Annotated in this window: 52 protein-coding genes and 1 other RNA gene (2 of these 53 cut by a window edge); 5 read left to right on the top strand and 48 right to left on the bottom strand. The window is 48.7% G+C overall.

Annotation, left to right across the window (positions count from 1 at the left end; genetic code table 11):
* From ACFORK_RS02250 to ACFORK_RS02095, 32 genes are all read right to left on the bottom strand, one after another.
* Positions 1-187, bottom strand: partial view of a YggT family protein gene (locus ACFORK_RS02250; RefSeq protein ID WP_379195173.1) — the 5' portion only. It extends 83 nt beyond the left edge of the window; 187 of the gene's 270 nt are visible here — the first part of the coding sequence; its start codon is at positions 185-187; its stop codon lies off the left edge, out of view.
* A gap of 7 nt (positions 188-194) precedes the next feature.
* On the bottom strand, positions 195-644 hold the full coding sequence (locus ACFORK_RS02245; RefSeq protein ID WP_066364116.1) for a cell division protein SepF: 450 nt from the start codon (positions 642-644) through the stop codon (positions 195-197).
* 3 nt (positions 645-647) lie between these two features.
* On the bottom strand, positions 648-1,337 hold the full coding sequence (locus ACFORK_RS02240; RefSeq protein WP_379195751.1) for a YggS family pyridoxal phosphate-dependent enzyme: 690 nt from the start codon (positions 1,335-1,337) through the stop codon (positions 648-650).
* Between the two features lie 9 nt (positions 1,338-1,346).
* The gene (gene pgeF, locus ACFORK_RS02235; protein ID WP_379195170.1) at positions 1,347-2,198 is read right to left on the bottom strand and encodes a peptidoglycan editing factor PgeF; all 852 of its coding nucleotides are present in this window, start codon (positions 2,196-2,198) and stop codon (positions 1,347-1,349) included.
* A 138-nt stretch (positions 2,199-2,336) separates the two neighbouring features.
* The gene (locus ACFORK_RS02230; protein ID WP_286154934.1) at positions 2,337-2,648 is read right to left on the bottom strand and encodes a YlmC/YmxH family sporulation protein; all 312 of its coding nucleotides are present in this window, start codon (positions 2,646-2,648) and stop codon (positions 2,337-2,339) included.
* Positions 2,649-2,940: 292 nt separating this feature from the next.
* The gene (gene sigG / locus ACFORK_RS02225; protein ID WP_066364124.1) at positions 2,941-3,723 is read right to left on the bottom strand and encodes an RNA polymerase sporulation sigma factor SigG; all 783 of its coding nucleotides are present in this window, start codon (positions 3,721-3,723) and stop codon (positions 2,941-2,943) included.
* Positions 3,724-3,801: 78 nt separating this feature from the next.
* Entirely contained in the window at positions 3,802-4,521 is a 720-nt protein-coding gene (gene sigE / locus ACFORK_RS02220; RefSeq protein ID WP_066364125.1) for an RNA polymerase sporulation sigma factor SigE, read from the bottom strand.
* Positions 4,522-4,603: 82 nt separating this feature from the next.
* Complete coding sequence (spoIIGA, locus tag ACFORK_RS02215; RefSeq protein ID WP_379195167.1) at positions 4,604-5,554, bottom strand: sigma-E processing peptidase SpoIIGA; 951 nt, start codon at positions 5,552-5,554, stop codon at positions 4,604-4,606.
* Positions 5,555-5,812: 258 nt separating this feature from the next.
* Complete coding sequence (locus tag ACFORK_RS02210) at positions 5,813-6,724, bottom strand: Rpn family recombination-promoting nuclease/putative transposase (protein WP_379195165.1); 912 nt, start codon at positions 6,722-6,724, stop codon at positions 5,813-5,815.
* Between the two features lie 109 nt (positions 6,725-6,833).
* Entirely contained in the window at positions 6,834-7,955 is a 1,122-nt protein-coding gene (gene ftsZ / locus ACFORK_RS02205; RefSeq protein WP_379195163.1) for a cell division protein FtsZ, read from the bottom strand.
* A gap of 63 nt (positions 7,956-8,018) precedes the next feature.
* Positions 8,019-9,281: a cell division protein FtsA gene (ftsA, locus tag ACFORK_RS02200; RefSeq protein ID WP_379195161.1), complete on the bottom strand. Its 1,263-nt coding sequence runs from the start codon at positions 9,279-9,281 to the stop codon at positions 8,019-8,021.
* Between the two features lie 345 nt (positions 9,282-9,626).
* Positions 9,627-10,376: a cell division protein FtsQ/DivIB gene (locus ACFORK_RS02195; RefSeq protein WP_379195159.1), complete on the bottom strand. Its 750-nt coding sequence runs from the start codon at positions 10,374-10,376 to the stop codon at positions 9,627-9,629.
* Positions 10,377-10,442: 66 nt separating this feature from the next.
* The gene (gene murA, locus ACFORK_RS02190; protein ID WP_379195157.1) at positions 10,443-11,726 is read right to left on the bottom strand and encodes a UDP-N-acetylglucosamine 1-carboxyvinyltransferase; all 1,284 of its coding nucleotides are present in this window, start codon (positions 11,724-11,726) and stop codon (positions 10,443-10,445) included.
* 261 nt (positions 11,727-11,987) lie between these two features.
* Positions 11,988-13,100, bottom strand: a complete 1,113-nt coding sequence (gene murG, locus ACFORK_RS02185; RefSeq protein WP_379195155.1) for an undecaprenyldiphospho-muramoylpentapeptide beta-N-acetylglucosaminyltransferase — start codon at positions 13,098-13,100, stop codon at positions 11,988-11,990.
* 5 nt (positions 13,101-13,105) lie between these two features.
* Positions 13,106-14,203 (bottom strand): stage V sporulation protein E, encoded by a 1,098-nt coding sequence (gene spoVE / locus ACFORK_RS02180; protein ID WP_379195153.1) that lies wholly within the window; start codon positions 14,201-14,203, stop codon positions 13,106-13,108.
* A gap of 48 nt (positions 14,204-14,251) precedes the next feature.
* Positions 14,252-15,673 (bottom strand): UDP-N-acetylmuramoyl-L-alanine--D-glutamate ligase, encoded by a 1,422-nt coding sequence (gene murD / locus ACFORK_RS02175; protein ID WP_379195151.1) that lies wholly within the window; start codon positions 15,671-15,673, stop codon positions 14,252-14,254.
* A 3-nt stretch (positions 15,674-15,676) separates the two neighbouring features.
* Positions 15,677-16,642: a phospho-N-acetylmuramoyl-pentapeptide-transferase gene (gene mraY, locus ACFORK_RS02170; protein ID WP_175372879.1), complete on the bottom strand. Its 966-nt coding sequence runs from the start codon at positions 16,640-16,642 to the stop codon at positions 15,677-15,679.
* Positions 16,643-16,664: 22 nt separating this feature from the next.
* A complete protein-coding gene (locus tag ACFORK_RS02165) occupies positions 16,665-18,068 on the bottom strand; it encodes a UDP-N-acetylmuramoyl-tripeptide--D-alanyl-D-alanine ligase (protein WP_379195148.1) in 1,404 nt (467 codons plus the stop codon).
* A complete protein-coding gene (locus tag ACFORK_RS02160) occupies positions 18,065-19,552 on the bottom strand; it encodes a UDP-N-acetylmuramoyl-L-alanyl-D-glutamate--2,6-diaminopimelate ligase (protein WP_379195146.1) in 1,488 nt (495 codons plus the stop codon). Before ACFORK_RS02160 ends, ACFORK_RS02165 begins: the two co-directional genes overlap by 4 nt.
* Before the next feature lie 107 nt (positions 19,553-19,659).
* A complete protein-coding gene (locus ACFORK_RS02155; protein ID WP_379195144.1) occupies positions 19,660-21,585 on the bottom strand; it encodes a stage V sporulation protein D in 1,926 nt (641 codons plus the stop codon).
* An 83-nt stretch (positions 21,586-21,668) separates the two neighbouring features.
* Positions 21,669-23,828: a penicillin-binding transpeptidase domain-containing protein gene (locus ACFORK_RS02150; RefSeq protein WP_379195142.1), complete on the bottom strand. Its 2,160-nt coding sequence runs from the start codon at positions 23,826-23,828 to the stop codon at positions 21,669-21,671.
* Positions 23,829-23,939: 111 nt separating this feature from the next.
* On the bottom strand, positions 23,940-24,335 hold the full coding sequence (locus ACFORK_RS02145) for a septum formation initiator family protein (RefSeq protein WP_379195140.1): 396 nt from the start codon (positions 24,333-24,335) through the stop codon (positions 23,940-23,942).
* 23 nt (positions 24,336-24,358) lie between these two features.
* Positions 24,359-25,312: a 16S rRNA (cytosine(1402)-N(4))-methyltransferase RsmH gene (gene rsmH, locus ACFORK_RS02140; protein ID WP_379195138.1), complete on the bottom strand. Its 954-nt coding sequence runs from the start codon at positions 25,310-25,312 to the stop codon at positions 24,359-24,361.
* A 39-nt stretch (positions 25,313-25,351) separates the two neighbouring features.
* Positions 25,352-25,789: a division/cell wall cluster transcriptional repressor MraZ gene (gene mraZ, locus ACFORK_RS02135; RefSeq protein WP_379195136.1), complete on the bottom strand. Its 438-nt coding sequence runs from the start codon at positions 25,787-25,789 to the stop codon at positions 25,352-25,354.
* 274 nt (positions 25,790-26,063) lie between these two features.
* Entirely contained in the window at positions 26,064-27,695 is a 1,632-nt protein-coding gene (gene bshC, locus ACFORK_RS02130; protein ID WP_379195134.1) for a bacillithiol biosynthesis cysteine-adding enzyme BshC, read from the bottom strand.
* A 270-nt stretch (positions 27,696-27,965) separates the two neighbouring features.
* Positions 27,966-28,883 (bottom strand): ABC transporter ATP-binding protein, encoded by a 918-nt coding sequence (locus ACFORK_RS02125; RefSeq protein ID WP_379195132.1) that lies wholly within the window; start codon positions 28,881-28,883, stop codon positions 27,966-27,968.
* A 564-nt stretch (positions 28,884-29,447) separates the two neighbouring features.
* Entirely contained in the window at positions 29,448-30,395 is a 948-nt protein-coding gene (locus ACFORK_RS02120) for an ABC transporter permease (RefSeq protein ID WP_379195130.1), read from the bottom strand.
* Between the two features lie 2 nt (positions 30,396-30,397).
* Positions 30,398-31,330 (bottom strand): ABC transporter permease, encoded by a 933-nt coding sequence (locus ACFORK_RS02115; protein ID WP_379195128.1) that lies wholly within the window; start codon positions 31,328-31,330, stop codon positions 30,398-30,400.
* 216 nt (positions 31,331-31,546) lie between these two features.
* The gene (locus ACFORK_RS02110) at positions 31,547-33,256 is read right to left on the bottom strand and encodes a peptide ABC transporter substrate-binding protein (RefSeq protein WP_379195126.1); all 1,710 of its coding nucleotides are present in this window, start codon (positions 33,254-33,256) and stop codon (positions 31,547-31,549) included.
* A gap of 150 nt (positions 33,257-33,406) precedes the next feature.
* Positions 33,407-33,793 (bottom strand): DUF3397 domain-containing protein, encoded by a 387-nt coding sequence (locus ACFORK_RS02105; protein ID WP_379195124.1) that lies wholly within the window; start codon positions 33,791-33,793, stop codon positions 33,407-33,409.
* A gap of 7 nt (positions 33,794-33,800) precedes the next feature.
* Positions 33,801-34,781 carry a ketopantoate reductase family protein gene (locus ACFORK_RS02100; RefSeq protein ID WP_379195122.1) on the bottom strand — a complete coding sequence of 327 codons (981 nt, stop codon included), beginning with the start codon at positions 34,779-34,781 and terminating at the stop codon, positions 33,801-33,803.
* A 134-nt stretch (positions 34,782-34,915) separates the two neighbouring features.
* Positions 34,916-35,566, bottom strand: a complete 651-nt coding sequence (locus ACFORK_RS02095; RefSeq protein WP_379195120.1) for an RsfA family transcriptional regulator — start codon at positions 35,564-35,566, stop codon at positions 34,916-34,918.
* A 344-nt stretch (positions 35,567-35,910) separates the two neighbouring features.
* On the opposite strand from ACFORK_RS02095, the gene ACFORK_RS02090 reads away from it, so the two are divergent.
* Both ACFORK_RS02090 and ACFORK_RS02085 read left to right on the top strand, forming a co-directional pair.
* On the top strand, positions 35,911-36,147 hold the full coding sequence (locus tag ACFORK_RS02090; protein WP_379195118.1) for a DUF2626 domain-containing protein: 237 nt from the start codon (positions 35,911-35,913) through the stop codon (positions 36,145-36,147).
* A 215-nt stretch (positions 36,148-36,362) separates the two neighbouring features.
* Positions 36,363-37,469: a coiled-coil domain-containing protein gene (locus ACFORK_RS02085; RefSeq protein ID WP_379195116.1), complete on the top strand. Its 1,107-nt coding sequence runs from the start codon at positions 36,363-36,365 to the stop codon at positions 37,467-37,469.
* Here ACFORK_RS02085 and ACFORK_RS02080 read toward each other — a convergent pair.
* Positions 37,461-38,684: an ABC transporter substrate-binding protein gene (locus tag ACFORK_RS02080; RefSeq protein ID WP_379195114.1), complete on the bottom strand. Its 1,224-nt coding sequence runs from the start codon at positions 38,682-38,684 to the stop codon at positions 37,461-37,463. The two genes, ACFORK_RS02085 and ACFORK_RS02080, sit on opposite strands and share 9 nt — an antisense overlap.
* A 555-nt stretch (positions 38,685-39,239) precedes the next feature.
* Positions 39,240-40,571: a PhoH family protein gene (locus ACFORK_RS02075; protein ID WP_379195112.1), complete on the bottom strand. Its 1,332-nt coding sequence runs from the start codon at positions 40,569-40,571 to the stop codon at positions 39,240-39,242.
* A 105-nt stretch (positions 40,572-40,676) separates the two neighbouring features.
* Here ACFORK_RS02075 and ACFORK_RS02070 point away from each other — a divergent pair, with 105 nt between their 5' ends.
* Positions 40,677-41,249: a YhcN/YlaJ family sporulation lipoprotein gene (locus ACFORK_RS02070; RefSeq protein ID WP_379195110.1), complete on the top strand. Its 573-nt coding sequence runs from the start codon at positions 40,677-40,679 to the stop codon at positions 41,247-41,249.
* A gap of 33 nt (positions 41,250-41,282) precedes the next feature.
* Here the strand turns inward: ACFORK_RS02070 and ACFORK_RS02065 are convergent, their stop codons facing one another.
* From ACFORK_RS02065 to ACFORK_RS02010, 12 genes are all read right to left on the bottom strand, one after another.
* Positions 41,283-41,738: a PNPOx family protein gene (locus ACFORK_RS02065; protein WP_379195108.1), complete on the bottom strand. Its 456-nt coding sequence runs from the start codon at positions 41,736-41,738 to the stop codon at positions 41,283-41,285.
* A 76-nt stretch (positions 41,739-41,814) separates the two neighbouring features.
* Positions 41,815-42,912 (bottom strand): LCP family protein, encoded by a 1,098-nt coding sequence (locus ACFORK_RS02060; RefSeq protein ID WP_379195105.1) that lies wholly within the window; start codon positions 42,910-42,912, stop codon positions 41,815-41,817.
* Positions 42,913-42,995: 83 nt separating this feature from the next.
* The gene (locus tag ACFORK_RS02055; protein ID WP_379195103.1) at positions 42,996-43,292 is read right to left on the bottom strand and encodes a YlaH-like family protein; all 297 of its coding nucleotides are present in this window, start codon (positions 43,290-43,292) and stop codon (positions 42,996-42,998) included.
* A 145-nt stretch (positions 43,293-43,437) separates the two neighbouring features.
* The gene (gene typA, locus ACFORK_RS02050) at positions 43,438-45,279 is read right to left on the bottom strand and encodes a translational GTPase TypA (RefSeq protein ID WP_379195101.1); all 1,842 of its coding nucleotides are present in this window, start codon (positions 45,277-45,279) and stop codon (positions 43,438-43,440) included.
* Positions 45,280-45,500: 221 nt separating this feature from the next.
* Positions 45,501-46,013: a hypothetical protein gene (locus ACFORK_RS02045; RefSeq protein WP_379195099.1), complete on the bottom strand. Its 513-nt coding sequence runs from the start codon at positions 46,011-46,013 to the stop codon at positions 45,501-45,503.
* 305 nt (positions 46,014-46,318) lie between these two features.
* The gene (locus tag ACFORK_RS02040) at positions 46,319-46,978 is read right to left on the bottom strand and encodes a TerC family protein (RefSeq protein WP_379195097.1); all 660 of its coding nucleotides are present in this window, start codon (positions 46,976-46,978) and stop codon (positions 46,319-46,321) included.
* A gap of 98 nt (positions 46,979-47,076) precedes the next feature.
* Positions 47,077-48,360 carry a tRNA uracil 4-sulfurtransferase ThiI gene (thiI, locus tag ACFORK_RS02035; protein WP_379195095.1) on the bottom strand — a complete coding sequence of 428 codons (1,284 nt, stop codon included), beginning with the start codon at positions 48,358-48,360 and terminating at the stop codon, positions 47,077-47,079.
* A 3-nt stretch (positions 48,361-48,363) separates the two neighbouring features.
* On the bottom strand, positions 48,364-49,515 hold the full coding sequence (locus ACFORK_RS02030) for a cysteine desulfurase family protein (RefSeq protein WP_379195093.1): 1,152 nt from the start codon (positions 49,513-49,515) through the stop codon (positions 48,364-48,366).
* Between the two features lie 178 nt (positions 49,516-49,693).
* Positions 49,694-50,422 (bottom strand): transglycosylase SLT domain-containing protein, encoded by a 729-nt coding sequence (locus ACFORK_RS02025; protein WP_379195091.1) that lies wholly within the window; start codon positions 50,420-50,422, stop codon positions 49,694-49,696.
* Positions 50,423-50,862: 440 nt separating this feature from the next.
* Positions 50,863-51,273 carry a hypothetical protein gene (locus ACFORK_RS02020; RefSeq protein ID WP_379195089.1) on the bottom strand — a complete coding sequence of 137 codons (411 nt, stop codon included), beginning with the start codon at positions 51,271-51,273 and terminating at the stop codon, positions 50,863-50,865.
* 11 nt (positions 51,274-51,284) lie between these two features.
* Entirely contained in the window at positions 51,285-51,563 is a 279-nt protein-coding gene (locus ACFORK_RS02015) for a DUF1540 domain-containing protein (RefSeq protein ID WP_379195087.1), read from the bottom strand.
* 116 nt (positions 51,564-51,679) lie between these two features.
* A complete protein-coding gene (locus tag ACFORK_RS02010) occupies positions 51,680-52,177 on the bottom strand; it encodes a YpuI family protein (protein ID WP_379195085.1) in 498 nt (165 codons plus the stop codon).
* Positions 52,178-52,431: 254 nt separating this feature from the next.
* On the opposite strand from ACFORK_RS02010, the gene ACFORK_RS02005 reads away from it, so the two are divergent.
* Positions 52,432-54,324, top strand: coding sequence for a S8 family peptidase (locus ACFORK_RS02005; protein WP_379195083.1), 1,893 nt, complete (start codon positions 52,432-52,434; stop codon positions 54,322-54,324).
* A 79-nt stretch (positions 54,325-54,403) separates the two neighbouring features.
* On the opposite strand, the gene pdxR is transcribed toward ACFORK_RS02005, so the two are convergent.
* Positions 54,404-55,864 (bottom strand): MocR-like pyridoxine biosynthesis transcription factor PdxR, encoded by a 1,461-nt coding sequence (pdxR, locus tag ACFORK_RS02000; protein WP_379195081.1) that lies wholly within the window; start codon positions 55,862-55,864, stop codon positions 54,404-54,406.
* 94 nt (positions 55,865-55,958) lie between these two features.
* Between pdxR and ACFORK_RS01995 the strand changes: the two genes are divergently transcribed.
* Complete coding sequence (locus tag ACFORK_RS01995; RefSeq protein WP_379195079.1) at positions 55,959-57,176, top strand: aminotransferase-like domain-containing protein; 1,218 nt, start codon at positions 55,959-55,961, stop codon at positions 57,174-57,176.
* Positions 57,177-57,309: 133 nt separating this feature from the next.
* Here the strand turns inward: ACFORK_RS01995 and rnpB are convergent.
* Positions 57,310-57,671, bottom strand: an RNA gene (gene rnpB, locus ACFORK_RS01990) — RNase P RNA component class A (it continues 50 nt past the right edge of the window).

Here is a 57,671-nt window from a genome sequence, read left to right as displayed (position 1 = left end):
GCATTCCGAAGAGCGGTGGAATAAACCGGCGGAACGGTGATAAAAACGGTTCGACCAGCTTCGCCAATAGTTCCCCAATAAAGTTCTCACGGACACCAGGAACCCAGGACATCAGGATATAGATAAAAATCATGTAGAAGTAGATATTAAACAGGATATCAATAATGGAGCTCACTTCATAATACAAAGCCCGTTCACCTCATTCTGTTATAGTCTTGTTCGTCGCCAAGGATCTCGGTGATGGAGCCTTGAATTTCAACCGTATCCGGAGTGCACATAAATATATTGCCCCCAATTTTGGATATTCCTCCACCCAGGGCATAAACAGTTCCGCTTAGAAAATCAATAATTCGCATAGCCTGGTCATTGCGCACTCGCTGTAAGTTAATTACAACGGTCCGGTGTGCCCGGAGATGATCAGCAATTTCCTGCGCCTCCTCATAGGAACGCGGCTCATACAGCACAACCTTAACATTTTTCTGTGAATGGATGCTGACGACGTTGTTGGTCCGCTGATTCTTGCGGGTTTCTACAGGGGTTGGCTCGTACTCATCTTCCTCACGTGAAGAAATCTGCTCCCGTTCCACAATCTCCTCTTCCTCCTGCAAGCCAAAAAAACTCATAAAACGGTTCATAACACCCATCACCTATCCCTCCTTGTGACCTACCAACACCGTACCCAAGCGAACCCAGGTAGCTCCTTCCTCTATCGCCACTTCAAAATCATTCGACATTCCCATCGACAGCTCCCTGATCGGCTCCGGAGTCAGTTCCTGCCGATTCAGCTCATCACGCAATTCTCGAAGTCCGCGGAAGACAGGGCGAGTCAGCTCCGGCTCCATCTCATAGGGCGCCATGGTCATCAGACCGATCACATTAACGCGATCAAGGCCAGCGATTTCCTGCAAAAATCCCGGTACATCAGCAGGCGGCAAACCAAATTTCGTATCCTCACCCGAGATGTTCACCTGCAGAAAAACATTGACCTTCTGTCCGGTGCTCTCGGCCTTTCGCTGCAACTCCCGGGCCAGCGAGATGCGGTCCAGGGAGTGAATATATTGAAATTTGCCGATAACATCCTTCACCTTATTCGTTTGCAAGTGACCGATGAAATGCCAGGTCCCCTTCTCTCCCAAGGCCAACCACTTATGCTCGGCATCCTGCCAGCGGCTCTCGGCGACATGCTCCAGCCCTGCTTCCAGCACAGCGGATACCGTTTCCAGAGAAACGTATTTCGTAACCGCAATTACATTGACGTCCTTACGATCTCGTCCGCTCGCTGCACAGGCACGTGCTATGCGCTCTTCTACCTCGGCTATTCTCTCCTGTAATGTCAAGCCCAACATTCAACTCTCCTTTATTCCGATCCAGCTCGTCATTCTGCCTGTAATCCCATTTTCCGCACGGTATGAAAAGAAAATATCTGTATTACAGCTTGTACACCATGATGTACATTCGATATGTGTCGGCAATATTCCTGCTTTTATCATAATGCGTCGATTCATTTCTTTCAAGTTCAGCATACATTTACTGCTATCCGTAGCAGAAGGGCTGTACAGCGCTTCATCCTGCCCCATCGATTCCCCACTCTCTGCTTCCAGACGCCGGATATGATTCATCACATAATCGTCCACTTCATAACAGCAATCACCAATCGAGGGGCCGATGGCAGCCCGAATATCCTCCGGACGGCTCCCGTATGCTTGCCCCATGGCATGAACAGCCGCAGCAGCAATTTCCGCCACGGTCCCTTTCCAGCCTGCATGCGCAAGACCTACGGCACACTTGATGGGATCATAAAAATACAGCGGCACACAATCCGCATAGAATGAAGTCAGCAGTACACCCGGAACATTGGTGACCATAGCATCTGTAGCCTGAAAAGCAGAAGCCCGGTCCAGGCGTCCCCGTCCACGGTCATTCTCTGTAACGACAGTGACTGCAGCGCCATGCGTTTGCTCGCCACAGGTCCAGTCCTTCAGGGTAAATCCTAAACTATCAACCAGCGTGGTCCGGTTATTCATTACATCGGCAGGATCATCCCCGACATGGAATGCACAGTTAAAACTATCATAGGGTGCCGTGCCGGCCCCACCCTCTCTACCAGTAAATCCTGCGGTTATTTCCGGATGCTCCACTGCCCACGGTTCCAGCCGCAGCAGCATGGGAGCTTCTCCGCTCCGTACAAACGGTTCCATTTCCTCACCTCCGTCTTAGTGTACCACAGGGCAAAACTCCCAACAAAGAAATGCCTTTGATTCTGAGGCAGAACGCTGAAAAATCAGGCATTTTGACCTATCCTGCACAAAGAAATAGCCAAAGAAAAAGACGCATCATTAATACATGCGCCGTTCACTGCGGTCTCCCCGCTCCAAGTACATCGTTTGCCGCTCTTCCTCAGCCTGGGGCATCCGGTTCTCTTCAATTTTCACCAGAACCACATCCGAGCCAATCTTCACAATGTTCCTCCAAGGTATGATCAGATCTGCACCACCGCCGAACAACCCCATAAATCGGGTATAACCGGGAACTACAATAGCATCAATAACCCCCCGCCGGAGATCCAGCTCCAGATCACTGATCTGCCCCAGCCGCTTGCCGTCCACGATATTAATGACATCCTTAGTCTGAAAATCAGAGATCTTCATTTTTTTGCTCGCTCCTATAGTTTCCTGATTCATTTCATCTCACCCCTGTACCATCAGACCTATAGTCCAATATATGATCCCTAAGCTTGGCAACATGTCAATTGCAGTCCCATTCTTCTCTCTGGGGACAAAATATAATTTGGAGCGCTGAACCGATGTTCCTTTGTGATGAAATGCTGATGGCTGTGCGTTCATAGGATAATCTTAGAACAGAAGTGTACATAGAAAATGGGATGTCCTCAGGCCCTGATTGCGGCTGGAGGAACATCCCATTTTTTAGTGGAGCCAATAATTACGATTTGACATGCTTCTGCATTTGCTGAATTGCGGATTTCTCCAGCCGTGAGACTTGAGCTTGTGAAATACCGATTTCATCCGCGACTTCCATCTGGGTTTTCCCTTCAAAAAAGCGCATGGACAGAATCCGCTTCTCCCGGCCACCAAGCTTCCGCATAGCTTCCCGCAGGGCAATTTCCTCGATCCATGAGACATCCTTGTTTTTATCATCGCTGATCTGGTCCATGACATAAATCGGATCCCCGCCATCATGATAGATCGGCTCGAACAGGGAAACCGGGTCCTGAATGGCATCAAGGGCAAAGACAACATCTTCTTTAGGTACACCAAGGGCTTGCGAAATTTCGAAAATCGTCGGTTCCCGCGAGTTTTGATTAGTCAGACTGTCACGCACCTGCAGCGCCTTGTAAGCAATATCCCGCAGCGACCTGGAGACACGAATCGGATTGTTATCACGCAGGTATCTGCGAATCTCGCCGATGATCATGGGAACCGCATATGTGGAGAACTTAACATTTTGCGATAAGTCAAAATTGTCGATGGCTTTCATAAGCCCGATGCACCCCACCTGGAACAGGTCGTCCACGAATTCCCCCCGGTTGTTGAACCGCTGAATTACACTCAGGACCAATCTCAGGTTGCCGTTAACCAATTTCTCTCTGGCGGATCGCTCCCCCTGTTGCTGCAGCGAAGTGAACAATTCACGCATTTCAACGTTCGTTAGAACGGGCAGCTTGGATGTGTCCACACCGCAAATCTCGACTTTATTACGGGTCATGATGATTAACCTCCCAAGGAGAAACATTACTGTACATTATCTCCCCGGCCCGGCATTTTATTCCTTGATTATCTCACCTTAGACCATCTTGTTGAACTCCTTGCGCAGCCGCTTGATAATTCTTTTTTCCAGGCGCGAGATGTAGGATTGGGAGATACCAAGCAGATCAGCCACATCTTTTTGTGTCTTCTCCTCCCCGCCGCGCAGCCCAAATCTCAGCTCCATAATCAATCTTTCCCGCTCGCTCAGCTTCTCGAGTGCCTTCTGCAGCAGCTTGCGATCCACCTGTTCTTCAATGTTCCGATAAATCGTATCGTTCTCAGTCCCCAGCACATCAGACAGCAGTAGTTCATTACCGTCCCAGTCAATATTCAGCGGCTCATCAAAGGATACCTCGCTCCGTGTTTTGCTGTTGCGTCGCAGATACATCAGAATCTCGTTCTCGATACAACGCGAGGCGTAGGTTGCTAGTTTGATTTTTTTCTCAGGGTCAAACGTATTGACCGCCTTAATCAGCCCGATCGCCCCAATGGAGACGAGATCCTCGATGTTAATGCCAGTGTTCTCGAATTTGCGGGCAATGTAGACCACAAGCCGCAGGTTACGCTCAATCAGCATGGCCCGTACTGCCGCATCACCGCTGGATAGCCGTTGCAGCAAAAACTCCTCCTCCTCACGTGTTAACGGGGGTGGCAGAGCCTCGCTCCCGCCGATATAATAAATTTCCTGGCTCTTTAGCCCCAGCAGAAACAGCATGCGGTAATATTGTAGCTGCAGCGAAATTTTCCATTTGATCATTCTTGTTCCTCCTTCAAGATGTGCCTGGTTCGTGAAAGAATGGCCTGGGGAAACGTACCTGTTTGTCAGTCGTATGCCCATATTAGGAAGGCACCGCCTCAGCACTTTCCCGCACAGCCAGATCAGGATGTATCACAGCTCGGTACGCTCCGTCTCCTGAAAGCGTCCCGCCATCCAGCCCGATCAGCACACGCTTACTACAAAAAGTGTCCCCATCCAGCTTTATGGTCACACGGTCAGGCTTCAGGGCGAGCATAAACGATGCACTTCGGTTCACTCCCCGGTAAGGGACCAGCCGAATTCTGTCTTGCCAGGCAAAGGACTGCCCGTCCGTCTCCAGCAAAAGTTGGTCCGCACTACTCTGGGTCAGCCTTCCCTTCCAAGATGCTGGAAGCTGTGTCTCCCAGAGCGACGATTCCATGACCATGACGGGAATCTTGGTCAGCGGATCACTTAACCGGTTGCCTGTATCCAGCAAGCCAAGGCAGGAAACGATAACGCCATCAATCTCGACGATCACTTCCCCGATATAAGACTCCAGTTGTTCACGTTTCATCCGGGAAGTGTGCACCACCTTGAAGCAGAGCAGCACCAGCGGCAGAAGCGCAATAACGAACCACATTCCGATCTTCAGCCTATAGGCGTGCCCGCCTGCCGCCGTGAACATGATGCCATTCCAGATATCACCTGAGCTTTGCAATAGATAGTGAATGCCAACAATTCCGCCTGCTGCCGCAAAATTGATGATATAAAAAGCGCCCATCGTCCGCAGATAGCGCTGAAGGCTCCCGAACCCAAAGGCAATCCACAGCATAATCACCGACAGTCCGAACTTGATAAGGAAGGTATACAGGAAGGTTAGCTCTGGTACAAACATCATGACCACATACAATGCTCCAACCACAGCTGAGAGTACAAGCCTCCACCAAGATACCTTGAGCTTGACCAGCCAGCCAGTCAGCCAGAGCAGCACTCCGTCAATCAGCAGATTGGTGGCGAATATCAAGTCAATATAAACTACCAGGACATTCACCTGCCTACAGACTGCAATCTATTCCCGAAGCGGACAATAGAGCAGGCTCTCTTTTTTGGACGATATGATTAGTATAGAAAGTCTCTTATTCAAAGTCTGTCTAAACTTGGGGGGCATTCTTGCGGTTTTTTTGTCGAGTTATAGAACAGCAACCGCCATTGCAGCATAAAAAGACCAGCCGTTTCCGGCTGGCCCTAAGCTAATTGTTATATTGATTCATAGGCGTCTGCTTACGCAGCATTTGTATTACTTTAAATATTAAGGGTTAATAGATTCAATTTCCTCTTTACTCAGTCCTGTAGCTTCCTTAATGTCTTCATGGCCTAGTCCCATCGCTAATAGTTTCTTGGCCACTTCAAGTTTAGCTTTCCACTGTCCTTCATGTAAACCCTCTTTCAGGCCCTCTTTTAAACCTTCTTTCAGACCTTCTTCCATACCCTTTTTCAATCCTCTTTCCCAGCCATTCTCTGCCGCATCACGAAGAGAAGCTTCATCATGCAAATATTTTTGTCGGGCTTCATATATCCGGCGAGCTTCCGAATCCTGACTTAAAAATTGCAGAGTGTCCATGGCCTTCTTCATAACCGGTTCGTTCATCCTCAGCACCTCCCAGTGAGATTGATCTACACCCTTGAGAAACAACAACCAATTCACTAAACCTCCTTGCTCGGGAGGTGAGGATAAATGCAGCTTCGGCAGCTCCAGAAAGTGAATCTCTATATCCTGGGTGAGCTCTACACCGCTATTATCCTCACGCAAATGAAAAACACTATGATACTGCTCGCCAAGCAACAGACTATAATTCAAAATGTTGATCGTCACACACTTTTTAAGATCTCTATATTTGCCGCTTTCTTGAAGCTGTCCGGAATAGCGTTTGCTCCAGTAGTAAAGCGTTCGTTTTTCAATATCATACTTGTTAAACAGTTGCATCTCAATATCAATCATTTTACCATCTACCGTCTTGGCCCATATATCGAAGATAGATTGCTTGTCCAGCGGATCATCTTTATCCGTATATGGATTCAGCAATACTACTTCATTCAGGGCAGGTTCTCCTGCCTCGGCGAATATCCTGTTAAGAAAGGCCAGCAATACGTCTTTATTGTTCTCAGTGGCAAAAATCCGTTTGAATACAAAATCCACCCGGGGATCAAGTAGTTCCATCATGTCATCTCCCGTTATTTTATTATAACCGCAGGTACAACAAAAAACACCGCATTGCCATAGCTATCAGCTAAAGCAATACGGTGCTTCCGTATATCTATTAAAGATTCAATTAGTCATTATTGCCGCGTGTACGGTTCCGGAGGAACGTTGGAATATCGAGCTGATCAGAAGTATTCTGATTGCCGAACGGACGTAAATTAGCATTCTTATCCGCAGCAGCAGGCTCGGTATTCGTACTCGGGGCTACCGGACGACGACCAGGAGCTATAGAAGAAGGCTTATGTTCAAAGCCAGTTGCGATAACCGTAACTTTGATCTCATCCTTCATACTCTCTTCGATAATCGCACCAAAAATCATATTTACTTCCGGATCCGATGCTGAAGTGACGATTTCCGCCGCTTCATTAACCTCATAGAGTGAGAGGTTAGATCCCCCGGTAATATTCATGATGACTCCGCGCGCGCCTTCAATAGAAGTCTCAAGAAGCGGGCTCATAATCGCTTTGCGTGCAGCTTCCGAAGCACGGTTCTCACCGTTGGCAATACCGATGCCCATCAGTGCTGAACCACGTTCAGTCATGATCGTCTTCACGTCTGCAAAGTCAAGGTTGATTAAGCCGGGAACCTTAATCAAATCCGAGATACCTTGCACCGCCTGACGAAGCACGTTGTCCGCCTCACGGAAAGCTTCAAGCATCGGGGTCTTCTTGTCCACAATTTCGAGAAGTCGGTCATTCGGGATAACGATTAACGTATCGACCTTTTCTTTCAAAGCTTCAATGCCAAGCTCAGCATGATTGGAACGCTTTTTGCCCTCAAAAGTAAACGGACGAGTCACTACACCAACGGTCAGTGCTCCGCACTCTCTCGCGATTTCAGCAATTACCGGTGCCGCCCCTGTTCCTGTACCGCCGCCCATCCCTGCGGTAACAAACACCATGTCAGCACCTTTAAGTGTATTCGAGATCAAATCACGGGATTCCTCAGCTGCCTTCTTACCAACCTCAGGATTGGCTCCGGCACCAAGGCCACGCGTCAATTTGTCCCCAATTTGCAGCTTATGCTCCGATTTGGCCATATGCAGCGCTTGGGCATCCGTGTTAACGGTAATGAACTCGACGCCCTGAACGCCATTTTCAATCATCCGGTTGACCGCATTGCTTCCGCCGCCACCCACGCCAATGACTTTTATTTGCGCCAAGCTCTCCATTTCAAAATCAAATTCCAACATATTGTTCCATCTCCCCCTAGAAAAGTGCTTGGATGCCCGGTCCAAGTATATCTGGTCTTACAGTTATATAAACTCGCTGAACATATTCTTCAGACGTTCTACCAATCCGGGCTTCCGAGCGGTATCCTGGTTTGGTGCCGCACTCTGCTTGGTGCGAGCCGTCGTCTTCTTGTTGCCGCTTCCGCCGGTACTGCGTCCGCGGAATCTGCGGACCACATTATGCAGAATGCCGACACCACCGATAAATCCGGGGTCGCGCACACCGATATAATCGGGTACAGCAATACGTACAGATGCCGCCAGCTCTGCTTGAGCAACCTTTAATACACCTGGCATAGAAACAGTGCCGCCCGACAGGATGTAACCTCCCGGAAGCTCACTGTAACCCAGGCGCTTCACTTCCTTGCGGATTAGATGGAAAATTTCCTGGACTCGCGGTTCAATAATCGCCGCCAAATCCTCCTGGTTGAACTCCTTCTCCACGTTGCTGCCAATTCGCAGCACCTTAAAGACCACGTCCGAAGCCGCATCGTCGATCCAGGCGCAGCCGTATTTCAGCTTCACCTTTTCTGCTTGATCGGTCAATGTCCGAAGTCCGTAGGCAATATCATTGGTTACAAACTCCCCTCCGATCGGAATCGTGGAGGTTGCAGTGAGGGAACCCTCTTCATATACGGCTATTGTAGTTGATCCTGCTCCGATATCGACCAAGACCGCTCCCATCGACTTCTCGTCTTTAGAGAGCGCCAATCCGCCGGCGCCAAGAGACATCAGCACAAGATCTTTAACCTTCAGTCCTGATTTCTCCACGCAACGCAGCAGATTATGTATCGGCGTCTTCGCACCGGTGATGATAGTCGCGTCAACTTCCAGACGGACGCCGATCATCCCGCGCGGGTCCTGAATGCCCTCGAGACCATCGACGATATATTGCTTAGCGACAACATCGATCACTTCGCGTTCTGGAGGCAATGCGAGCACCTCCGCCGCCTTAATTACGCGATCAATATCATCTTCACCGATCTCACGGTCTTCATTCTGAACGGCCACGACACCGTGGCTGGATTGCAGGCCGATATGGTTGCCGGTAATCCCGACATAGACCTCGGATATTTGAATACCAACCATCTGCTCTGCATGTTCTATAGCGCTTCTGATTGATTGCACAGTCTGATCGATATCTACAATCGCACCTTTGCGTATTCCTTCCGAATCAGCAGATCCAACGCCAATAATATTAAAGGTTCCATTGGTAACTTCACCAATGATCGCCCGAACTTTGGATGTACCGATGTCCAAACTAACAATGATGTCATTGTTGCTCAAGCCCTATGGCACCTCCTGTTATAATCAAAGTAAATTGCAAAGCCTTTCCCAGTCCCGGGAAACATCTTCTGTACATATTCAACATACCTAATCCTTTCCCTCTTTTTTCTACAAATTTTTTGAGTGGAATAATAATACAACTACCCCAAAAGCAAATGACTCTGCATGAAAATTAAATAGCAGACCATTTTACACAAGAAATATAAGCAAAAGAGTGAAAATATATCTATAAATATGCTCAGATTCCAAAAAATCCGGAGAAAAAAGAGGGATGGAGCTTAACCCATAAAATCTATTTTAGCATTTTTTTATATCTATTAGTAGGGACTATTTACTCTTGTGTCCCTATTTCCCCTCTGTTTCTGCCTCTTCCGGTTGGAAAGGAACGTAGGAATCCGCCTCCAGCATCGTGATCAATCCGGGTTGCTCCGTTTCTATGACCTGATTCAGATAACCCACCTTGTTCTTCAGCAGCGAAATCGCCGTAATCACCTCAAATTTGGAGCGAGTATACAGCTTGATTCTGTCCGGAAAAGACAGGGTCGGCGAAGGTACAATTTCGGAGATATCGCTTGTAAGATCATTAGGAATTCCAGCCAGCACCTCAGAGAGCTTTGCCTTAAAAGGATCGGATGGCTTCCAATTGGTCAGTATAGGCTTCTCAACGGCAATCCCGGTCTCATTCACTTTGACAGCTGCGCCGCTGGAGAGAATGGCCTTGATGCTGCCTTCCTGATCCAGTTCATAGGCCACCGCCGGATACTCCTCTATATGAATAGAGATTAGACCAGGGAACTTCTTGTCCACCGTTGCTTTTTGCACTGTATCCAGCTTCATCAGGGATTCCTCCACAGTGCTCTTGGAGACAGCAAAGAACTGTCCTCCGTTCTGCAGACCGCTTTGGGCCAGCAATTCTTCTCGGGTAGAATACTTACTCCCCTCAAAATCTATCTCTGTAATCCGGCTAGCAGACGAACGGAAAAAAATCACAGCTAATAGCGCGGTGAACAGCAGGATCAGAATAAAGGTAACCTTCCGGCTCATTTTCTTTTTGGGCTTGTCCTCTTTCAAGAGAGGCACAGTGGTTTTAGACATTCTCATTTCTCCGTAGTAAGGCCCTGTCTCCTTCCCAGGCGATTCATCCGAAGGAGACAGGGAGCTTTAATTGGCCAAATCAATCGGTCCCGGAACAGGCACCTTGCGGCTAATACGGGCGCCCAATTTTTGAAACAACTTTTCAATACCGTCGTAACCCCGGTCAATGTGATGCGCCTGCTCAACAATGGTCGTCCCGTTGGCGGCAAGGCCGGCAATCACAAGCGCTGCCCCCGCCCGCAGGTCGGTCGCCTCAACAGTAGCTCCGTATAGTCTCTGCACACCACGAATAAACGCCCGGTTCAGGTCAATCGAAATATCCGCACCCATACGGGCCATTTCCTCTACATGCTTAAATCGACCTTCAAAAACGGTTTCCTTGATCACACTAAAACCGTCGGCGAGTGACAGCAGCACCATCACCTGAGACTGGAGGTCTGTCGGGAACGAAGGATAAGGAGAGGTCACTATCCTCTCTACCCCCCGAGGACGCCCCATACAACTGACATTAATTATATCATTGCAGACTGTAATTTGAACACCGGCGCGCTTGAGCACATGAATGAGCGAGGTTAAATGCCCTGCATTGGTATGCGTCAACGTAACGTTACCCCGTGTTGCCGCTGCCGCAATCATTACGGTTCCAGCCACAATCCGGTCCGGAATTACCTCATACGTACAGGGATTGAGCTTCTTCACCCCTTGAATCGTAATGGTATCAGTTCCTGCGCCCATGATCTGGGCACCCATCTTGTTCAAAAAATTCTGAAGATCCTGTATTTCCGGTTCCCTGGCCGCACCGGTTATCGTTGTGGTACCTTCTGCCATGGCCGCAGCCATCATAATATTCTCTGTCGCCCCTACGCTTGGGTAGTCGAGATGAATATCACTTCCCGTAAGCTTCTCCGCCCTGCAGGAGATTTGACCACTACTTTCCTCGATCACCGCACCGAGCGCCTTCAGACCCTGCAAATGAAGATCGATCTTGCGTTCACCGATGGCACAGCCCCCAGGCTGATAGATCGTCACCTCGCCAAATCTGGACAGTAGCGGACCCATTAGAAAGATCGAGGACCTCATCTGCCGCATTAAATCCTCTGGAACATGAGAAGTAGCTACGGAGGACGTATCAATCGTCACTCTCTCCTCTTCATGAACGCTTTTGCAGCCCAGCCGGTCCAAAATATCCAGCATGGTCACGGTGTCCAGCAGCTTCGGCACATTATGCAGTGAGTGAACTCCTTCGGCCAGCAGGCTTGCCGCCAGAATCGGCAGCGCCGCATTTTTTGCTCCATGGATCCGAATGGTGCCGGACAGGGGACTCCCACCCTCAATCACCAATTTGTCCAATGTATCACCTCCGAGATTACCGCTCACCCACCACAAACACTTCCGGTACCAGGGCCCTCATGAAACGAACAGGAACGCCCGCCTGATCTCATCTCAATGCCGGAAGTGTCTGGGTGATTGTCACGATTATAGGAATATCCTATGTTCAATCCCTCGGGTGTGTGACAGTGGCTGCCAATAAGGCATTTTCCGCCGTCTTTGCCCTAAAACTCAGGCTTGTTTCTCCAATCTCGAACGGCTTGTTCCATAACCGTCAAGGAACTACTTTTGCTTGCCGACGAGTTTGTACAGCTCACTCACGACCAGCGCGGCGGAATCCCTTTTGCCCAAACGCAGCGAGGACTCAGACATTTTACGGCGCACAGACTCATCTCCAATAATCTTGGCAATGGCACCGTGCAGCGCCTGTCCGTTCAGTTCTTTCTCTAACACTACCACAGCGGCACCTTCACGTTCCAACTGTCTGGCATTGGCTTCCTGGTGATTGTTCGTTACGTTAGGAGAAGGTATTAGTACAGAAGGAATACCCAGGGCCGTAATTTCCGAAAGAAATGAAGCGCCAGCACGGTTAACAATCAGGGATGTACATGCCAGCACTTCTGGCATATTGTGAATATAAGGAAGCACATGCAGCCAGTTGGGGATCCCCCCCAATTTTTGCCGCAGGGCTTTGCGAGTCTCTTCAAAATAAGGTTCGCCAGTTACATAAACATAATGAACTCCATTACCCTTACCCACAAAAGGGGCCATGTCAATCATTGCATCATTAATCGCCTTCGCTCCCCGGCTACCGCCGACCACCAGCACAACCGTGCTGTCTTCAGGAATGCCCAGTGATGCATACCCACGCTGTGCACTTGCCGTGGTCACTGTAGTCGCTCGCGGATTGCCGGTATAAATGACCCGTTTACCACCAGGAAACGCAGACTCTGTGCCTTCAAAGCTGACAGCCACCGTATCTGCATAACGACTCAGGAAACGGTTAGTCAAGCCTGGGATGGCGTTTTGTTCATGAATCAAGGTTGGAATGCCGAGCCTTGACGCAGCATACACAACAGGACCACAGACATAACCTCCCGTCCCGATCACTACATCCGGCTTGAACTCTTTGAGCATCTCTTTAGAAGCCCTGACTCCCTTCAGAAAACGCATAACCGTCTTAACGTTATCGAGAGATAACTTGCGGCGGAAGCCAGTAATATCAATAGATTTGAACGGAATATTCTCCTGGGGAACCAGTTTACTCTCCAAACCACGCGTGCCGCCAATGTACAGAAAAGCAGCTTGGTCGTCCTCTGTCTCCAGTTGCCTTGCGACAGCGACGGCCGGATAGATATGTCCACCCGTGCCACCGCCACTTAATACGATGCGCATGCCTTTCACCTCGCATAACGGGATAAATTCAATAGAATGCCGAGTGCCGTGAGCATAAGGGTTAATGAGGACCCGCCATAGCTGATCAGTGGAAGCGTAATGCCTGTTACCGGCATAAGGCCGATAACTACACCGATGTTAATGACGACTTGCACAGCCACCATACAAACGATGCCTACGGCTAGATAGCTCCCAAAGCGGTCAGGCAGGCTCATTGCCACCCTCATCCCGCGCCAGATCAGAATCAGGAACAGGGTCAGTACCGCCAAGCCCCCGATAAATCCCAGTTCCTCGGCCAATATAGAAAAAATAAAATCAGTCTGTGGTTCCGGCACATAGCTGTACTTCTGACGGCTCATTCCAAGCCCCATACCACCAAGCCCGCCAGGGCCGATGGCGTACAGCGATTGGATAATCTGATAGCCTGCGCCAAGCGGATCGGACCAGGGATCCAGGAACGCTGTGATCCGTTGCAGACGGTACGGTGCCGTGGCGATCAGGCCGGCAAACCCGGCCAGACCTGCAATACCCAGCGACACCAGATGTTTCATTCGGGCACCAGCAGTGAAGACCATCATCAATGCGGCCCCGAACATGACGGTGCCCGTCCCAAGGTCGGGCTGGAGCATAATCAGACCAAAAGCCGTACCAATCAGCGCCAGCGGGGGCAGCAGCCCTCGGGTGAAGGTGGAGATGTCATAATCATCACGCCCTAGCCAATTGGCCAGGAACAGAATCATGCCCATCTTCATGAACTCCGAGGGCTGAATGCCGAAGGAGCTAATCCCCAGCCAACTGCGCGCCCCGCCGCGCACAACCCCGATTCCAGGGATCAACACAATCACCAGTAATACAAAACAAACGATCAGGAGCGGTTTGGCAAACTTCTTCAGAACGCGATAATCCGTATTGGCGGTAAAGAACATGACCACCAGGCCCAGACCCGCGAACAGCAGCTGCCTTTTGACAAAATAAAACGAGTCTCCATAATTGCGAAAGCCCAAGACGGATCCGGCGCTGTATACCATCACCATGCCGATAGCCAGCAGGGCAAGAATAGGGATCAGCAGCCAAATATCCGGCGCATGACGGGATTTGTTCATGAGGAGCACACCTCTGCTTCCGTAGTAGGGGCTTATCCGCCCCCCTACTTAAAGGTTATGCACCGCCTCTTTAAAAATACGCCCGCGCTCTTCATAGGATGTGAACATGTCCCAGCTTGCACAGGCAGGAGACAGGAGAACGATGTCTCCTTCTTCCGCCAAAGCGGATGCCTCCCGCACAGCCTGCTCCAGCACGGCGGCGGCGCTCTCCCCATTATCGACGGAGACCACGTCGTTTAGTCCTGCCAGCTTCGCCACGTTCACCAGCTTGTCCTTCGTCTCTCCCAGCGCCACCAGGGCCTTAACACGACTGCTCAGGACAGGCAGCAGTTCAAGATAATCAGACCCGCGGTCCAGCCCGCCAGCAATCAACACTACCGGTCTACGGAGAGAGGTCAGCGCCATCGTAGTCGCTTGGGAATTCGTCGCCTTAGAATTGTTATAATAAGCAGCTCCGTTTTTATCTGCAACGTACTCCAGACGGTGCTCTACACCACGGAAAGACTTCAGTACCGCTGACAGTCCAGCTGGATCAGCCCCCGCCGCTATGGCAATAGCGCTGGCAGCCAGCGCATTCCCCACATTGAAGCGTCCTAGAAGACTGATAGACTCTACCGGGGCAATCTCTATCTCCTGACCCGCCGAATTCCGGTAGAGAATGACGCGCTCCAGATCGTCTTCAACATCAGGGACATAGGATGGGCTAACAAAGACGCCCTGCACCAGCTCCTCTGTCATAGAGAAAGGCAGCAGTTCTGCTTTTACATAAGGCACCAGTTCGCGACAAACGGGGTCATCCCAGTTCAGCACTGCTGTGTCGCTATCCAGTTGATTGGCGAAAATTTTCGCTTTGGAGTCCACATAATCCTTCATATCTCCGTGATAATCCAGATGCGTCTCGGCTACGTTCAGCAGACAGCCTATCTTCGGGCGGAAAGTCTCCGTTCCTTTGAGCTGGAAGCTGCTAAGTTCAACCACCATCCAGTTCTCTTCTGAGGCTTCCTGTGCGGCCTGACAGAGTGGTGTGCCGATGTTGCCGGCCACGATCGGCTTCATACCCGCTGCATCCAGCATCTGGCCTACCCAGGTCGTTGTCGTCGTCTTGCCGTTGGAACCGGTGATACCGATCATCGGTGCGGCACAGAGACGGTAAGCCACTTCGACCTCAGTGACCACTTCTATGCCCAGCTCCAATGCTTTTTGAACAGGAGGCACAGAATACGGTATGCCCGGATTCTTAACCACCAGCTTGATGCCCGGATGAATCAACCCTTCCGGATGCCCACCGCATATAACAGAAATTCCCAAAGATTCCAATTCGGAAGCTTCGGGACTTTGTTCTCTTTCCTTTTTATCATTGACCGTAACTACGGCGCCACGTTCATGCAGCACTTTGGCCACCTGGACGCCGCTCTTGGCAAGCCCTAGAACGACGACCTCTTCTCCACGATACATATCTGGATGTTTCATAGTCTACAACCCCTTGCTGATATAAAGTCCTACGGCCGCCAGCACCAGACTTACTGCCCAGAACGAGATGACGACCCGCCATTCCGACCAGCCACTGAGTTCAAAGTGGTGGTGGATCGGGCTCATTTTGAAAATGCGCTTGCCACGAGTTTTGAATGAGGCTACCTGCAGTACGACGGATAGCATCTCCACTACAAATACACCGCCGATAATCAGGAACAACAACTCGCTCTTCGTTACGATCGCTATGGCGCCAATGGCTCCGCCAATCCCGAACGACCCCGTGTCTCCCATGAACACCTTGGCCGGATGGGCGTTAAAGACCAGAAAGCCCAGTACAGCACCGATCATCGCCGCAGCACATACGCCTGCCGCAATGGAAGTCGTCTGCATGGCAATAACGGCGTAAGCCGCAAGAGCAATCGCACTAACCCCAGACAGCAAACCATCTACGCCATCAGTAAAATTCACAGCATTGGTGACAGCCATCATCATAACGATGACGAACGGATAGTAGAACCAGCCACCCCAATCAAAGCTCCAGGATGTTCCTGGTACACTAATGCTAGTGCTATGTCCCGCGGAAATTAGCAGGTAGCACATTACTGCTCCCACGAGGAGCTGTCCGATCAGCTTCTGGCGCGCCGTTAGTCCAAGGGAGCGTTTGAAGACGATTTTGATATAGTCATCCAGGAAGCCGATCAGGCCAAAGCCGAGCGCAGCTACAAGAAGGACATAAAAATCTGAGTTTACTACGGAAAACTTAAGAAAAGACAAAGTGAAGGCCACGATGATCACGATTCCGCCCATTGTAGGCGTTCCCGCTTTTTTAAGATGGCTCTGCGGCCCGTCGTCACGAACCTGCTGTCCGAATTTCATCCTGCGCAGCAGCGGAATGAATAGCGGAGCGGCAATGACCGCAAGGATAAAGGAAACAGCAATAGTAAGCAGCAATAATTGATAATCCATGGGTACACCCCCTCCTAGTGTTCTATGTCTGTTGATAATGTGCATTCAGTGACCCCAGCACTTCTTCCAGCCGCATGCCACGTGAGCCCTTGAAGAGCACAATGTCCTTTGGCGTGCTTTTGGCGATCAGAAGTTCAGTCAGAGACGCTTTATCGGTAAAAGCGAATACTCTGTCCGGACCGAATGTCTTGGTGGCAGCATCTGCGATATGTGTAGACAGAGGGCCAAAAGTAAATACATAATCAAGCTCTTCGGCATTCAGGTAGCTGCCGATTTCACGGTGAAACCGTTCTTCCTCCGGCCCAAGTTCCAGCATGTCCCCGAGCACGGCGATTTTGCTGCCGCTGGCTTTCATGGCCTGGATGACATCAATCGCTGCCCGCATGGATGTCGGACTAGCGTTGTAGGCATCGTTCAGCAGGGTCAGTCCACTAGGCGTAGAGATCACTTCGATTCTCATGCCTGTCAGCCGGAGTTCGCCGAGGCCCTGCTCGATGTGCTCTTCCGTAATGCCGTAGTGACGCGCAACTGCCAGCGCAGCCAAAGCATTCACCACATTATGGCGGCCCGGCAGTGACAGAGTAAACGCTCGCTCGGCATGAAGATGGGAGGTGAAGCTCATTCCCGCACTGTGAGCCATCATGCCTGTCGGATAATCATCATTGTCCGCATTCAGGCCGAAACGGAAGGTTCTCATATCCTGTGGAGCCTGGAACCCCGGTTCCTGCATCACTTCCGCAAGCAGTGGCTCATCCCCGTTATAGACGAGCAGACCGCCGTGCTTCAGACCTTCGGCAATTTCCAGCTTCGCTCGGGCGATCTCCTTGCGGGAGCCAAGCTGCAGCAGATGCGACTCACCAATGTTCGTAATGATGGCGATATCCGGCGGGGCCAGCGAAGCCAGAAGGGCAATTTCGCCCCGACCGCTCATACCCATCTCCAGAACGGCAATCTCGGTATCGGAGGCCATCGATAGAATCGTTAGCGGTAAGCCGATGTGATTATTGAAATTACCTTGAGTCTTGTGAACCTTATATTGACTCTCTAGCAAGGCAGTGACAATGTCTTTGGTCGTTGTTTTACCATTACTACCCGTAATGGCTACGACCTGAGGCTTCACAATATTCAGATAAGAAGCGGACAGCTTTTGAAGAGCTACCAGCGTATCTTCAACGAGAATGACTCCACCCTCAGGGGCAGGTCCCCTGTCACGCTGCCAGAGTGTACCTGCAGCCCCTGCTGCAAGCGATGCAGCACCATAATCATGTCCATCGAATTTCTCGCCTACCAGTGGAACAAATAGGCAGGCAGGTGCAATTTTGCGAGAATCCGTAACCACTCCCGCAACTTCTATATCGGCAGCTGCGGGAGCCAGAAGCTGCCCCCCGCACATGGCAGCGATATTTCCAAGTGTACTAGTAATCAATAGCTTCGGCCCCTTATCACTTCTTTGGCAACGACGCGGTCATCGAAATCATGAACCACTCCGCCGATCAGTTGGTAGGTCTCATGACCCTTCCCCGCAATCAATACTACATCGCCGGGGCTTGCCATTTCAATAGCTTTCCTAATAGCTTCCCTTCTGTCAGCGATCAGTTCGTAGCGTTCCCGTGCAACCCCGTCCTCCACCAATCCGGCCTCAATATCCTCCAAAATCAGCAGTGGATCTTCAGTTCGTGGATTGTCAGAGGTCACAAGGATGGTATCACTGTACTTAGCGGCGATTTTACCCATCAAAGGGCGTTTGGTGCGGTCTCTGTCTCCGCCACAGCCGAAGACGGTCAATACCTTGCCAGTCGCAAACTCCCGCACTGCGCGCAATACATTCTCCAGACCATCCGGAGTATGGGCGTAATCCACGATCACCGCAAACTCCTGGCCTTCATCCACGGATTCTACTCGCCCGGCCACGCCGGGAACAGCTTCCAAACTTGCCTTGATCTCTTCTAGCGGCACACCCTCCAATAGGGCGGCCGTAAGGGCAGCCAACGCGTTATACACATTGAACTTGCCAACCATACGCAGCGAAATGTCCGTCTCCCCTTTAAACGTCTCCACATGGAAAAATGTTCCTTTTGCCGTAATGGAGATTTGGGAAGCACGAACATTGGCCTCATTATCAATGCCGTATGTAATGACTTCCGCCGCTGTCTGGGCTGCAAAATAGGCGCTGGCCCCATCATCTGCATTCAGCACCGCGTATTTGCGCTCTTCCTTCCAGGGGGAGATGACATTGCCTAAGCGGGAGAAGAATAACCCCTTAGCTGCCCGGTACTCCTCCATTGTATGATGATAATCCAAATGGTCCTGGGTTAAATTCGTAAATATTGCTGTGCGGAAATCCGTTCCTTTCACTCGCCCTTGTTCTAACGCATGCGAGGACACTTCCATGACACACAATTGCACGCCTTTGCCCGCCATATCACTCAGTGAGCGCTGAAGCTCCAGAGATTCCGGCGTGGTGCCAGACATTGGATAGCTTTGTCCATCATAACGCATTTGAATAGTTCCGATGAGCCCTGTCTTCACCTGAAAATCTTCCATGATTCGTTCAATAAGATAGGTTGTCGTAGTTTTGCCGTTAGTACCTGTGATACCGATCATCCGCATGCGGCTGCTCGGGGAACCGAAAAAAGCATTAGACAGCACAGACATCGCAAAACGGCTATCGTTTACCACGATTTGCGGGACATCAAGGTCAAGTTTGCGTTCTGCCACAATCGCAGCAGCCCCGTTCGCCACAGCTTGCGGGGCATACTCATGCCCGTCTACGGTGTGGCCGGGCAGACAAATGAATAAGTCGCCTGGCTGAACCCGGCGGGAATCTGTCTGTAGATTCTTGATCTCAATATCTCCTGCCCCGTATAGCCGTGATACGGCCAGACAGGAAGCCAATTCGTTAACTTTCATAGTAATCCCTCACTCTACATTTTCGGATAAGAGGTATAGCTGTATACCTCTTGGGATGCATATTTGATACTGACGCCCTATCGGTCTTTTCGTTCATCCACTAGCGATTACTCGGGTGATGCACCCATGTAAATACGGATGGTGGATCCCCGTTCCACTCTTGCTCCTGGCTTAGGGGCTTGATTAATTACGGTATTACCCGTTCCGGAGCGAGCCAGTGAAAAGTTCATATTCAGATCTTCATAAATATCCTGTACGGTGGCGCCAGTTAAGTCAGGTACAGTCACAATCGGCGTTTCCCCGTATTTATAGTTTTTAGGAAGCTGGTCAGCCCGTTCCGGTACCTTCATGTAATGCAAGGAATCTTCCAAAATATTCTGTACAATTGGTGCGGCGACAACACCCCCGAACTGAATGCCTTTCGGATTATCCACCGCTGTGTATACCACGATTTGCGGGTCATCCGCTGGCGCAAAACCGACAAAAGAAACGATGTGCTCTGTCGGAGAATAGCGGCCATTAATGACCTTCTGCGCGGTCCCCGTCTTGCCGCCTACCCGGTATCCATCAATAAAAGCCGGGCGGCCAGTGCCCTTGGCAACCACACTCTCCAGCGCAGCCCGAACCTTCTTCGATGTCTCTTCCGAAATAACCTCCCGCACCAGTTCAGGCTCCACCTCTGAGACCGTTTCCCCTGTATCCGGGTTAATCCAGGCTTTGGCTACATGCGGTTTATACAACTTGCCGCCGTTAATAGCTGCCGATACTGCGGCGATCTGCTGAATGGGCGTAACCGAGACCCCTTGGCCAAACGCCGTTGTCGCAAGCTCAACAGGTCCCACCTGCGACGGCTTGAACAGGATACCATTCGATTCCCCGTTCAAATCAATTCCTGTCTTGCTTCCAAAGCCGAAATCCCGGATGTATTTGAACAACGAGTCCTTACCTAGACGCTGACCGAGAGCAACAAAGCCCGGGTTGCAAGAGTTCTCGACCACCTGCAGGAAGGTCTGGCTGCCATGGCCGCCTTTCTTCCAGCAGCGAAGTCTCGCCCCGCCGACCTCGATAAAACCAGGATCAAAGAAATGATCATTATACAGATCAACCTTCCCCTCCTGCAGCGCAGCCGCGAGGGTAATAATCTTGAAGGTAGACCCGGGTTCGTAGGTCATCCAGATCGGCAAGTTCCGGTTATAGGTCTGGGCATCATATTCCTTATACTTCCCTGGCTCATACCCGGGCCTACTGGCCATGGCCAGAATCTCGCCATTCTTAGGATTCATGGCAATAGCCCAGCTGCCCTGGGCCTGGTACTTCACCATCGCTTGATCCAGCTCACGTTCCATAATCGACTGGATCTGCTTGTCAATCGTCAGTTCCAGATTAAGACCATCCTGCGGCTTAGAATACTTCTCTGAAGAACCTGGCATCAATCGACCACCGGCATCGGAAAGATAAGATATGTTACCGACGATGCCCTGCAGCAGCTTGTCATAGATACTTTCTACACCAGTGATACCCTGGTTATCTATCCCCGTAAAGCCTAGGATATGCGCGGCAAGATCACCATAGGGGTAATAGCGCTTGCTATCCTCAGCCACAACGATGCCCGGCAGCTTCAAATCACGAATTTCGGCGGCAAGCTCCATCGTAATTTTACGGCCGCCGGGCTGCAGTCTCACCGAGGCTTTCTTTTGGGACAGCATAGGCACAAGCTTCTCCTTGGTCATGCCAAGCAAGGGCGCCAACTGCTGTGCTGTCATCTCTTTATCTTTTACTTGCACAGGAATGGCATAAATCGTAGGTGAACTGACGTTATAGGCCAGCGGAACGCCTGCGCGGTCCAATATTTCACCGCGCTTAGCGGTAAAGGGAATATTACGACGCCAAGAATCCTCCGCCTTAGCAGTCAATTCCTGTCCTTTGGACAATTGCACATAAGCAAGCCGGACCGCCAGTGAACCAAACAACAATGCCAGTCCCAGTAGCGTCCACAACATTCTTCGGCGGCTTGTAACCTTCGATACCTTCATTCCCGTTCTCCCCCGTTTCCCAAGTAATAGACATGAGCTCTTACCTTCATGACTATTCGGGACAAACAGGGGTTAGAACAAGCCTATGGATTGCTTGGGCCCTCACTCTCCCCATCCGGGGGGTGATCGGCGGCTGCCTGATCTCCCTCCGGCTCGTTGAGCGGGGTTAATTTGAGGGTGATGAACTTCTTGCCATTCTTCGTACTCTCTACTTGTTCTGTTACATAACCTTCACCCTGTACAGCGATTCCTACCTTCAGCAGGCTAAGCACTTCCAGCGCATCACGCAAGGATTGTCCCTTCAAATCCGGAATGACCGATGAATTACCCTCCTGGCTCAGCAGATAAATCCGCTGACCTGAAGCAAGCTTCGTTCCACCAGGAGGATACTGACTGACCACAGTAGCTCCTTGACCGACAGTCTCGAAGTCGTATCCGCCGTCGAGCAGAAGTTCACGGGCCTCCTTCATCGTTTTCCCTTGAAGATCTGGAGCCGTGCGCAGAACCGGAGCCGTTGCCTTGACCGGTTCTTTACTGTTTTCATCATCCTTGGTGACGTTCTTCGGTACACCCATGTATTGCAATGACTGGGACACAATCTCCTTGAATACCGGTCCTGCCGCCGTACCGCCGCCTACCTCGACATTCGGCTCGTCAATGATGACGATGACGGCAATTTTCGGATCATTCACGGGCGCATAGCCAATAAAGGACACCAGAACTTTGGATTTCACATAATCCTGGCCCTCAACCTTAATTGCCGTACCCGTCTTCCCCGCTACACGGTACCCTTCAATATAGGCATGACGTCCGGTTCCTATCTTCTGGTCGGCAACTACCTGTTCCAGATAGCCCCCGGTCTCCCTGGCGCTTTCCTCCGAAATCACCTGTCGTACAACCTCGGGTTGAGTAACAGCCGTCTGACCTGTATTCGGGTTGGTCACTTCCTTGACCACATGCGGAACCATCAGCTTGCCGCCGTTGGCAATGGCAGCAACCGCCGTTAACTGTTCGATCGGGGTTACCTGCACCTTACCATGACCATAAGACAGTGTGGCAAATTCAACGGGGTATTGGGGCGATACTCTACCCGTAACTTCCCCCGGCAAATCGATACCTGTTTTCTCTTTAAAACCAAAATCTTCAATATACTTCAAGAGTCTATCCTGTCCAAGCATTTCATAACCCAGTTTGACGAAAGCTACGTTACTGGAACGTTTTACACCCTCAAGAAACGAGATTTGGCCCCAGCCGACTTTTTTGATATCATGCAGCGGCTTGCTGTAGCCCTTGATCCGGATCGATCCAGACATGAATGTATCATCGGGTTTGAACAGCTTCTCTTCCACTGCCCCGGCCAGCGTAGCAATCTTGAAAGTAGAGCCAGGCTCATAAATGGACTTGATGGCATGATTCAAAAAAGCACCTTGATTTTTAGTTTCCCAAAAAGCATTAGGGTTGAAGGTAGGCATATTCGCCATCCCCAGAATCTCCATAGTGTTGGGATCTGCTGCGATGACAGTCATACTTTTTGGCTTATACTGGTTATAGGCCTTCTTCATCGCCTCTTCGATATAATACTGAATGGTACTATCAATCGTCAGCTTGAAATTGTTTCCATTGACAACTGGTTGATAGGATTCTTCTGCATTGGGCAGCTTGACACCCTTACCATCACTCTTATAGAGTAACTGGCCATCCTTGCCTTTCAACTGATCGTCAAAATACTTCTCGAAGCCCATAACGGCATTGCCGTCACGGTCTGTATACCCGAGAACATGGGCAGCCAGAGTATTCTTGGGATAATATCGTTTCTGTTCCCGTACAAATCCGATTCCCGTCTCCTGAATCTTATGCTCTTCTTTCAGCTTGTCGCGGAAAGCCAGTACCTTCTCATAGAGATCCTGATCGATTTTCCAGCCTTCGTTACGGATTTCACGGTTTTTCAGAAAATTACCCTTCTCATCCTTGGCTTCCACCAGTTTCCGCAGCTCATTCTCCGGCTTCTTCAGCAGATCCTTGAGCCCGGCGATCACCTCATCGCCAATGCCTCTCTCGTTAATCACCTCAGGGTTCACAACAACAGTGTAAGCAGGGACGTCGCTGGCCAGTATACTTCCATTACGGTCAGTGATCTCCCCACGTTCCGCCTTGATGGTGGAAGTATGCGCCCACTGCTTTTGTGCCCGCTCTTGCCAGAATTCCCCGTTCAGCACCTGGATATAGAACACCCTTCCGACCAAAACAAGAAAAAAGAGGGTAATACACCCTCCTATAAACAGCGTGCGAAGTTTTATTCTTTTAATCATACCTAACCTCACATACTCTATTATTGCGATCCTGCCAATCGCTTCCTAGTTATCTCCGTCAGTAGATGTTCCTGATTTCGGAACAAATATCGTAGTATCTTCATTAGGTGCGACAAATCCCAGTTTTTCCTTGGCCTTTTGCGGAATCGACTGCTCCAGCGTCTGCTTCTCCATCTGGTATGTAGCGATCTGCTTCTTATCTCTGGAAATTTCAGCATCCAGCTTCTGCGCCTGCTTGTTCAAATCGTAAATATGAACGTAACGCCAAATCAGGGTGACGGCTACCAGGACAAATACACTTAGAGTCAGCATGTACAACAGCTTCTCTTGCATGGGGAGTACTTTTCGCCTGGTGACAACTTTTGTCTTCTCGCGGTAGAGTGGGTTTTTTTCTTCTTTTCTTTTGGGCTGGACTGCCAAGTTGCCGCGGGTATAGGCCATCTCTGACTCTCCTTTATCGTAATTTACAATTTCTCTGCAATACGCAGCTTCGCTGAACGGGCACGAGGATTAAGCTCAAGCTCTTCTTCAGAAGGCAGTCGGGGCTTGCGATTGATCAGCTTGAGCGAGCCTTCAGCACCGCATACACATAACGGAAAATCAGGTGGGCATGTGCATTTGCTGACATAACTACTCAGAATCTGTTTGCAAATCCGATCTTCCAACGAGTGGAACGTGATGACGGATACTCTTCCTCCAGGCGCCAGGCAGCGAACCGCCCCCTGCAGCCCTTCTTCAAAGGCACCCAATTCATCATTTACAGCAATACGCAAAGCCTGGAAGCTTCGTTTGGCAGGATGCCCACCAGTTCTGCGCGCAGCCGCAGGGATACCTTCCTTAATCAACTCTACTAATTCGCCAGTGTTCTCTATAGGCTTCTCGGCTCTCCGTGCTACAATGCGTCCGGCAATCCGTCGCGAGAATTTCTCTTCTCCATACTGGAAAAGAATACGGGCAATCTCCTGCTCGGACCATGTGTTGACAATGTCCGCTGCAGTCAACATTCCCGACTGGTCCATCCGCATATCCAGCGGCGCGTCGTGATTGTAGCTAAAGCCGCGTTCCCCTTCGTCGAACTGGGGCGATGAGACGCCAAGATCAAAGAGAATCCCATCAACTTGGGGAACTCCGTCTTTTTTCGGGACAAAAGGCACATCTCTAAGCACATATTCCAAATCACGGAAGTTCGTCTTCACAAGAACAACCTTGTCTCCGTATTCAGCCAGCTTTTCTTTGGCATTGTTCAGAGCCCAGTCATCTTGATCCAGGCAGATTAAACGTCCTTCTCCGCTGAGTTTGGAAGCGATCAATGAGCTGTGACCTGCCCCGCCGAGCGTGCAATCTACATAGATTCCGTCTTTTTTGATGTGCAGCCCTTCTGTCGCTTCTTCTTTAAGCACCGTGATGTGATGAAACAAGCTGCATCCCTCCAGGACAGTATTCGATAATTGTGTGGTTTATAGATCAAAGTTGAAATCGACCAATTTCTCGGCAATCTCGTTGAATGATTCTTCTGACTGTTCGAAGTACTGTTCCCAAAGCTCCTTGTTCCAGATTTCCACCCGGTTAGAAACGCCTAGAATAACACAGTCCTTGTCCAGCTTGGCATACTGCCGCAAATTGCCCGGCAAGTTTACCCTGCCCTGCTTGTCCCAAACACATTCTGTCGCTCCCGAGAAAAAAAAGCGGCTGAATGCGCGGGCATCCGATTTCATCAACGATAGGGTTTTGAGCTTTTGCTCCATGATGCCCCATTCTTCCATGGGATAAACAAAAAGGCAGGAGTCAAGTCCGCGGGTCGCCACGAAGGAAGTTCCGAGCATTTCACGGAACTTGGCCGGAATAATAATTCGGCCTTTGTCGTCGATACTATGCTGGTATTCACCCATGAACATAGTTTTCCCACTCCCGCTCCCCAAGTCCCCACTTTACCCCACTTTTCACCACTTAAGCATAATAGATTCGCCGTTAAAAATCAAAAACCTTTTTCCAGCCCAAGGTAATTGTTTCCTAAATGTAAAATTGCCTCTAAGTCCCTATATATATGGTTCCAAGGTCCTGTACAATGCTGATTCACCCTGTATAAATTACCAAAAAACGCGCAAGAAACCGCCCGGCCGGAATACACTTCCGACAGAACGGCTTCTGCATCGTGTCAACTATGCAATGTTACATATATAACATGCGGTGAGCACCGCTGTAATCAGCAGGAACAGCCATTAGTTCGTCAAGCCAATTAGGACCATAGCGATTCAAGTAATACATGATGTTGTAGACTCTCTCCTGCAGTTTTCCTTGCGGCATTAGAGACAGTTCAATCCGTTCCCACTGGCGCAGCGCTGCTTCGTTCTGCTTCTCGACAGCATCCTGTGCCTTGGCTTGCAGGAACGAGATTTGATCCAGGATCTTATCCTTATTATTACTTCCCAGCTTCAACAATCCGGCTTGTATGGTGCCGAGCTGTTCAATCAAAGGCTCGTAAAGCGCATTGAATGCTGCTTTCGTTTCTTCAAAACGGGCTCCCAAACGAAGCTCGTCCTGCGCAGTTAGCCATTCCTGTCTCTTACTATCCAGTCCCTGATGCACATCGGCAAACCCGATTCCATACTTGTCCATATGCTTTTGAAGCGTGCCCTCCACAAAGGTGAATGACATCCGCGGGATAATTAGTGGCATGGCGCCGCCAACTGTTCGGAAGGCTTGATGCGGGATCGCCCAATAAGCGATCTCTCCCTGTCCAAGCACAGTAGCTAATGTAGGCAAGAGATAGTCTTGCATGAGCGGCCGGGTCAGTACATTATTGCTGAAGCGCTCTGGATGGGTATACAGTGTATCTAGAAGTGCCTCGCTGGAGAAGGATACCGTTCCTTTACGATCCGTATAAAAGCCATCCTTCTTCTGTAGCAGCAAACGTGTGCCTTCATGAATATAGAACAGATTGGCGCTTCCTTCTGTAACATCAGCCTGAAGCTCGTACCCGCTCTCGCGAATAGTCTTAGCCGCATTCAGATAGGCTGTCTCCAGCTCTCCATTCTCCCGAATCAGCGTTTCAAAAAATGGTTGCTCAAGCTTACGTAGACACGGATCCGCAGAATCAAGCAAAATCAGACCATATTTACCAAACAGATTCCCCATCAGCTTAGCGAAAAGCTCTGTCATGTTATTGGAAGCAGAAGAGGCTTCACGAATGAATTCCATAATCCCTGGTTTGAATTCGCTGTCCTGCAGCAGTTCATCCAGTTGAGCTACAGCTTGCTGCCAGCTCTCGTCTTCTACCTTGATATCGCTGACTGATGAACGGAGATCTCCAGATTTCTCAATCTTGATTTTGCTGATTTCCCCACTTCGGCTCAGCACATAGGTATGATTGACCTCATCCCAGTCATGATCTTCCCCGGCGATCCAAAATAACGGAACCACAGGCCGGCCTAATTGCTCACCGGCCTCCTTTGCTGCCAATATGGTTGTCATTGCCTTATATATCACAAGCAGTGGTCCCGTGAACAGCCCGCTTTGCTGGCCACCGGAAATCACCAGCGTTCCCGGCTGTTCTAGTAGTGCAAGCGAAGACATTACCGCCTCATGTGGATTGTTCGCTTCATTATAACTCCGTAAGCAGGCTGCCACTTTCGCCCGATCAGCACGCATGCCCTCGCGGCTGTCCAGCCATTCTGCCCGCAACACTCTGCTTTCTTCGTTACGGAAGTCACCACCGTATAAATGTTCTACCGTCTCATAACGGTTCATATAGTCCCTGGCAAGCGCAGATCCGCCCGCAAGCGGCTCCGTTACAATCTTCATTGCTGTAGCCTCCTGTCTGCTATCTCTGCTATATATAAATTACAGAGTGATAAACCCTATCTGATTGTATCCAAAGCAGGTGGCTTCGTCAAAGCATCACTTATCTTAAAACATAAATTAAGGTAAGTTGTAGACAAATTGACCCTTAAATCACCATAAAAATGCACCCCTTAGAATTTCATTGGATGGGGTCTAATCCAATGTTTATTCTAAGGGGTGCACTTCAAAATCCACATTATATTATCAAGTGGATTTTGAAATTATTTTATATTAAGCATACGCTTTGGATACGAAATGTCCTTTGGATACCTCAACCAATTGCGTGTCTTCCTCGCTCTTCTGGCCTTGCGTATAAATCGGCGATTTCAACTCATCGTGGAAATGAATCCGCTTCTTGTTCGCCTCAGCCTCTGGATCCGGCTCTGGGATTGCAGACAGCAATGATTTGGTATACGGGTGGATCGGGTTAGAATAAAGCTCTTCACTTTCTGCAAGCTCTACCATTTTACCTAGATACATTACGGCTACTCTATCACTGATGTGCTTGACCATAGACAAATCATGGGCAATAAAGAGGTAGGTAAGGCCAATACGATCCTGAAGCTCTTTAAGAAGATTGACAACCTGCGCCTGAATGGACACGTCCAAGGCAGAAATAGGCTCGTCACAAACAATAAATTTAGGATTAACGGCAAGTGCACGAGCAATACCAATCCGTTGCCGCTGTCCGCCGGAAAATTCATGAGCATAACGCGTTGCGTGATCATGATTCAGACCAACCATATCCAGCAATTCTTCGATACGTTTTTTGCGCTCAGAACTACTTCCAGCCATTCCATGGATATCCAACGCCTCACCAATAATATCAGAAACGGTAAAACGTGGATTCAGTGATGCGTATGGATCCTGAAAAATCATTTGCATATCCCGGCGGAAAGCCTTCATTTTTCTTGGGGATAATTTATAGATGTCAGTTCCGTTATATTTCACGCTTCCGGCAGTAGGCTCATACAAACGAAGCACCGTACGTCCTGCTGTGGTTTTACCACAACCAGACTCACCTACCATCCCTAGCGTTTCTCCCTCACGGATATTAAAGCTGACGTTATCAACTGCCTTAAGTACCTTGCCTTTACCTACATTAAAATATTTTTTAAGACCTTCTACTTCAATCAAGTTCTTACTCATAAGAACCGCACCTCCTTGGCCATCAAATGCAGATTCCAGCCATGCACCAAATGCAAATACTGAATTCTGTGACACCGGGATCGAACCATTCACATGTATGCACCTTACCGCTGTAACGCACAGTGAACAGATAGCCCATCGGTGATTTATAAGAATACGGCGATGTGTCGCTAATTAAAACAACAACTCTTCCTGTTATGCTACAAGCAACACTACATTTTGAAGAATGGTAACGTAAGCAAAACACTGCTCATCTTTAATCAGCATTCAGGACACAAAATAACGCGATAGTAACCAACAACTATCGCATACCCGGAAGAATTGTAAGAATGTTGATTACAACGGATACCTGTATCATTTATATCAACCAGGTTCAGCACTCCAATACCTTATGAAGGACTCAAATGCTGATCATGCTTGATATTTGGTCAGAACTATGACAATTAGTTTCAATGTCATGACCCTTCTGAATCTTTTTAAATTTACGAGAAGATCAGAGGAAATCAAGAATTAAACAGTTACGCGCAAAACACTAAACTCATAAAATTGATTTCCCCAAAATCTTTATTTTTTCAATTTAGGATCCAATGCATCCCGAAGACCATCGCCTAGAATGTTAAATGCAAGCATAGTCACACTGATTGCAGCGGCAGGGAAAATCATGCGCCAAGGATAAGTCATCCAACCTGTTCTGGCATCGTTAACCATCGAACCGAGTGATGAAACTGGTGCTTGAACACCCAAACCTAGGAAACTTAAGAAAGCTTCTGCAAAAATCGCACTTGGCACTGAAAGCGTAATGGTAACAATAATCGGACCTACTGCATTCGGCAACAAATGACGGAACAATAGACGGCCAGAGCCTGCTCCCATTGAGCGTGACGCAAGAACGAATTCACGATTTTTGAGCTGCATGATCTCGCCACGCACAATCCATGACATATTTATCCACCCTGTGATGGTTAACGCCAAAATAATCGTGCCTAAACTTGGTTCTAAAACAACCAGCAATAGAATCGTAACCAGCAGGTACGGAATAGAATAGAGGATTTCTGAAAACTTATTCATAATCTCATCTACACGCCCGCCAAAATAACCCATGATTCCACCATATATAACACCGATGAACAAGTCAATCATGGCTGCTGCCAAACCAACGATAAGTGAAATACGTGCGCCCATCCAAGTCCGCACCCACATATCCCGTCCTAAATCATCGGTTCCAAACCAATGCTCTGACGAAGGGGGCTGGTTAGTATTCAGCAAATCATTTGAATAGTAATTATATTTCGAAATAAATGGACCAACAATCGCTGCGATTACAATAATGATCATCGCCACTAAAGCTGTCATAGCCATTTTATTTTTACGCAAACGGTACATGGAGTCTTTCCAGGCGGAAATACTCTCACGTTCAATAGTTTCGGCTGCCTTCTTATTTGTACCAACTTGTACAAAATCCTCTGGCTTAAGTTGCGTGCTCTGCGAAGATACGGTTTGATTTACAGACAAAACTAGCCCTCCTTCCTTCCAACAAGTTTAACTCGAGGATCGATAAACACATACAAAATATCTGTTGCAAAACGTGCAAGCATTAGTAATGCTCCGTAAAAAATAGTAATACCCATAATAAGTGTATAATCCCGAACACCGATAGCCTGTACGAACTGCTTACCGATTCCGCCAATACCGAAAATTTGTTCAATAACCACTGAACCAGTAACAATGTTAGCAGTCATCGGTCCTACATAGGTAACCACTGGCATGATTCCGTTACGAATAACATGTCTGAACATGATTTGAGCCCAGCTTAAACCTTTAGCTTTTGCTGTCTTAATATATTCTGCATGCAGAACTTCAAGCATACTCGAACGTGTCAAGCGAGCAATAAACGCAATTGGCTGAAAACTTAGCGCAGCTACAGGCAACACATAATCGAGTGGTCCTGTGAAGCCCATAACTCTGAACATGTGCAATTTATAAGAGAAGACATACTGCAGCAAAGCAGCGACTAAGAAGCCCGGTACAGCAATACCTAAGACCGCTACCACCATTGCTATATTATCAATCAAGCGCCTATGATACAACGCAGCGAGCATCCCCAAAAGTACGCCGATTACAACGGATACTATTATAGCAACTAGGCCAAGCTTTAAAGATGCGGAAAACGTTTTTCCGATCAAGCCGCTGACATCTTGGTTCAACTGCTTCATAGAGATCCCTAGATCACCTTGCGCAATATTCCCCATGTATTTCAGATATTGTTTCCAGACAGGCTGGTCCAGACCATATTGCTGATAAAGTCTGGCTTGTACTTCAGGTGGGACTTTCTTTTCAGACATAAATGGATCGCCAGGTATTGCTTTCATTAGAAAGAATGTAGCAGTAATTAGAATAAAAATAGATACTAGCATGTAGAAAAATTTATTTAAAAAATAACGCACCATATCCTACTGGGCACCTCCTTTTTCGAGTTAAAACAATCCTTATCAATTGTAGAAAAAACGAAGCCTCTTGTCCAATACATTTTTATGGATAAAGAGGAAAAAAAACACACCGTTGCACTAACACAAAAAAACGGGATATATATGATGTGTTACCACATATATCCCTAGAGTTTATATCATGCACTCTTTTTTAATACATAGTGTTTGTGCAAGCTCTTAGTGTTCCAACAAATATGCTTTGGAGTAATCCACAGAGCCGTCATACTGAGAAGTCAGACCTTTAAGGTATGGTTTTTGAAGCGATACTTGAGTGTAGTAGTAAATCGGCATAACGCCCATCTCATCTTTAATCAAGATCTCTTCAGCTTTATGGAAGCTTTCCATACGTTTAGCATTGTCTACTTCTTTATAAGCATCATCAAGCAGCTTGTTGTATTCTGCATTGTCGAACTTAATGTCGTTGTTACCATTTCCAGTCTTCCACATATCCAGGAATGTCATTGGATCGTTGTAGTCTGGGTTCCAACCAGCACGTGCTACTTGGTAGTCGCCATTTTGACGGTTTTTAATGAATACGCCCCACTCTTGGTTTTCTGTTTTCACGTCAACACCAAGGTTCTTTTTCCACATATCAGCGATGGCAAGAGCAATTTTCTTATGACCTTCACTTGTGTTGTAGATCAATGTAACTTGCGGCAATGTAGTGTATCCTTTTTCTTTCATACCTTCTTCAAGCAATTTCTTTGCTTCTGCATAATCCTCAGTGAAATAGTCGTCTTTGTATTCAGAACGATATTCGCTACCTTCGGCTGCACCTTTAATACCTGGTGGGATATAACCGAATGCTGGTACTTGAGAAGCCAATGTTACCTTGTCAACGATATCTTGACGGCTGATTGCCATGGAAAATGCCTTACGGATTTTCGCGTTGTCAAATGGCTCAGCTTTTGTATTGAACTCATAGTAGTAAATGCTTGCAATAGACTTCAGTGTGAAGTCATCTGGCAATTCATTTTTCAGTACAGGAATTTGGTCTGGTGGAATGTCACCGTTTGGTGCGCCTGCACGATCAATTTCGCCGTTTTTGTAACTTAGAACTTCTGTAGAAGCTTCGTTAACAATAGTAGCGGTGATTTTATTCAATTTAATGTCGTCTTTATCCCAATACTTATCGTTCTTGGTATATTCAACGGATTGACCTGTAATCCAGCTAGTAAGGGTGAAAGGTCCGTTTGTAATCATTGTTTTAGGATCAGTTGCCCATTTCTCATTACCCTCTACCGATTTGTGAACCGGGAAATAGGTGTAGAAGGACATCAAGTTCAAGAAGTATGCAGTTGGGTTACTCAAAGTTACTTCAAGAGTGTGATCATCAACTGCTTTAACACCTACTTGAGAGAAATCTTTAATTTCACCTTTGTTGAACTGTTCTGCATTTTTCAAATAGTAAAGTTGTTGTGCATATGGTGGAGCTGGAACAGTTGCTGGGTCAAGAACCCGTTTCCATGCAAACACGAAATCATTTGCAGTTACCGGATCACCATTGCTCCATTGGCTGTCACGCAAGTGGAAGGTATAAACCAATCCGTCTGCGGAAACATCCCATTTTTCAGCAACGCCTGGGCCTTCTTTTCCGTCTTTGTCAATACGCACTAAACCTTCATACATTAACTTAAGAGCCACATTCGATTGGCTGTCCTGAGCTTGACCAGGATCAAATGTCGGTACGTCTGCACTCATATTAAGTCTAAGCGTTTGGTCAGCAGCCAGTTTTTCGTCGCCGCTACCTGTGTTTGTGCTGCCTGCCTCGTTCGTTGGGCTGGCTGTGTTGCCGTTGTTTGCTTTGTTCCCGCCGCAGCCAGCAAGCGCTGTGCCGATTACAAGAACTAGAGCAATCATAAGCAATAGACTTTTACTCTTCTTCATCTAGCAGTTCCCCCTAAATAGAATGTGGTATATGGTTTATGATTATACAACCAGTGGTCAAAAAAATCTAGACTAATGTTTTCTGAAAACACATTTTTTTTAAAACTTTAAAATTTTGTGACGTTGACGCTTCACCGAAGTAGCGGAACGTTACATGGCTTGTGATATGTACTTTATGAGGCCTACGAACATGAACAAAACATAAAAAGTACTCATTACGATAAAACTGAGCCGCCAAACTGCACGTAAAATCCGTTTACCGTCCACTTTTCCTTTCATGCGATTTTGCGCTCCACCAATCAGTCCAGCGGATATTAATACAATAAGTAGTATAAGATAAAAGCCGGATTTGGAATTGAATATGTTATTAAAAAGAGCGGATACCGATAGCAATACAAAAATCGTGCTGACATCCATGGCCAGAAAAAAGGTCTTTCTCCTGTCTTGTTTCATACCTGTTCCGATAAAATAAACAAGCAAAAAGGGGACAACCGGAATAACACTTAGTGTAACAAACGAATTCTGCAAAAATTCCAAGGCAACCTCACCTCTCCTCCGCAATCATACCCTCTACCAGTCGGCACATACAGCGATGCAGCGGAACCGCCAGGCCGGAACGCTCTCCCATTTCTACAAGACTGCCATTAATCCAGCGGATTTCTGTTGCCCTTCCGGCAAGAACATCCGCAAGCATAGATGAGGTATTGGCCGATGTGGATCGGCATACCTGAACAATGATCTCCCATGAATCGGTTTCATAAGGGATGCCGCATGCTTCATATACTGCGATGGCTTCATCATACAGTTCTCTCATGACTTGTATGCGTTCCTCGGTAGCGAGCAGCTCACCGTTCGGAATGCGCCAAAGGGCAGTAAGCGGATTAATAACAGCATTGATCAAGAGCTTTCGGTAAATCATGGTATTCATGTCATTCGACAAAAACGCGGAGAATCCTGCAACTGAAAGTGTTTCAAGTAAATGAATTGCTTCAGAATCATTTTGAAGCTCCGTGCTGGAATCTCCCGCGGAGGCTGTTAGAGGAACCTTCCCTATCCATACTTCCCCTTTTCCGGCGTGAATAACCTCTGTTAATGTTTTCCTCTTGGCACCTTCCGTGGTCACGGCTGTATAGATATTGCTCTCCGGAAGCAGTTCTTGCAGCAGATTTATATGTCCGACACCATTTTGGAAGCATACGATACTAGGACGCTCATTGCGAAGTGGCTCCAATATCCCTGGTAAATCATGATGAAGAACATTTTGTTTAACGGTAATTACAATACAGCCACCAGGCTCTTTTCTATAAGTCTCGGTAAAATCGGTAACCAAACCCGCTTGAAAAAGGTCGCTTGTAATCCTAATTGGCGTCCCTTCATCCTCATAACTAATATTGATCCCACTGCGCAGCAGCTCCTGGACCTGTTGGCTGCCACGACACCACAATCTGACCTCATTCCCAGCTGAAATAAGCCGTCCGGCCAGCAGCAGCCCCAATGAACCCGCACCTATAATATCAATTCTCATACTTGCCCCCTGCCACATTTTCCCTCAGTTTCTCCTTAGTATATCCCGCCCCCTCTGGCAAAAGCAAAAGCAAAAATCCCGCAAGACAGGTATTTACACCTGCACCTTGCGGGATTCGCGGAACTCAAGGAACCCTACTCGATTCGTTCCAGATTACCATTGGCATCCATCTTGAACCGGGTCTTGAGCTCCTCTTCCTCTTCATTCAGAAAGGCCAGCCTTCTGGCGCGGTCCATAATCTGAATCAATGCTTTATAATCGTCATTTACAACCCTGTAATCGGTTTGTGCAAGATTGACTTCCTTGGACAGGCGTTCATTCTCCGTCCGCAGCTCTGTCAATTCCTCTTCCTTCTCTCGCAGGTCTCGCTCGAGCATCTTTAGCTGCCGGCCGGCCTCGTGAAAAGTTCCTTTCCATTGCCTTAAGAAACGAATGACCGCATCAATAGACAATGTGTTCTCGGTTAACCCTTCACTTCTGCTGTAATCCTCTTCTGTTTCTCCCAGAATCAATCCAGCTACCTGTGCGCCCCTTACGGCCGGTTGTTTCTTCAGATAGCTACGCTTCTGGCGCTGTCCCTTAGCAATGCTGATAGCTTCTTCATAACTCTTGCGAACACAGCTGTTCCAGCGGAATCCGCATGCGGCGGAAGTTCTGCCGATTTTTTCACCCACTTCTTCAAAAGCAGCAAGTTGTGTACTGCCCTCCCGAATATGGCGCAAAGTTACTTCTGCCAGGATTAGATCATCCTCTGTACTCCAAGCGTCCTGTCTAACGGCTGTCATAAAAGCCAAACCTCCTAACAACATCTTGAAATAACCATCTTCATAACCGGCAGCTCCGCCGGGTAGTGAATAGGGATAAAAGCTGCTTACTCCATTTCTATGCCTCTTAAAGAGTTCATAGAATCTATTTGATACTAAATTGTATTTCCATTTTACGTACACCTCATACGCATTATGCTTTATTAATTCTCTCAGCCCGTCCTGAAGAAAATATGTCAATCATAAAAATCACATTTTTATACAAATTCGCACTTTTTTTCGATGAATTCGTTTACACTCATTTCAGCAACGGGTATAATTAAAATAAATGGAATGAAGATACATATTGGAAGGGGGACTCGCTCTTGGACCGCATGTTTCGGGTGTTGGGTTTTTTCACGCTGGCGATCGGCCTGATGGCTTTTGCCGGAAATTTGACCGAAATGGCCTTACTCTTCTTTTTGCAAACCGCATTCTTCGTCATCCTGGGGTATCTTAAATTTACCGAGAAGACATATGTTCTACTCTTCTGGGGGTACATGATTGTGACCTTTACCGGCTTTAGCTACTGGACGATATTCCAGATGGGTCTCCCGTTATAAATGTAATTCTCTCATCGAACGGACGATGCCCCCTTACTGCAAGGGGCTCTTCCGTTTTTTTGCATGCTTTTTTTTATAGGCCACGGACTGAAAAACGGAGTATGCTATTTTTACAGGGTGAATCATATCATTATTAATATTGGTATTTCTGCTCCTGAACTATTTATCCAAGCAAAGGTGGTGGTGTGGTGCTCTCCCGTCCTTCTATTCGCCGTATGATTGCAGCCATACTCATATTATTCTGCTGCGCACTCCTGCCACTAGTTCCCTCCGCATATCTGTCTGCCGACCCTGTCGGTACTATCGCTTCTCCGCCCGCTTTCGATACTGATAATGAAGAAACTCGCAAGCTGCTGGAGCAGACCTTGTCCTCTGCCGAGATTGAGAAAGAAATCGACCGGATTAGTGGTGAACAGGCTGTTCTCGAGAAGAAAGTGGCTGAGCTAGAAACCCAGGCGGCCGAACAAAAGTCGGCGATAGCCGATCAGCAGGAACGCGCTGGTGCAATTATTCGTTCTTATTATATGGGAGATCGTGACGGATTATTAGAAGCCTTTCTGTCTGCCAAAAGTATCAGCAGAGTGCTAATGTTGTGGGATTACTATGAAATTATCATCGGGCGGGACCGCGATATATTATCGCAGTATGAGAATCAATATAAGAAGTTAAAAGTGACGCTTCAGGCTGCACAGCGAAATTCACAGGAGCTAGCAACGCTCAAAAGCGCGCTTGAGGAGCAAAAAATCAGGGTAGCGGCTCTTCACAAGGAAATTGAAGGGGGAATTCGAAGCAGCAGTGATCCGGAAAGTATGAATGCACTCCTGAAAGAGTTCTCATTATATTGGGAGAATATCGGGCTACATGAAGTAAAGACCTACTTTAAAGCATTATCATCCGCGATGAACAATCTGCCAGACTTTGTCCAGAACCATAAAGATTTGCTTACCCGGCAGGGGATGACTTATCAACTAAGTCTTAAGGAAGAGGATCTCAATGATTTTCTACAATCGCAGAGTAATCTGTTCAGCGATTTTGCTTTTCACTTCAATGAAAGCTCCGTGACAGCTTCGGGGAAAAGCGGCAAGCTATCGCTGGCTCTGACCGGACACTATACAATCCAGAATGAACCGGTCAATGCGATGTTGTTCCATGTCGACAAAATTATCTTTAACGGACTTGAGCTGCCGGACACTACCAATAAAGCATTGGAAAAAGAATTCGACTTAGGCTTCTATCCGGCCAAAATCGTCTCTTTCCTGCGGGCAACCGAAGTCGAGAGCAAGGACGGGCTGCTTCAGGTCAAGCTTGTCGTCTCATTCTGATGTCTGAAGCTGTTTCTGGAGCTCTGCAGCATTCAGCTTGCCTTTTAAAAATAAGGAAACCGCTTCGGACATCGTCTTCCAGCCGCCTTCCGGTTCATCATCGGGGGCGGCTTCTTCTGCCAACAGCAGCTGCGAATCGAACGGCAGGGTTACACCCGATGGTGACCCGGAACGGTAAATTTCATCTAGCGCAGGTAGCCCCCCTGTTGCATTTAGCCAATCCAACTGCGAAGCCGTTCCAGTGATAAAAGCAAGCCATTTCACCGCTTCTTCGGGGTGTTCTGATTGCGCTGGCAAAGCAAACGAGCGGCTGTAGATGCTCTCAATTCCACCCGTGCTATGCACACCAAGCAGTCCTTCAGCCTTCAAGGAAGCATTCCCATACCTTTGCCATTCCGAGAACGGAACAGCTGCAATGGCAATATTGCCATCCTGAATTCCCCCCCAGATCTTAGGGTCCGGTTCGTTGCTCAAATAAAAATTCCCCAGCGCTTCCTGCATCCAATTCAGCGTCTCCGGTTTAACGGAGATCATGCTGGTTCCCATCGACTCCAGTACAGCTGCAAATCCGTATGGAGTTCGGGTATCCAGCGCGAGCAGATATTTGCCAGGCTCTTTACGGAGATTTTCCAACATGAGGTTCCACTCATTCATATTTCGCGGCAATGAAGGCATTCCAAGTTCAGCCAGCCGCTGCGGGGAATACACCAGTACATAAGGATCAATATCCAGCGGCACTCCCCAGTCATAGCCATTCCACTGCATTTGCGGGATTAGCCGGGTAAGCGGTGCACTGCCCGGAACACTTCTATATATATCAATAGGAAGCAGATAGCCGTGTTTGGCCAGATCGAGAATCTTTCGCCCATCGGTCATGATAATATCGGGACTATCACCGACGGTTAAATCCTTCAGCAGAACTTCCTCTGCATTTGCCGTCTCTATATTCTTCAAGTCTATTTTAACGCCGCTGGACAACGAATAGCTGCTGCTCAGCGCCTTTAGTTCAGTAAATTCCGCAGGGCTGAGAGCTACGGTAATGTGCAGACTATCCACTGTTCCGACCTTGCTCGAATTCGGAAAGGCAGAGGGATTCTGCCGTCTATTGACTTCAAGCGAGCCATTGCCCGTATTAACCTGCATGCTCGGCGACAGACTTGTCAACGAAAGCAGCAGAATGGCAAACAACAGCCAGTAGTTTTTGCGTATCCGCACGATAATTCTCCTCCCGGGGCACTTTCTCCCCCCCTATTCTACCAGACCCTTTCCCCCTTGTCTGCACTATGTGAAAACGTTCTCTTTCTATTATAAGATGAAAGTCGACGGAAATGTGGGGGTGGTGATCCTGTGGGTCGTTGCATGAAAGGTTTGGACTTCCGATCGCTGTTATTCTCGGATTCCTGATGGAATTAACCGCTAAGCGGTTGGAATCCGAGAATAGCCTATGCTTCCGATGCGAGCTTTCCTATGGAAAGCTTTTAGGCGAGCGCTGCGCTTCTCCAGTTCCAAACTTTCATTCCACTTACCCAGATCACCAAAAGGCATATCCCCGCGCCTTTCATGCGGCGGGGCAGCAAAAAGCCGGGAGTGATTTAACTCCCGGCGGTAAAACATAGGTTTCAGAGCGGATTAGAGCGGATTAGAGAGACTTAAAGCAATTAAAGGTAGAATTATGCTGCTAGAGCAGTTGGAGCGCTTAGAACCATTTTTAGGATGAATAGAGCGGTATAGTGACTTAGGACAACAATGATGATTAGGGCAAATGAGCTGTTACAGAAGATCGGCGGCCAGCTGAGCCAGGCGGGAACGCTCGCCTTTTTCCAATGTAATATGGCCGCTAATGCCTTGCTGTTTGAATTTTTCCACAATATAGCTGAGTCCGTTACTCGCTGCATCCAGATACGGGTGATCGATCTGCTCCGGGTCGCCCATAAGAATTACTTTACTTCCCTCCCCGGCCCGGGAGACGATGGTCTTCACCTCATGACGGGAGAGGTTCTGCGCTTCATCGATAATAATGAACTGTGAAGGGATCGAGCGGCCGCGGATATAAGTCAACGCTTCGACCTGGATACTGCCAAGTCCCATCAGAATTTTGTCAATATCCCCAGATTTCTTCGTGTCGAACAGAAACTCGAGATTATCATAAATCGGCTGCATCCACGGCCGGAGCTTCTCCTCCTTCTCACCAGGCAAGTATCCGATGTCTTTGCCCATCGGTACGACCGGGCGGGCGATCAGCAGTTTTTTGTATTTATGCTCATCCTCCACCTTGAACAGTCCGGCGGCAAGTGCAAGTAGTGTTTTGCCTGTTCCCGCCTTACCGGTAATAGTTACCAGCGGAATGTCGTCATTCAACAGCAATTCCAGCGCCATACGCTGCTGGGCATTACGGGCACTGATGCCCCAGACGGCATCGTTCCCAAGATACAGCGGCTCCAGGCGAGAAGCATCACTATTCACTCTGAGCAATGCTGATTTTCCGCTACCAATCTCATCCTTGAGAATCACGAATTCATTAGGATACAGACGGTAGGACAGCCCCAACTGTTTGATGGACAAATATCGATTGCTGTAATATTCATCAATTAATGAAGGATGCACATGCAACGACTGATAGCCGGTATACAGTTCATTTATATCTCCGGTACGGTCTGACAAATAATCCTCAGGCGTTACACCAAGCACATCTGCCTTAATCCGTACCAAAACATCTTTGCTGACCAGCACCACAGGACGCGGATCAGGCTTCTCATTCTCTTCAATTAAATAATTGAGCGCAACCGCCAAAATCCGGTTGTCGTTCGATACCTCACCGAACATCTCCTGAACCTTCACGAAGCTGCGGTGATTCAGTTCTACCTTCAGCATTCCTCCATGTTCCAGTTCCACTCCGCTGTGCAGGTGGCCCAGTTCCCGGAGTCCGTCCAGCAGACGGGACACGGTGCGGGCGTTACGGCCAATTTCATCGGCATTGCGCTTCTTGGAGTCGATTTCTTCCAATACAACTGCAGGAATGATGACTTCATGCTCCTTGAAAGAAAAAATCGAATTGGGGTCGTGCAACAGCACGTTGGTATCCAGTACAAATATTTTTTTCATGTTATCCCCTCCACAGCGCCTGGTTTGATTGGTCATACATAACTCTTTCCGTCACGGGAAAAGATAATCCCAGAACTAATCTTTGACCGAAAGGAGTAAGCACATATGAGAAAATCAATGTGTCTGTTGCTGGTACTGCTGCTGCTGACAAGCTGCGGTATCGCTAATAAGAAGACATCACCCTCTCCTCAGGATAAACAGTCGGCTCAAGCTGTAAGCAACAAAGGGGGCCACGAAGTTCGAAAGCTGGCTAATAACGCCACCGCCGTCCCTCTTCCAACCGCATCATCGGCCGGAGTCACTCATACGACCAGAGCGGGAAACGAGATTGCACTCAAGGATCACTTAGAGCAGTTGGCTAAAAGAGTACCTGGTGTAGATGGCGCACACTGTGTAGTTATGGGTAAGACGGCGATTGTTGGACTTGACGTCAAAGGCTCGCTTAGCAGATCGCGGGTCGGAAGTATCAAGTATTCCGTGGCTGAAGCCATCCGCAAAGATCCGCGAAGCGTTAACGCTCTGGTCACTGCCGATATGGACCTTTCCAGCAGACTTGCCGAACTGAGTCACCATATCTCCAAAGGCCGTCCTGTGTCAGGATTCGCTTCAGAGATGGCAGATATTGTCGGACGGATTATTCCGCAAATCCCGGAAGACACCAAGCCCAGAAAACAATAAACAAAGTTAGACAAAAAAAGCCCAGTGATGACCTCACCGGGCTTTTTGCATAGCAGCAAATACTTGTCCGTCCAACTTCTCCGCTGCACGCTGATCATATACTTTTACATATCGTGGAGCGGAGTCCAGCTTCGCACCATAAAAAAGCGCGTTACGCACCGCTTCAATTTCAACATCAAAACAGCAAATATTAAAAGGCACATCGTCAAGACGATCCTGCCTGACCGCAGCACGTCCGTTGATGGCATAAACCGTGCTCTCACCGAACACAGTAATTGTAACCATAGGGTTAACCTTCATATTGTTCACCAGCCGTGAACGATGATCCACTGCGATCCTTAGCACAGAAGGGCTCACTGCATAAATCCACGAAATGGCCGTGGACGTAGGACCCGATGTTTCAGCATCGACAGTGTTTAGCAGAACAAACGTCTCGGATTGCAGCATCGAAAGTAGGGATTCATTAAGTTGAGCAACGGCTTCGGACATGAGTACAGGCCCCCTATGACGCAAAAGTGCATTCAATTGAGTATATTATAGCATAGTAAGAAACTTGCATTCAATTTTAGTTATTATCGCCTTGGCTAACACCAGCGATCCGGTTATGAAGACTCTGCCTCGCCGTCTCAAGCTCTGTCTCATTAATATATACATATGGACTTTTCCATGTTCCGGTTACAGGCTTGAACTCTACATGCTGCTTGGAAATGTTCCAATAAGTAGCGATCAAATCCTTCAGCTGACTATTTTCAACATCAGTCTTCATGTTGTCATTCACAGCGTCCAGCATGCTGCCAATCTTCATGACACCGCCAAACGACTGAACCTGATCGATCAAGGCGTTTAGCACTTCATTTTGGCGTCTGTTGCGGTCGAAGTCATCCGAGCCCTTAGTTTTGGGCTTGCAATTGGATTTGCGATATCGAACATAATCAAGAGCGTGATCACCGTTCAGCTCAGCCGGACCTTTTTTCAGATTAATATTGGTTCCGTCTGCATTATCCTTATAGCACATATCCGCACTGACATTCACTTTAACGCCGCCAAGTGTGTCGACGATATCACGGAAGCCCTGAAAATCGAGAACCGTCACATAGTCCACCTTCACATTCAGGTACTTACCCATCATGGTCTTCATTTCTTCCTCAGCAGAGACGCCAGAGGTCTTTTCCTTGCTCTTGAAACGTGTATAGAACTCATTGATCTTCGTTTTCTTGTATCCGTCCAGCTCCACATAAGTATCACGCGGGAGCGACACTACCGTGGCTGATTTGGTCTCCGGGTTCAGCGATGCCACCATAATAACATCTGTCAGAAAAGATTCATGCTGCGGTCGACTGTCGGTTCCAAGAAGCAGTATGGTCAACGGCTTGACGGTGGCAGATTGCTCAGGCGGAACTGGCTTGTCTATACCGGTATCCAGAATCCCGTGCTCCAGCTTCCAATAGAGATAGCCTCCATAACCGAGACCACCAACAATGGCTACGATCAGAATAACAAGGAGTACCCTACCCAGTCTGGCCCAAAACCCTCTCTTCTTAGCTTTCTTTTTGCCCCTCTTTCTAGGAGGTGCTGTGGCAGGCTGCGTCCTGCCGTTCTCAGGTCTAGTGCTTGGATTCCCCGCTGATCTTCTCGGGGGTAGTTCATTATTGTTGCGTGTCATAATTGAATAAATTCCTTTTCATTTCATTGTAGTACAGGCTAATAATGTATATATAGACGATTTCAATAGTAAAAAGTTGCGGACTAGGAGCGTTTCACCCCGCCAGCTGCCTTCCTCTTCTGCCTTGCTTCGACAAAATATCGTACCCGGACAAGCAGCATTAAACTGACAGCTACAAGCAGACATTGAATTATTGGGAGCTTGTCGTGTTGAAAAATAAGGAGCATCCCGGAACCCAGCGCCATCATAATGTAGAGAGCAATTTCCTTGCCGATGGAGAGCTTTTGATTCACTCGGAACACCTGATTGTAAACAAAAGTGAGCAAAACAAAAATAACAATATAAGCAATAACAGGATGATCAGCGAACCAGGTTTGCATAGCTTTAGTACACCCCTCCCGAATATAGTTACGCTTACATTATATCATCAGTCCATCATTTTAACCTCATAATTACCTGTATGTATCCCTCTGTGAAAAAAATAAGCCGCCGGAAACTTGTTCCGACGGCTTATTGGTTTATTACTTACACGCTCGCTTGAGCTTGTTTACGTTGTTTTTCTGCGCGCTCGCGCTCGCTCTTGTTAAGAATTTTCTTGCGCAGACGCACCGATTTCGGCGTGATTTCGCAATACTCATCATCATTCAAATATTCAAGCGCCTGTTCAAGTGAGAACATCCGTGGCGTTTTCATTTTTACAGTATCGTCCTTCGTTGCGGAACGAACGTTAGTCAATGCTTTTTCCTTACAAATATTCACGACAATATCATTATCGCGGGTATGCTCGCCAACGATCATACCTTCATAAATGTCGGTTCCTGGCTCCAGGAACAGGATACCACGGTCTTCAACACCCATCATTCCGTAGAACGTGGAAGTTCCGGTCTCAGTGGATACCAGTACGCCTTGGTGACGTCCACCTACTTGACCACCAATCAACGGTGCATAGCTGTCGAATGCATGGTTCATTACACCGTAACCGCGTGTCAATGTAAGGAAGTGTGTGTTGTAACCGATCAGACCACGTGCAGGAATCAAGAATTCCAGACGAACCTGTCCAGTGCCGTTGTTGATCATGTTCACCATCTCAGCTTTACGAGTTCCCAGACTTTCCATAACAGAACCCATGCTGTCTTCCGGTACGTCGATCATCAGGCGCTCAAGCGGCTCCATTTTAACACCATCGACTTCCTTAACAATAACCTCAGGCTTGGATACTTGCAATTCATAACCCTCACGACGCATGTTCTCGATCAGGATACCGAGGTGAAGCTCACCGCGTCCCGATACTACGAACGCATCCGGGCTATCTGTTTCAAGTACGCGCAGACTGACATCTGTCTCCAGTTCTTTCATCAGACGCTCACGCAGTTTGCGGGAAGTTACCCATTTGCCTTCTTTACCAGCAAACGGACTGTTGTTAACGAGGAACGTCATTTGCATGGTCGGCTCGTCAATCTTCAGGACAGGCAATGCCTCTGGATGTGCAGGATCAGCGATCGTCTCACCGATGTTGATATCCTTGATACCAGCAATCGCTACGATATCACCGGCGCCAGCTTCTTCAGTCTCAATCCGCTTCAGACCTTGGAATCCGAACAATTTCTCAACCCGTGCAGACTTGCTCTTACCGTCACGTGTAATGACTGTAATAGGCTGACCTTGTTTAACCACACCACGGTTAACACGGCCAATGGCAATACGACCAAGATATTCGTTGTAGTCCATCAGAGTCACCAAGAATTGCAGCGGCTCTTCAACGCTTTCTGTTGGAGCAGGAATCTTCTCAACGATCGTTTCGTACAGTGCAAGCATGTTATCATCTTGCTTCTCTACGTTAAGGCTTGAAGTACCGTTCAATCCGGAAGCATACACTACAGGGAATTCCAGCTGCTCGTCATTGGCTTCAAGCTCGATGAATAGATCGAGCACTTCGTCAATAACTTCCGCAGGGCGGGCAGCCGGACGGTCGATTTTATTCACAACCACGATTGGTTTCAGATTCTGTTCCAATGCTTTACGCAATACGAACTTCGTTTGTGGCATACAACCTTCATAAGCGTCAACAACGAGCAATACGCCGTCAACCATCTTCATAATCCGTTCAACCTCACCGCCGAAGTCGGCGTGTCCAGGTGTATCTACAATGTTGATCAAGTAATCTTTATAGGTAATTGCAGTATTTTTGGCAAGGATCGTAATTCCGCGTTCACGCTCCAGATCGTTGGAGTCCATAGCGCGTTCTTGAAGGGTCTCGTGGGCACTGAAAATACCAGACTGCTGCAGAAGCTGGTCAACCAATGTTGTTTTACCATGGTCAACGTGGGCAATAATCGCAATGTTGCGAATGTCTTTTCTTGAATGCATGATTTGTATCCAAATCCTCTCATTTATCAAATTAAATCTGTTCAAATTCTGAGCACGTCTCGACAATCTCACAAAAGAAGCGCCTGGCGGAAAGCCGACGCTTTATCATAACATTAATTTTATAGTGAAAGCACCATGAAAAGCAAGTCTTTTTATGAAAAAAACACACTCGTTTTCGCTTAAATTTTTCCTATTTATATGCTTGTTTGTGCAAACGCAGGCTACCAGCCACGATTCCATTTCTTCCCGCCCCGTGATTTGCCGCGCCCGGCAATCAACCAGAGACCCGCCAGGACCAGAACAGCACCAAGTACATAGAGGAATCCTGTTCCAAGTAAGCTGAACACCAACAAGACAAGACTGAGCAAGCCAACTACAGCGGAACCAACTGCAAGCCCCCTGCTCCGGTAAGGAGAATAGAGCGAATATTGATATAGACCTAACGCAATACCAATCAGTAATAGTGGCCACAAATGTCTCATTAGACTCCAGCCCCAGATATTACAAAGTCCGAACAGAATGCCGTACACTGTCAGAACTCCTGCAGGAATCAGCAAGGATGCGGACACCTGGCGGTTAAAGAACAATACATACAGGATAAGGCCCGGAAGCAGAATCACGAGGGGCCAGAGCGCCCGCCCCAAAAATCCGAAGACTCCCAGCTTCCCGAATAAAATCACGATGCCGGCAGCGGCAATGAAAATCCCAAGCTTCATATCATTTTTGGAAGACATCTCTCATCCATCCCTTCATGGTTCAACATCACTTCCTGTTTCTAACGGGCCTATCGGCTCCGAATTACGACAGAATTCACTTTCATTTTAGCTGAAAACGGGTCAAAACACCACATTCTTCTATCTCTTCTCATTATGGACAGGTTACCACATTTTCTAACCCAAGTTGATCGGCTTTGCCATCCTTTAAGGGGCGGTATCTGCTCCAGCGAGAAATATAAGAATGATTTATAGCGTAAAACATATACATTCTTATATTTCAAAAAAAGATGGCCTCTTTCGGAGGCCACCCTTGTGGGCTTGTTTTAAACGATTTTGGCCGTACGCCGTTTGAGCGCTCCCGTTACCACCACTACAATGCCCAGGACAAGTGGAAGCGAGGAATGTAGCGACGGCAGGGCCAAAGAAACCAGCGGGCCTAATTTGCCATCCTGCAGCAGCATATCCCCCGCAGTATAAGCCAAAATATAGGCTCCGATGAAGACCAGCAATGGATAACGGTGCAGCAAATTCACAATAATTCCACTGCCCCAGACAACTATCGGGATGCTAAGCGCAATACCAATCACAATCAGCGACAGATCTCCTTTGGCTAACCCTGCAATGGCTAGTACATTATCAAGGCTCATAATGAAATCGGCCAGAAGAATCGTCCGAATCGATTTCCAAATCGTAGACACTCCGGCTATCCGCAGCGTGTTCTCTTCCTCCACCAGTAGTTTAAAGGAAATCCACAGCAGCAAAAATCCGCCGCCCGCTTGGATAAAAGGAATTTTGAGCAGCAATACTGCGGCAAAGGTCAGAAGACAACGCAGGAGCACTGCCCCGGCCGCTCCCCACCACACCGCCATTTTGCGATGATGCTCTGGAAGGTCCTTGCTAGCCAGTGCAATTACCATCGCGTTATCTCCGCTAAGCACCAGATTGACCATTAATATTTCACCCAGCAGCACTATTGAATCCATACTTTTAGCCCCCTCGAACTACATGTAATTACATGTATGTCCGAAAGTGACAAGCTATGCTTGCTGCCCCGTTTTTCAGAGGAGATATATGAGGGCTGTTAGAACCATTCCTCTTGCAATTCAGCTTCCACACTCACGACCTCTGTCGGCTTCTCGTCCCCGTATGGAGTGATCTCAATGGTCTCGGTAGCAGCCACAGCTTCATCCAGCAGTGCCGTATAACCAGGAAGCGTCGCTTCGATCTTCTCGACAATCCGCAGGTTGGGATTGGTGGTCGGCGATTTCGGAACGAACAAGGTGCAGCAATCTTCGTAAGGAAGAATGGACAAGTCATAGGTCCCGATTTGCTTGGATATCTCCACAATTTCACTCTTGTCCATCATAACAAGTGGGCGAAGCAACGGGAGCTGTGTAGCGCGTCCGATCACGTTCATGCTCGGCAATGTCTGGCTGGCGACCTGTCCGAGGCTATCGCCCGTTACCAGTGCCAGTGCTCCCTCCCGTTCAGCAATACCGGTGGCAATCCTCAGCATGGCCCGGCGCATCAGCGTCACGATCAGATTATCCTGTCCGATTCCAGTGAAAGAGGTCTGGACTGCTGTGAACGGCACCAGATGCAGCTTGATTACCCCTGCATATCTGGAGAGAACGCGCGTTAGGTCAACGACCTTTTGCCGGGCCAGCTCACTGGTATAGGGATAGCTGTAAAAATGAATGCATTCGACCTCCAGCCCTCTGCGCATGGAGGACCACGCGGCTACCGGGCTATCGATGCCACCTGACAGCAATAACAGAGCCTTACCATTGGTACCCAGTGGAAAACCGCCAACTCCCTCAATATTTTCACAGAAAATATACGTATGGTTCTGACGGATCTCTATTCGTATCTCCAGCTGTGGGGATTTGACATCCACTTTCAGGCCGGAATATCCTTGCAACAACGGAGTGGACACCAGTTTGTTCATCTCAATAGAGCCGTACGGGAAGTCTTTCCATACCCGCCGGGCATTGACCTTGAAGGTCGTACCAGGCTCAGGGGCCAGTCTCTCCAGTAATTCGCGGCTTACTGCCACAATCTGTTCCAGCTCCGAAGGAGCACATTTCACCGGACTGACGGAGGCGATCCCGAATACATTTTTCAGGACATTGGCTACTTCGGCAGCAGGCTCTCCATTCAGCTCAGCATAGATACGTCCGAATTCTTTACTGAGTACAATACCGGGATACGGCTTGATGATTTCTTTAACATGGCGCAGTACCGTCCGTTCAAACCGAGCACGGTTTTTGCCCTTTAATGTAAACTCTCCGAAACGTAAAAGCAGCATATCGGCGTAGTCAATGCTGCTGCCTGAATTCGGTTGGACTTCATTGTTGGCACTCATGATTTATTTCACGCCTCCTTCTGCAATCTTCAAATCCTGTACCGCTTTGATTAACGCCTTTTCCAAGGCTGCAACATCCTCAAGCGTATGCCTGTCACCGAAGCTAATCCGAATGCCGCCCAGTGCTTCCTGAGCAGACCGTCCCATCGACAACAGCACACGGCTCGGCTCAGCTAGTCGGGAAGAACAGGCCGAACGGGTGGATACTGCCATGCCCAGCTCTTCCAGCTTGCGAGCCATGACCTCCCCCTTCATGCCAGGGTAGGAAAAATGCACAATATGAGGCGCACCCTCCTCCCCGCTGTTCACGACAAATTCCGGAATCCCGCGCAGAAAATGCAGCAATCTGTCACGCAGCGGCACAAGCTGATCATATAATTGATGTCGCCCTTCCCCACTCATTCGCACAGCTTTGGCGGAAGCCACAATTGCCGGAACATTCTCTGTTCCAGCCCGCAGCCCCTCTTCATGGGAACCACCGGTCAGCAGTGGGGCAAGCGCAACACCTTGCTTAACATAGAGCAGGCCCGCACCGCGCGGACCGCGAATTTTATGAGGGGATAGGCTGTACAGATCTGCCTTCCATGTATCCAGTTCTACCGGAAGCTTCCCGAAGCCCTGTACCCCATCCACATGAAATAGCGTCCGGGGATTAGCCGATTTCACCAGCGCCCCGATCTCCTTCAAGGGCTGAATCGTACCAATCTCATTATTAACATGCATGACGCTGACCAGCACCGTATCCTTGCGCACAGCGGCAGCAACAGCAGCCGGATTCACGACACCGCTGGCATCAGGAGCGATAAAGGTGATCTCCCATCCCCGCTGCTGCAGCTGCAGACAGCTCTCATAGACAGACGGATGCTCCAGCTCTGTAGTCACCAAATGACGGCCTCGACTCTCGTATTGGAGAGCAGCGCCCTTAATAGCAAGGTTATTACTTTCCGTGGCTCCTGATGTGAAGAGGATCTCCTCTGGCTTGACTCCAATGGCCGCAGCACTGACTTCCCGCGCTCGTCTAACCAGTCTCCCCGCCTCCATGCCCGCTTTGTGCAGGGAGGAAGGATTCGCATAGTGGAGCTTCATGATTTGTTCCATCGTCTGGACCACCTCTTCATAAGGCGGGGCAGCGGCGGCATAATCCCAGTAAAGCATATATCGTTAGTCTCCTTTATTTCGTACAGTCTTCTGATTCTACACTATATGAGCTTGTTCAAAAAGTCTTCCTTTCATCAGCAAGCTGCAAGCCTACCCTCCCCTGATACAGAGAAAAGGATCAAGCGGGCTGCCCGGGCATCTAGCCCAGGGAGGAAATCCCGTTTGATCCTTTTTATTATACCGCGTATTGTGCGCGGGCGCGTTCTATTTTGTAGATATAGTCCTGAGTCTCTTTAGGAAGCTGAGAAAGATTGGCCATCAACTCCTGATCATTACTGACACCAAGTTTCGTTACCCGGCCCGGACCGGCATTATAGGCCGCGAGCGCCATTCTTTCTTCCCCGCCGAACCGCTGAAGCTGATACGACAAATACCGTACGCCCCCGTCAATGCTTTGTGCCGGATCAAATGGGTTGGATACCCCAAGCCCACTGGCCGTGCCATCCATCAGCTGCATCAATCCCTTGGCTCCAGCGGAGGATACCACATTGGGATTAAAAGAGGACTCCGTATCAATTACAGCTTTGATCAGATCGACCGGTACACCGTACTTAGCGCTTGCCGTCTGAATAAGCTCTTCGTAATCGGTGGGCTTAGTTCCCGTTATTTCCCCGGAAATGCTTCCCGATGTCTGTGCGCCGAGATTCTGCCAGAGAAGTGGGCTGGCAGCGGCCATATCGGCCAGAGCCGAAGCGGTATCAAGACTCTTCAGCGAATCTCTCTGCGAGGTACCCTCCTGCAGCATCGCCGAGAATACAGCTGATGATTTTCCCTCAACCGGGGTACTCGGGGTATCCTTCACCTTCACCTTCACCTTGTCTGAAGGCCCTGTCACTGCACCTGTCTTCAGATTGACCCATTTCAATTGACCAGCCCCGTTGGCTTGTACCGGATTAATCCCCATGCTGACATTCCTTTCTTTTAGCTATATAAGACGAACTTAAGATCCGAACTTAAGGCTCGATCGTCACTACGGTGGAATGTTTGGACTTCCGGCCGTTGTTGTTCCCAGATTTCTTCTTTATAACCGCTATTAGCGGTTGAAATCTGGGAAGCTTATGCTTCCGACGCGAGCTTTCCTACAGAAAGCTTTCAGACGAACGCTTCGCTCCTACAGTTCCAAACTTCCCCCTTCGTTCCTCTTCTCTCTTCGTTACTTTCTTTTGTTCATCTTATATATTCTCTATGTTGAACTCTTACATTCCACTTTTAAAATACGCCTTAATCTTACATTTTTATTGCAATGTTTGCTATATGGGGCATCGAAAAACAGACTTCAGACCCGGATATTTAGGTCTAGAAGCCTGTTTCGATGTCGATATTTCCGCTTTTCACCAGCACTTGTCAGCGTGCAAATGGGGTCATAACAAAGTAACTCAGCGCAGCAACAATCCCGAGTCCCATAGCCCACGCGCCTGTTGTCTTTTGACCTCTGGCGTAAGCAAAATAACCCAGTACTGCGGCTGCCGGCCCCAACACAATCGACCAGATGAACAAAGACGCGATTCCGAAGGCCAGACCTGTGTAGCCCATCGCACGACTTCCACTGTCTGTTCCGTCCAGTTCATCGTCTGCGATTCTATCCTTGACTGTGGCATTTCGTAGTTGCGTTGGAACAGGGCTTACTTCAGCAGCATACTCTTCACGATGTTCGCGTTCCCGGCGCGGATAATCGACTCTGCGAGGACGCAGAATGACTTTTTTGCGCTCAGAGGTCTCCTCCGACCGTTCGTGTTCGTTATCATAGTTATCCATGAGCGGGCCTCCTAAGAGTTCGGCTTGAAAGTCAGGCAACAGGTTGCAGATGAGGTATTGGCATGATCTTTATGATCACCATGAATCAGTTCTTCAGCGAATTCTTCTTTAAAATGACTTCCTGAGTGCTTGTCAATTTCAATGATGATTTCTTCGGCCCTGCAAATATTGCTTTCTCCCCAATAATGACAATTGCTGACACTGCACTTTACGAACGGCTTTTGATTGCTTGGCATCATCATCACCTCGGCTTCATTATGTCCGAGCGAGCATTCTGCTATCCAATTCACCACTTCCAGTTGATTCCCGAACTACGCTACCCTACCCTTAGCCACCTTTTTATACATAAAAAAGGATCAGCAACCCTGAACTGGGTTACTGATCCTAAGTAACATTGTGGATAAAACTATACCTGGTTTTGCATGCGCTTCTCGGTCAAATAATCATTCTCATAGTAAATCAGATCGTCGCGCAGTTCTTCATACAATTTGGTAATGTCCAGAATGATATCCCGGGCTGGACGTACGGGCTTCTTGCGGAAACGGATAGCATCCTGCCCAGTATAGGCATAACGACCATCTTCGGAGTAGCTTTCATTCTTGGGATAGAAGAAGTTGTTCACGCCATAATGGTAGACATTATAAAGCGCTTTCTGCGCAAATGACTCATCAAATGTGGCACGGCGCAAAGCAACTCCCAGCTTCTCATATGACATCTCGGAGAATACCAGCACATGACGCAGATCGGACAGAAACCCTTCATAGAAATGCACGGTTTCCTCATCCTGCTCGGTAACAAGCTGCGGTAATGCGTGCTGGTTCAGGAACAGCTCCATTTTATCGATTGCGATTTTAAGCTTTTCTCTCGTCGTTTCACATAATTTCTGCACATTAGCTGCTGACATGGCGGTTGCTCCCCCTTATTATTCCTTACTCTTGCCGTCGCTTACGTTCAATTTACGCTGTTCACATTTCAAGTTTCATGAGTTATTATGTTCCGTTGTTTAATCCTACAAGTTCAGGAATTCAATCCTAGGCTTTTCTTGCTTCTGATATTATCATAAAAAACGAGCCTGCGGTATCCCTTTTCTGCAATGCATAAAACAGGCTTCCGTTTCTCAATCTATGGAGACTACAAAGCCATGGAGGAACGGAAAACATGTCACGAAAAAATTTAAAAATCGCCGGTCTGCTGACCGCCATTGTTGCCGTTGTTCTGTTGACCTTCGCCCTACGACCGGCAGAAAAGGGAAGCACACCACTCAGACAAGCCTCAGTTCCTGGGCCCAAACAGGAGAAAGCGCTAAAGAAAACAACCCTTTCGCAAGATGTCACGGCAACAGATCGGTTGAACCGGGTGGATGTCAGCCGGCACCTGACAGTCTTGCTCAACAAGGCACATGGAGCTTCCTTGAAGGATGTTTCAGTGTATGCAGAGCACCTTAAGCAGGAACACGGGCATTTTGCCATGCTGACATGGATAGATTTCCGTACGAACAAGACCACCACCTTCAAATCTTCCCTTCCCCAGGCTAGCGCTCAGGAGAATAAAGTCCTACAGAAGTACCAGAAGCTTGCCAAGTCGGGCTTAAGAAATCACCAGTCCTACGAATCCCCGACTTTTGCAGTTGGCAAGGAAAAATATTATTTTATGGGCCAACGTGACAAGGACGGGAGCATCGGTGTGATTGCGCTAATTAATCAGAAAGTGCTGGGCAAAGTTGCTGATCATCAGATCAAGAATCTTCGCCTCATTCCTTATCCCAAAGAAGGAAAATTCCGTGTGGAATCCGTGCATACCGATACCCTTGGCGAACTGACCGTCAAGACCGGACACGACAATCAGAATGCCAGCCATTTTTATGAGAACGAGATTGTAGTACGCTTCCCGAACGGCCATCCCACTCAAGGACAGCTTCAGACCATTGTCGCTGACATCAACGGCAAAGAACCGCGCAAGTTGGGCTATGCTTATATTTTCCGCTCGGAGAAGATGAGCTTTTTTCAACTCAAATCGTATTTCGATAAAAAATGGCATCCAGAGTATACGGAGCCACACTATCTATATTTAACGAATGATACCGTCTCTGAAACAAATCCCGAGGTCATTACGCCCAACGACTTGCTTTACTCCACTTACCAGTGGAATTTACCGGCGATTGAGACAGGACAGGGCTGGAATTTGACCAAAGGCAGCAAGGATGTCATTGTCGGTGTCGTGGATACAGGTGTGCAGGCTAGCCATCCCGATCTACAAGGCAAACTTTTACCGGGCTATAATGCCGTGACAAAGGGCTCTACCCCGGATGATGATGTAGGTCATGGAACACATGTTACGGGCATTATCGGAGCTGTGGTTAACAATAACGAGGGTGTGGCGGGGATTAGCTGGTACAACAAGATTTTGCCGGTCAAAGCACTCGATAACTCTGGAGCGGGAACCACCTACTCAGTTGCTGAAGGTATCATCTGGGCCGCTGACAATGGGGCCAAGGTGATTAACCTCAGCCTCGGCAATTACGCTGACTCCCAATTTTTGCACGATGCCGTTAAATACGCCTACGACCGGGATGTAGTCCTAGTCTCAGCCTCGGGCAACGATAATACGGAGCGACCGGGATATCCCGCCGCCTATCCGGAAGTGTTGGCTGTAGCAGCCACTAACGCATCACATCAACGGGCGTCTTTCTCCAATTATGGTGATTATGTGGACGTTGCTGCTCCTGGTGAAAGCATTGCCAGCACATACCCGAACAGCCAATATGCGGCGCTATCAGGTACATCGATGGCAAGTCCCCATGTAGCGGCGGTAGCGGCATTGGTTCGATCTCTGAACCCCGATCTGAGCAATCAGGAAGTCATGGATCTGTTGATGAAAAATGCAATCGACCTCGGCACCCCGGGTCATGATAAATATTACGGCTGGGGCCAGGTCGATATTTACAAGACTCTGCAGGCAGCCTCCGGCAATACCGTTCCGCTGCAACTCTGGCCGCAGCATGTTCGGCAACAACTGAACCAGTTGAAGCAGCGAATGGGCGTCAAGCCTTGATACAAGGAAACGCAGAGCCGAATACCAAACTTGCCACCTTGATTAGTGATAAACGGTCGAGCCTATGCCTGAGACACTTTTACTGGATCTTGCCATCCGTTAACTCAGAGGCCATGTACCTGGACAGCAGCTCCAAAAATAGCTTCAGTCCCTGCTCCATACGAGCCTTATCCATTTGTGCATAACAAAGCCGAATATGGCTCGAGCTGCCGTCTCCGGCACGGCAGACATCACCAGGCAGGAATGAAATACTCTCCTGCTCAGCAAGTGTGTGCAATTTGTCGATCTGAAGTGTAGCCGGTAGTTCCAGCCATACATTAAGTCCGCCCTCCGGCAGAGTCCAGCGAACGCCGGAGGGCGCATGTTGCCTCAGCAGTCTCCCTGCACTCTCCATCCGCTCCCTTAAACCGATGCGAAGCCCGGCGGCATATCGTTCATAGCTGTCTGCTATGAACGGCAGTACGGCTCGCTGGGTCAGAAGCGGACTGCCGAGATCGCTGGCGGATTTGGCAGCAATCAGCCTCGACAGAATGTCACCTTCGGCGGCGACACAGGCGATTCGGCAGCCGGGAGCCAGTACCTTACTGAAGCTTTTCAAATACACGACATGACCATCTGTGTCCATCGACTTGATGGAAGGCGGTGGCGGGTCGCGGAAATATAGATCACTGAACGGATCATCTTCAACAATAAGACAGCGGTAGCTGCGAGCCAACTCCAGCAGCTGCTGTCTTCTTCGCATGCTCATCGTAACCCCGCTCGGATTTTGAAAGGTCGGGTTGGTATAGATCAGCTTCGGGGGCCGCTCGTCACATAGAGAAGTCAGTATATCTACTCTCATCCCTTCCCGGTCCATCGGCACAAAGATCATCTCTGCCCCGCGTCCGGCAAAAACATCAATCGCTCCTGTATAGCTCGGATCTTCGAGATAAACGACATCTCCCGGTCCGACAAAGGTGCGGGCCACGAGATCAATGCCCTGCTGTGAGCCGCTTGTAATCATCAGCCCGGAAGATACCAGCGTCATCCCTCGCTTCCGCAGATGCCGCCGCATGACCTCCCGCAGTTCCAGATCACCTTGGAAATTTCCGTAGGACGCCATTAATTCAGGCTGTTCCGACACAAGAGCAGCCATGGTACTGCCAATAGATTTCAGCGGCAGCAGTTCACGGTGCAATGAAGCCAGATGAAATGAATAGTCCGCTTCAGACTCATTGAAATTACGCCAGAGCTGCGCTCTTGGCAAATAATCATCATAACGTCCCTGCCAACCGCCTACTTCCCCAGCTCCCTCATGCTCCTCCGTATCTGTAACAAAGCAACCCTTTCCCTGAATACAGAGGATACTTCCCTTCTTCTCAAGCTCTGTATAAGCCTTGCTCACGGTTACCTGGCTGACCTTCAGTGATAAGGCAAGTTCACGTACGGAGGGCAGACGTGCTCCGCGGGGTAGAAGACCGGAGGAGATCCGCTGCCCTAATCTCTCACAGATTTGCTGAGGTAGGGATTGGCTGCTGCCACGCTTCAGTTCTATGTGCATACCGGTTAGCCCCCAACTGTTATATTCGGACCTTTACTGTTATACTCCCATGCCGTTATGATACCATCAAACCAAGAAGGCGGGGAGCAATCTTATGAATATCCAGTACTCTGCAGCGGCTCAAAATATAGGATCGTCAGTTGTTCGAGAAATCCTGAAAGTTACACAAGGTACAGATGTTATCTCGCTTGCGGGTGGATTGCCCGCAGAAGAGCTATTCCCGGTAGAAGCGGTCCAGACAGCCTACAATCAGGTGTTGTCAGGCAATGGTTCTGCTCTACAGTACGGGATCACCGAGGGCTTCACTCCCCTGCGCGAACAAATTGCCGAAAGACTTGCCCATCAGGGCATTCCCGTATCCAGTGATGAGATTATTTTAACTACAGGCTCTCAGCAGGCGATTGATCTGATCAGTAGGATTCTGCTAGACCCCGGCGATGCCGTGCTCGTCGAAACACCTACCTATCTCGCTGCATTGCAATCACTGAACTTCTACCGTGCTGACATCCATATTGTGGACCATGACAGTGAGGGGATGATACCTGAAGACCTGGAGGAAAAGCTGCGGAGGCTGAAGCCGAAGCTGCTGTACACCGTCCCCACCTTTAATAATCCCTCGGGGGCTACGTGGAGCAAGGAACGCCGCCTGAAGATTGTAGAGCTGTGTCAACGTTACGGCACTCTGATTCTGGAGGATAATCCCTATGGGGAACTAAGATTCACCAGTGATCCTGGCAGTATTCCGCCCACACTAGCGGCCATCGACCGAAGCAGCAATAAAGAACATTGCGTCATCTATACAGGCACCTTTTCCAAAATTGTCGCCCCTGCTCTGCGCACAGGCTGGATTGTCGCTGACCCTGCAATTGTCAGAATGGTTGCCAAGGCCAAACAGACAGCCGATCTGCATTCCAGCGCAATCGATCAGCGGGCATTGCACAGGCTGCTGCAGACGTTCGATATCGAGCGTCACATCGCTAGCGTCTCCCGTGAATATCATGCTCGGATGAAGCTGTTATCCCAGGAGCTTCTGGCTCAGGGGATGGAAGGATTGAGCTTCCGTGAGCCTTTGGGAGGCATGTTTCTTTGGCTGACACTACCAGCCGAAATCGATACAACCAAGCTACTGCCGATAGCCATGGAACATGGTGTCGCTTTTGTTCCCGGCGAGGTGTTCTATCCCTCCCATCCAGAGAAGAATACGATGCGCCTGAATTTCACCCATACGCCACCGCAGCTTGTTCAGGAGGGCGTTCAGCGCCTGATGAGAGCCATTGTGCAGTGGCGCGAACATGAGACTGCCATCATATAGCGTGCGGGTTTACCGAAATTATTTTATAAAAAACAAAAAACGGCGGCGTTACCCGGATAACCGGATACACGCCGCCGTTTGATCTATGCTGTTCATCGAACGATTGAAAAAAATCATACATAACGTTGCCAGTTAGGAAAGTTTGCCGTAAGCCGGGTTCTGTGCTCTTCGTGGTTCATACGGGAACTACCCTCCCACCATAAGCGACAATCATCTATCTAGGCCGTACATTACTGCACAGCTCCAGCGACCAACCTAGACGCGCCTCAGGCGAAGGCTGCTTCTTTCCGCGAGGAATGATGCTGCGTCTCATTAGGTCTTGCTCCAGATGGGGTTTACCAGGAACAAAGTCACCAGTGTTCCTCGGGGTCTCTTACACCTCGGTTCCATCCTTGCCTGTGCCGTCCGAAGACGGCCATCGGCGGTCCATTTCTGTGGCACTATCCTTCGGCTCGCGCCGACTGGACGTTATCCAGCACCCTGCCTTATGGAGCC

The sequence above is a fragment of the Paenibacillus sp. GCM10012306 genome, assembly GCF_042649265.1.
GTDB lineage: Bacteria > Bacillota > Bacilli > Paenibacillales > Paenibacillaceae > Paenibacillus_AQ.
The sequence above is the reverse complement of the archived record's forward strand: the minus strand, read 5'-3'. Positions and strand labels throughout refer to the sequence as shown.

Bases quoted from the DNA above. Each gene is read 5' to 3' on its own strand.
- murG (WP_379195155.1), bottom strand. From the start codon at position 13,100: ATGCGCATCGTATTAAGTGGCGGTGGCACGGGTGGACATATCTATCCG.
- murD (WP_379195151.1), bottom strand. From the start codon at position 15,673: ATGAAACATCCAGATATGTATCGTGGAGAAGAGGTCGTCGTTCTAGGG.
- sigG (WP_066364124.1), bottom strand. From the start codon at position 3,723: ATGACCCGTAATAAAGTCGAGATTTGCGGTGTGGACACATCCAAGCTG.
- pgeF (WP_379195170.1), bottom strand. From the start codon at position 2,198: ATGGAACCGTTTGTACGGAGCGGAGAAGCTCCCATGCTGCTGCGGCTG.
- ACFORK_RS02145 (WP_379195140.1), bottom strand. From the start codon at position 24,335: ATGGCCTATACCCGCGGCAACTTGGCAGTCCAGCCCAAAAGAAAAGAA.
- ACFORK_RS01995 (WP_379195079.1), top strand. From the start codon at position 55,959: ATGAATATCCAGTACTCTGCAGCGGCTCAAAATATAGGATCGTCAGTT.
- ACFORK_RS02100 (WP_379195122.1), bottom strand. From the start codon at position 34,781: ATGAGAATTGATATTATAGGTGCGGGTTCATTGGGGCTGCTGCTGGCC.
- bshC (WP_379195134.1), bottom strand. From the start codon at position 27,695: ATGAAGATTGTAACGGAGCCGCTTGCGGGCGGATCTGCGCTTGCCAGG.
- ACFORK_RS02125 (WP_379195132.1), bottom strand. From the start codon at position 28,883: ATGAGTAAGAACTTGATTGAAGTAGAAGGTCTTAAAAAATATTTTAAT.
- ACFORK_RS02115 (WP_379195128.1), bottom strand. From the start codon at position 31,330: ATGGTGCGTTATTTTTTAAATAAATTTTTCTACATGCTAGTATCTATT.
- ACFORK_RS02075 (WP_379195112.1), bottom strand. From the start codon at position 40,571: ATGAAAAAAATATTTGTACTGGATACCAACGTGCTGTTGCACGACCCC.
- typA (WP_379195101.1), bottom strand. From the start codon at position 45,279: ATGCATTCAAGAAAAGACATTCGCAACATTGCGATTATTGCCCACGTT.
- ACFORK_RS02230 (WP_286154934.1), bottom strand. From the start codon at position 2,648: ATGAAGATCTCTGATTTTCAGACTAAGGATGTCATTAATATCGTGGAC.
- ACFORK_RS02245 (WP_066364116.1), bottom strand. From the start codon at position 644: ATGGGTGTTATGAACCGTTTTATGAGTTTTTTTGGCTTGCAGGAGGAA.
- ACFORK_RS02060 (WP_379195105.1), bottom strand. From the start codon at position 42,912: ATGACACGCAACAATAATGAACTACCCCCGAGAAGATCAGCGGGGAAT.
- ACFORK_RS02085 (WP_379195116.1), top strand. From the start codon at position 36,363: ATGATTGCAGCCATACTCATATTATTCTGCTGCGCACTCCTGCCACTA.
- ACFORK_RS02040 (WP_379195097.1), bottom strand. From the start codon at position 46,978: ATGGATTCAATAGTGCTGCTGGGTGAAATATTAATGGTCAATCTGGTG.
- mraY (WP_175372879.1), bottom strand. From the start codon at position 16,642: ATGGATTATCAATTATTGCTGCTTACTATTGCTGTTTCCTTTATCCTT.
- pdxR (WP_379195081.1), bottom strand. From the start codon at position 55,864: ATGCACATAGAACTGAAGCGTGGCAGCAGCCAATCCCTACCTCAGCAA.
- ACFORK_RS02030 (WP_379195093.1), bottom strand. From the start codon at position 49,515: ATGCTTTACTGGGATTATGCCGCCGCTGCCCCGCCTTATGAAGAGGTG.
- ACFORK_RS02070 (WP_379195110.1), top strand. From the start codon at position 40,677: ATGAGAAAATCAATGTGTCTGTTGCTGGTACTGCTGCTGCTGACAAGC.
- ACFORK_RS02095 (WP_379195120.1), bottom strand. From the start codon at position 35,566: ATGACAGCCGTTAGACAGGACGCTTGGAGTACAGAGGATGATCTAATC.
- ACFORK_RS02020 (WP_379195089.1), bottom strand. From the start codon at position 51,273: ATGGATAACTATGATAACGAACACGAACGGTCGGAGGAGACCTCTGAG.
- ACFORK_RS02195 (WP_379195159.1), bottom strand. From the start codon at position 10,376: ATGTCTAAAACCACTGTGCCTCTCTTGAAAGAGGACAAGCCCAAAAAG.
- sigE (WP_066364125.1), bottom strand. From the start codon at position 4,521: ATGATCAAATGGAAAATTTCGCTGCAGCTACAATATTACCGCATGCTG.
- mraZ (WP_379195136.1), bottom strand. From the start codon at position 25,789: ATGTTCATGGGTGAATACCAGCATAGTATCGACGACAAAGGCCGAATT.
- ACFORK_RS02160 (WP_379195146.1), bottom strand. From the start codon at position 19,552: ATGAAAGTTAACGAATTGGCTTCCTGTCTGGCCGTATCACGGCTATAC.
- ACFORK_RS02025 (WP_379195091.1), bottom strand. From the start codon at position 50,422: ATGGGGATTAATCCGGTACAAGCCAACGGGGCTGGTCAATTGAAATGG.
- ACFORK_RS02065 (WP_379195108.1), bottom strand. From the start codon at position 41,738: ATGTCCGAAGCCGTTGCTCAACTTAATGAATCCCTACTTTCGATGCTG.
- ACFORK_RS02110 (WP_379195126.1), bottom strand. From the start codon at position 33,256: ATGAAGAAGAGTAAAAGTCTATTGCTTATGATTGCTCTAGTTCTTGTA.
- ACFORK_RS02005 (WP_379195083.1), top strand. From the start codon at position 52,432: ATGTCACGAAAAAATTTAAAAATCGCCGGTCTGCTGACCGCCATTGTT.
- ACFORK_RS02010 (WP_379195085.1), bottom strand. From the start codon at position 52,177: ATGTCAGCAGCTAATGTGCAGAAATTATGTGAAACGACGAGAGAAAAG.
- ftsZ (WP_379195163.1), bottom strand. From the start codon at position 7,955: ATGTTGGAATTTGATTTTGAAATGGAGAGCTTGGCGCAAATAAAAGTC.
- ACFORK_RS02155 (WP_379195144.1), bottom strand. From the start codon at position 21,585: ATGAAGGTATCGAAGGTTACAAGCCGCCGAAGAATGTTGTGGACGCTA.
- ACFORK_RS02045 (WP_379195099.1), bottom strand. From the start codon at position 46,013: ATGTCTTCCAAAAATGATATGAAGCTTGGGATTTTCATTGCCGCTGCC.
- thiI (WP_379195095.1), bottom strand. From the start codon at position 48,360: ATGAGTGCCAACAATGAAGTCCAACCGAATTCAGGCAGCAGCATTGAC.
- ACFORK_RS02210 (WP_379195165.1), bottom strand. From the start codon at position 6,724: ATGATGGAACTACTTGATCCCCGGGTGGATTTTGTATTCAAACGGATT.
- ACFORK_RS02055 (WP_379195103.1), bottom strand. From the start codon at position 43,292: ATGCAAACCTGGTTCGCTGATCATCCTGTTATTGCTTATATTGTTATT.
- spoVE (WP_379195153.1), bottom strand. From the start codon at position 14,203: ATGAACAAATCCCGTCATGCGCCGGATATTTGGCTGCTGATCCCTATT.